Origin of the sequence: Limimaricola cinnabarinus, from assembly GCF_002723615.1 — a bacterium.
Taxonomy (GTDB): domain Bacteria; phylum Pseudomonadota; class Alphaproteobacteria; order Rhodobacterales; family Rhodobacteraceae; genus Limimaricola; species Limimaricola cinnabarinus_B.
The window spans coordinates 1-57671 of the sequence record NZ_KZ304968.1 but is presented as its reverse complement, the minus strand read 5'-3'; the positions used below and the strand labels follow the sequence as shown (position 1 = coordinate 57671).

Annotated in this window: 41 protein-coding genes, 1 rRNA gene and 9 pseudogenes; 28 read left to right on the top strand and 23 right to left on the bottom strand. The window is 65.1% G+C overall.

Annotated features, from left to right (window positions below):
• The first annotated feature begins 209 nt into the window (after window positions 1–209).
• From CJ301_RS14600 to rfbA, 9 genes are all read left to right on the top strand, one after another.
• Window positions 210–3953, top strand: a complete 3744-nt coding sequence (locus tag CJ301_RS14600; protein ID WP_099278112.1) for a capsular polysaccharide export protein, LipB/KpsS family — start codon at window positions 210–212, stop codon at window positions 3951–3953.
• A gap of 59 nt (window positions 3954–4012) precedes the next feature.
• On the top strand, window positions 4013–5044 hold the full coding sequence (locus tag CJ301_RS14595) for a capsular polysaccharide export protein, LipB/KpsS family (RefSeq protein ID WP_162620550.1): 1032 nt from the start codon (window positions 4013–4015) through the stop codon (window positions 5042–5044).
• A 409-nt stretch (window positions 5045–5453) separates the two neighbouring features.
• On the top strand, window positions 5454–6065 hold the full coding sequence (locus CJ301_RS14590) for a ParA family protein (RefSeq protein WP_162620549.1): 612 nt from the start codon (window positions 5454–5456) through the stop codon (window positions 6063–6065).
• Complete coding sequence (locus CJ301_RS18815) at window positions 6065–6355, top strand: hypothetical protein (protein ID WP_162620548.1); 291 nt, start codon at window positions 6065–6067, stop codon at window positions 6353–6355. Before CJ301_RS14590 ends, CJ301_RS18815 begins: the two co-directional genes overlap by 1 nt.
• Window positions 6352–7209, top strand: a complete 858-nt coding sequence (locus CJ301_RS14585) for a replication initiator protein A (RefSeq protein WP_099278109.1) — start codon at window positions 6352–6354, stop codon at window positions 7207–7209. Before CJ301_RS18815 ends, CJ301_RS14585 begins: the two co-directional genes overlap by 4 nt.
• A 394-nt stretch (window positions 7210–7603) precedes the next feature.
• On the top strand, window positions 7604–8662 hold the full coding sequence (gene rfbB / locus CJ301_RS14580) for a dTDP-glucose 4,6-dehydratase (RefSeq protein WP_099278108.1): 1059 nt from the start codon (window positions 7604–7606) through the stop codon (window positions 8660–8662).
• Complete coding sequence (rfbD, locus tag CJ301_RS14575) at window positions 8659–9540, top strand: dTDP-4-dehydrorhamnose reductase (protein ID WP_099278107.1); 882 nt, start codon at window positions 8659–8661, stop codon at window positions 9538–9540. Before rfbB ends, rfbD begins: the two co-directional genes overlap by 4 nt.
• Window positions 9537–10094: a dTDP-4-dehydrorhamnose 3,5-epimerase gene (gene rfbC / locus CJ301_RS14570; RefSeq protein ID WP_099278106.1), complete on the top strand. Its 558-nt coding sequence runs from the start codon at window positions 9537–9539 to the stop codon at window positions 10092–10094. Before rfbD ends, rfbC begins: the two co-directional genes overlap by 4 nt.
• Before the next feature lie 34 nt (window positions 10095–10128).
• Window positions 10129–11019 (top strand): glucose-1-phosphate thymidylyltransferase RfbA, encoded by an 891-nt coding sequence (gene rfbA / locus CJ301_RS14565; RefSeq protein WP_099278105.1) that lies wholly within the window; start codon window positions 10129–10131, stop codon window positions 11017–11019.
• 351 nt (window positions 11020–11370) lie between these two features.
• Here rfbA and CJ301_RS14560 read toward each other — a convergent pair.
• Window positions 11371–11595 (bottom strand): annotated as a pseudogene (locus tag CJ301_RS14560) (transposase); the annotation flags it as partial.
• A gap of 23 nt (window positions 11596–11618) precedes the next feature.
• Here CJ301_RS14560 and CJ301_RS14555 point away from each other — a divergent pair.
• Window positions 11619–11954 (top strand): annotated as a pseudogene (locus CJ301_RS14555) (transposase); the annotation flags it as partial.
• Window positions 11955–12400: 446 nt separating this feature from the next.
• Here CJ301_RS14555 and CJ301_RS14550 read toward each other — a convergent pair.
• The 4 genes from CJ301_RS14550 to CJ301_RS14535 all read right to left on the bottom strand — a co-directional run bounded on the left by CJ301_RS14550 (window position 12401) and on the right by CJ301_RS14535 (window position 21859).
• Window positions 12401–13741, bottom strand: coding sequence for an HlyD family type I secretion periplasmic adaptor subunit (locus CJ301_RS14550; RefSeq protein ID WP_099278104.1), 1341 nt, complete (start codon window positions 13739–13741; stop codon window positions 12401–12403).
• Complete coding sequence (locus CJ301_RS14545; protein ID WP_254050170.1) at window positions 13738–15549, bottom strand: type I secretion system permease/ATPase; 1812 nt, start codon at window positions 15547–15549, stop codon at window positions 13738–13740. The genes CJ301_RS14550 and CJ301_RS14545 overlap by 4 nt, the downstream gene beginning before the upstream one ends.
• Window positions 15550–15866: 317 nt before the next feature.
• A complete protein-coding gene (locus CJ301_RS14540; protein ID WP_099278103.1) occupies window positions 15867–18242 on the bottom strand; it encodes a hypothetical protein in 2376 nt (791 codons plus the stop codon).
• 152 nt (window positions 18243–18394) lie between these two features.
• Window positions 18395–21859 (bottom strand): hypothetical protein, encoded by a 3465-nt coding sequence (locus CJ301_RS14535; RefSeq protein ID WP_099278102.1) that lies wholly within the window; start codon window positions 21857–21859, stop codon window positions 18395–18397.
• 629 nt (window positions 21860–22488) lie between these two features.
• Here CJ301_RS14535 and CJ301_RS19030 point away from each other — a divergent pair.
• Together CJ301_RS19030 and CJ301_RS14525 are read left to right on the top strand one after the other, a co-directional pair.
• Complete coding sequence (locus CJ301_RS19030) at window positions 22489–23229, top strand: helix-turn-helix transcriptional regulator (RefSeq protein WP_216823304.1); 741 nt, start codon at window positions 22489–22491, stop codon at window positions 23227–23229.
• Window positions 23226–23753 carry a hypothetical protein gene (locus tag CJ301_RS14525; RefSeq protein ID WP_254050168.1) on the top strand — a complete coding sequence of 176 codons (528 nt, stop codon included), beginning with the start codon at window positions 23226–23228 and terminating at the stop codon, window positions 23751–23753. Before CJ301_RS19030 ends, CJ301_RS14525 begins: the two co-directional genes overlap by 4 nt.
• 39 nt (window positions 23754–23792) lie before the next feature.
• Here CJ301_RS14525 and CJ301_RS14520 read toward each other — a convergent pair.
• Window positions 23793–24945 (bottom strand): IS3 family transposase gene (locus tag CJ301_RS14520; RefSeq protein WP_254050167.1). Its coding sequence is split into 2 segments (ribosomal slippage): window positions 23793–24690 and window positions 24689–24945, totalling 1155 coding nucleotides; the frame shifts between segments, so codons are not numbered across the junction.
• A gap of 710 nt (window positions 24946–25655) precedes the next feature.
• Between CJ301_RS14520 and CJ301_RS19025 the strand changes: the two genes are divergently transcribed.
• The 4 genes and pseudogenes from CJ301_RS19025 to CJ301_RS19335 all read left to right on the top strand — a co-directional run.
• Window positions 25656–25817, top strand: coding sequence for a hypothetical protein (locus CJ301_RS19025; protein WP_216823303.1), 162 nt, complete (start codon window positions 25656–25658; stop codon window positions 25815–25817).
• A 656-nt stretch (window positions 25818–26473) separates the two neighbouring features.
• On the top strand, window positions 26474–26755 hold the full coding sequence (locus CJ301_RS14510) for a hypothetical protein (RefSeq protein ID WP_099278099.1): 282 nt from the start codon (window positions 26474–26476) through the stop codon (window positions 26753–26755).
• Between the two features lie 104 nt (window positions 26756–26859).
• On the top strand, window positions 26860–27216 hold the full coding sequence (locus CJ301_RS14505) for a hypothetical protein (RefSeq protein WP_099278098.1): 357 nt from the start codon (window positions 26860–26862) through the stop codon (window positions 27214–27216).
• A gap of 639 nt (window positions 27217–27855) precedes the next feature.
• Window positions 27856–28026 (top strand): annotated as a pseudogene (locus CJ301_RS19335) (IS66-like element accessory protein TnpA); the annotation flags it as partial.
• Between the two features lie 340 nt (window positions 28027–28366).
• On the opposite strand, the pseudogene CJ301_RS14495 reads toward CJ301_RS19335, so the two are convergent.
• Window positions 28367–28542 (bottom strand): annotated as a pseudogene (locus CJ301_RS14495) (LLM class flavin-dependent oxidoreductase); the annotation flags it as partial.
• A 92-nt stretch (window positions 28543–28634) separates the two neighbouring features.
• On the opposite strand from CJ301_RS14495, the gene CJ301_RS14490 reads away from it, so the two are divergent.
• Window positions 28635–30770 (top strand): UPF0149 family protein, encoded by a 2136-nt coding sequence (locus tag CJ301_RS14490; protein WP_099278097.1) that lies wholly within the window; start codon window positions 28635–28637, stop codon window positions 30768–30770.
• 262 nt (window positions 30771–31032) lie between these two features.
• Here the strand turns inward: CJ301_RS14490 and CJ301_RS14485 are convergent, their stop codons facing one another.
• The 5 genes and pseudogenes from CJ301_RS14485 to CJ301_RS14465 all read right to left on the bottom strand — a co-directional run bounded on the left by CJ301_RS14485 (window position 31033) and on the right by CJ301_RS14465 (window position 33930).
• The gene (locus CJ301_RS14485; protein ID WP_099278096.1) at window positions 31033–31251 is read right to left on the bottom strand and encodes a hypothetical protein; all 219 of its coding nucleotides are present in this window, start codon (window positions 31249–31251) and stop codon (window positions 31033–31035) included.
• 8 nt (window positions 31252–31259) lie between these two features.
• The gene (locus CJ301_RS14480; RefSeq protein WP_099278095.1) at window positions 31260–31583 is read right to left on the bottom strand and encodes a hypothetical protein; all 324 of its coding nucleotides are present in this window, start codon (window positions 31581–31583) and stop codon (window positions 31260–31262) included.
• 481 nt (window positions 31584–32064) lie between these two features.
• Window positions 32065–32355, bottom strand: a pseudogene (locus CJ301_RS19405) (relaxase/mobilization nuclease domain-containing protein); the annotation flags it as partial.
• 37 nt (window positions 32356–32392) lie between these two features.
• Window positions 32393–32848, bottom strand: a complete 456-nt coding sequence (locus CJ301_RS14470) for a hypothetical protein (RefSeq protein ID WP_099278093.1) — start codon at window positions 32846–32848, stop codon at window positions 32393–32395.
• 500 nt (window positions 32849–33348) lie between these two features.
• Entirely contained in the window at window positions 33349–33930 is a 582-nt protein-coding gene (locus tag CJ301_RS14465) for a hypothetical protein (protein ID WP_099278092.1), read from the bottom strand.
• A 361-nt stretch (window positions 33931–34291) separates the two neighbouring features.
• On the opposite strand from CJ301_RS14465, the pseudogene CJ301_RS14460 reads away from it, so the two are divergent.
• Window positions 34292–34636 (top strand): annotated as a pseudogene (locus tag CJ301_RS14460) (integrase core domain-containing protein); the annotation flags it as partial.
• 40 nt (window positions 34637–34676) lie between these two features.
• Here the strand turns inward: CJ301_RS14460 and CJ301_RS14455 are convergent.
• Window positions 34677–34997: pseudogene (locus CJ301_RS14455) on the bottom strand (transposase); the annotation flags it as partial.
• Between the two features lie 175 nt (window positions 34998–35172).
• Between CJ301_RS14455 and CJ301_RS14450 the strand changes: the two are divergent.
• From CJ301_RS14450 to CJ301_RS14430, 6 genes and pseudogenes are all read left to right on the top strand, one after another.
• Window positions 35173–36345: a nucleotide sugar dehydrogenase gene (locus CJ301_RS14450; RefSeq protein ID WP_099278119.1), complete on the top strand. Its 1173-nt coding sequence runs from the start codon at window positions 35173–35175 to the stop codon at window positions 36343–36345.
• A 399-nt stretch (window positions 36346–36744) separates the two neighbouring features.
• A complete protein-coding gene (locus tag CJ301_RS14445; RefSeq protein ID WP_162620547.1) occupies window positions 36745–38511 on the top strand; it encodes a M10 family metallopeptidase in 1767 nt (588 codons plus the stop codon).
• 170 nt (window positions 38512–38681) lie between these two features.
• Entirely contained in the window at window positions 38682–39509 is an 828-nt protein-coding gene (locus CJ301_RS14440) for a hypothetical protein (protein WP_162620546.1), read from the top strand.
• A gap of 68 nt (window positions 39510–39577) precedes the next feature.
• Window positions 39578–40399, top strand: coding sequence for a hypothetical protein (locus CJ301_RS19265; protein ID WP_301553818.1), 822 nt, complete (start codon window positions 39578–39580; stop codon window positions 40397–40399).
• A gap of 77 nt (window positions 40400–40476) precedes the next feature.
• A pseudogene (locus CJ301_RS19400) lies at window positions 40477–40533 on the top strand (hypothetical protein); the annotation flags it as partial.
• 32 nt (window positions 40534–40565) lie between these two features.
• Window positions 40566–41096, top strand: coding sequence for a hypothetical protein (locus tag CJ301_RS14430; RefSeq protein WP_254050166.1), 531 nt, complete (start codon window positions 40566–40568; stop codon window positions 41094–41096).
• 52 nt (window positions 41097–41148) lie between these two features.
• Here CJ301_RS14430 and CJ301_RS14425 read toward each other — a convergent pair whose 3' ends face one another.
• Window positions 41149–42492, bottom strand: coding sequence for an IS1380 family transposase (locus tag CJ301_RS14425; protein WP_099278087.1), 1344 nt, complete (start codon window positions 42490–42492; stop codon window positions 41149–41151).
• A 451-nt stretch (window positions 42493–42943) separates the two neighbouring features.
• On the opposite strand from CJ301_RS14425, the gene CJ301_RS14420 reads away from it, so the two are divergent.
• From CJ301_RS14420 to CJ301_RS14410, 3 genes are all read left to right on the top strand, one after another.
• Entirely contained in the window at window positions 42944–44356 is a 1413-nt protein-coding gene (locus CJ301_RS14420; protein ID WP_254050165.1) for an AAA family ATPase, read from the top strand.
• A 109-nt stretch (window positions 44357–44465) separates the two neighbouring features.
• The gene (locus CJ301_RS14415; protein WP_099278085.1) at window positions 44466–45509 is read left to right on the top strand and encodes a hypothetical protein; all 1044 of its coding nucleotides are present in this window, start codon (window positions 44466–44468) and stop codon (window positions 45507–45509) included.
• 115 nt (window positions 45510–45624) lie between these two features.
• Window positions 45625–46734 carry an IS110 family transposase gene (locus CJ301_RS14410; RefSeq protein WP_099278084.1) on the top strand — a complete coding sequence of 370 codons (1110 nt, stop codon included), beginning with the start codon at window positions 45625–45627 and terminating at the stop codon, window positions 46732–46734.
• 416 nt (window positions 46735–47150) lie between these two features.
• On the opposite strand, the pseudogene CJ301_RS14405 reads toward CJ301_RS14410, so the two are convergent.
• From CJ301_RS14405 to rarD, 9 genes and pseudogenes are all read right to left on the bottom strand, one after another.
• Window positions 47151–48323: pseudogene (locus tag CJ301_RS14405) on the bottom strand (IS5 family transposase).
• Window positions 48324–48496: 173 nt separating this feature from the next.
• On the bottom strand, window positions 48497–49165 hold the full coding sequence (locus CJ301_RS14400; protein WP_099278083.1) for an ABC transporter ATP-binding protein: 669 nt from the start codon (window positions 49163–49165) through the stop codon (window positions 48497–48499).
• An 11-nt stretch (window positions 49166–49176) separates the two neighbouring features.
• Window positions 49177–50499 carry a sugar transporter gene (locus tag CJ301_RS14395; protein ID WP_254050164.1) on the bottom strand — a complete coding sequence of 441 codons (1323 nt, stop codon included), beginning with the start codon at window positions 50497–50499 and terminating at the stop codon, window positions 49177–49179.
• A gap of 33 nt (window positions 50500–50532) precedes the next feature.
• Window positions 50533–51531 (bottom strand): glycosyltransferase, encoded by a 999-nt coding sequence (locus tag CJ301_RS14390; protein WP_162620545.1) that lies wholly within the window; start codon window positions 51529–51531, stop codon window positions 50533–50535.
• Between the two features lie 11 nt (window positions 51532–51542).
• Window positions 51543–52694, bottom strand: coding sequence for a UDP-galactopyranose/dTDP-fucopyranose mutase family protein (locus CJ301_RS14385; protein WP_099278081.1), 1152 nt, complete (start codon window positions 52692–52694; stop codon window positions 51543–51545).
• Between the two features lie 115 nt (window positions 52695–52809).
• The gene (locus CJ301_RS14380; protein ID WP_254050163.1) at window positions 52810–53604 is read right to left on the bottom strand and encodes an ABC transporter permease; all 795 of its coding nucleotides are present in this window, start codon (window positions 53602–53604) and stop codon (window positions 52810–52812) included.
• 52 nt (window positions 53605–53656) lie between these two features.
• Window positions 53657–54331, bottom strand: coding sequence for a hypothetical protein (locus CJ301_RS14375; RefSeq protein ID WP_099278079.1), 675 nt, complete (start codon window positions 54329–54331; stop codon window positions 53657–53659).
• Window positions 54332–54357: 26 nt separating this feature from the next.
• Window positions 54358–55422 carry a replication initiator protein A gene (locus tag CJ301_RS14370; protein WP_099278078.1) on the bottom strand — a complete coding sequence of 355 codons (1065 nt, stop codon included), beginning with the start codon at window positions 55420–55422 and terminating at the stop codon, window positions 54358–54360.
• A 692-nt stretch (window positions 55423–56114) separates the two neighbouring features.
• Window positions 56115–57011, bottom strand: a complete 897-nt coding sequence (gene rarD / locus CJ301_RS14365; protein ID WP_099278077.1) for an EamA family transporter RarD — start codon at window positions 57009–57011, stop codon at window positions 56115–56117.
• Between the two features lie 522 nt (window positions 57012–57533).
• On the opposite strand from rarD, the gene CJ301_RS14360 reads away from it, so the two are divergent.
• Window positions 57534–57671 (top strand): 16S ribosomal RNA (locus CJ301_RS14360); the annotation flags it as partial.

Here is a 57671-nt window from a genome sequence, read left to right as displayed (position 1 = left end):
CGTCGAGATCCGCCTGCGGGTCAGGACCGCCGCTTTCTGCTGCAGGCGGATCGGGACTGGCTCTCCCCAAGCACCGCCGCGATCTACCGCTGCCCGTTCTTTTCAATTATAGCGGCCCGCAGTCAGGGCGGCCCGCTCGGGCATCCTCCCGTTTCCAAAGGGCCGATCAGAACGCTGCGCAACGACGAAATCGGGAACCGATCAGGGCGATGAGCAAGAAACACGAGAATCAGACCGGCACCCCGGACCTCTATCGCAGGTTCCTCGACCTTCTGGGTCGGCCTAAGAAGCGGGAAATCGCCGACTTCCGCGCGGACCTGCTGGACCGCCGCGGCCTGCCGCACCGGGTCGGTTTCCAGCGAAAGAACCTGGAGACGGCCTTCTCGGCCAATTTGCCGCGGCTCTTTCCCGACCTCGTGGCGGTGGACGAGGCGCAGATCGGGGGGGATGCCCCGGTCCTGATGTATGGCGCGGTTCTGGACGATCTGTCGAAGTCGCATGACAGCACCAAGAACCTGCTGCCCCATGTCGGCACCGAGGATGAGGTGCTGTTCTTCGAGATGGGCTTCCTAGCCTCGACGACCAGCTGGTCCGAGGCCTTGGCCTCGCGGGATCCGAGGCAGGCCTGCCTCGGCTATATTTTCGATGATCGCGCCCAGTACTACATGGCGGATTACGAAACCCGGCTGGATGAAAAGCTGAACGGCGATTTCGTCCTGAGCGCAGCCGAACGGGTACGCGCCGAAAGCGCCATGCGACGCATCGTCGAGGCAAAGATCTCGAAATACAATTCCCAGCCATTCTTCAGGCCGGAAGTCTCGTCCGATTACACGCGGCGGGTCCTGGTCGTGGACCAGAACTTCGCGGATGCCTCGACCTTCTATGGCCGCGCCTCGACGGCCGAGTTCGAGGCGATGCTGCAGGCGGCCATCGCCGAAAACCCGGATGCCGAAATCATCGTCAAGACCCACCCCGATCTCAACTGGGTCAAGGGCGGCCAGCGGCGTGGCTATTTCGACCATTTGAGCTCCGAGGGACGGGTGCGGATCCTGCGCGACGGGGTCAATCCGTTCGAGCTGTTCGAGCTGGTCGACAAGGTCTATGTCGGCACCAGCGGCATGGGTCTCGAGGCGCTTCTGGCCAGCAAGGAGGTCGTCTGTTTCGGCGCCCCCTGCTACGCCGGCTGGGGTCTGACCGACGACCGGGTCGAGATTCCGCATCGCCACCGCAGCCGCGATCTGGCCGAATTCTTCTACGCCTTCTACATCTGGTACACGATCTACCACCTGCCCGAGGGCGAGGTGCCGGCACAGATCGAGGACGTGCTCGATTTCATCGAAGGAAACCGCCCCGTCCAGCCGGTGCCGGATGCGGTCTCTGACGCACCGATGCTGTCGATCGTCATCCCGGTTCACGGCGTGGAGCAATATGTCTCCGAATGCCTGGGGTCGATCCAGCGCCAGAGCCTGCGGGATTTCGAGGTCATCCTGATCGATGACGTCAGCCCCGACCGGTCGGCCAAGGTGATCGAAGGCTTCTGCGCGCGCGATCCGCGCTTTCGGCTGATCCAGCGCGCGGAGAACGCGGGCCCGGGATTCGTGCGAAATCAGGGCATCGACCTGGCCCGCGGCCGCTACGTGCTGTTCATAGATCCCGACGACTACATGCCGGATCCCGGGCATCTCGAACGGGTCGTGAAGATGGCCGAGACCGATCAGGCCGACATGGTCCGGTACCGCAAGCTGCACGAGCAGGTCGAGGACGACAGCGGCACGGTCCTGCAGATGCGTCGCGACGCCACCGAAGCCTTTTTTCCGCAAGAGGTGCATCGCACCTCTCTGGCCGAGCATCACGAGATCGCCCATTCGCGGCACTTCTGGAACTGGCTCTACCGCCGGGACTTCCTGAACGGCGGGAATATCCGCTTCCTGACCACCTACCGCGAAGAGCGCGCCTTCCTGCTGCAGGCCTATTTGGCCGACCCGGTGATCTCGCTCTCCGACAGCAATGGCGTGGTCTACCGGATCCGGCCGCAATCGGCCGTGCGGCGGACGCAGACCATGGCCGATGTCCGCGACCAGCTGCGGAACTTCGACCTCACCGTCGAACAGCTGAACGATCACGGCGCCTTCGATCCCGGCTCGCCGCATTGGTGGCTCGCGAGGTTCCAGGTTTCGCAGTTCCTGCACTACCTATATTTCGGATTTGCCTGGAAGACCGCCCGGAGCGCGCAGGCCACCGATGTTTTCCTCGAAGGGCTGGAAAAGACATTGTCACGGGCCGGGATCGGATCGCAGGACCTGATCCGCGATCCCTCGCAGCTGTCGCGGCAACATCGGCGTGCCAATGCCTACGGGCTGCTTCTGGCCGCGACGCGGTTGCGGCGTATCGATTACATCGAGACCGCGATCGGCCTGTCGCCGGTTCCCGCCGACCGGCTCTACGCCGAATTGCTGCATGAGCCGAAGGACCCGCTGGAACAGGACTTTCAGCGCGCGCTTAACTTCTACGCGCGCAACGACCGCGTCGGCGCACCGGTCACGACGCCTGCGGCGACGACCGAACGCCCGCGGCTGATCCTGCATCTGGGCGCGACCAAGACCGGCAGCACCCTGCTGCAGCACCTTTTGGACGACAACCGGGCGGAGCTTCTGCGGGCGGGGATCTGGTATCCCGAGGTCGGCCTGTTCTGGCAGGAGGACCGGCCGCACAAGCAGGCCGGGCATGCACGCTTCATGGAAGCGGCCGCACAGGGCACCCTCGAGCTGCGGCAGCATATCCTCGACGGGCTGGCCCTGATGAAGGGGCGCATCCACACCATCATTCTGTCGTCGGAAGCCTTCTTCCTAAATCCGAAATCCCTCGCCCTGCCCGAATATTTCGAGGATTTCCCGACCGAAATGGTGGTCTACCTGCGCCGCCAGGACGAATGGGCCAATTCGCAATACGCGGAATTCGTGGCGGGCGGCGCCATCAACGCCAAGAAGTCACGTTTCTCGACCTGGCTGCAGGAAGCCGAGACCCGGGCCTGCCTGGATTACGGTCGGCTGGTCCGCAACTGGGAGAGCCTGCTGTCCAAGGACGCCCTCCATGTCCGGCGCTATCAGCGCGTCCGCGGCGGGTCGTGGAGCATCACCGACGATTTCGCCGAAACCGCCGGCCTGCCGCAGATTGCCGCCCTCCCTGCCCCGCTTAGGCAAAAGCACAACGATGCCCGGCTGTCGGCGGCCCATGTCGAGCTGATCCGGCAGTTCAACAAGCGCTCCTTCCCGCACAAGAAGGCCTATCTGAACTTCATCGAGGATGTCGTGTCGGGTCTCAATGCCTGGCGCCGGGACAAGGGCCTGCCGATGCCCGGCCCGTGGTTCCTCACCGAGGAGATCGCCGACACGATCATGGCGCAGGCCGCGCCCGGTAACGACCGGATCGCCAAGGACTATTTCGGCCTGGAGTCGGGCGAGACGCTGTTTCCGCCCCGCGCGGAGCCCCCCGCGGATTGCCCGGTGCACCTGGCCGAGTTCGACATCGTCGAGACCGCTTACCTCGCGCGCAAGAAGGCCCGCCGCTCCAGAGAGCGCCGCATTGTCAATTACGGGCTGTTCAGCTGGCGGCTGTGGTCGTCGGTCCCGCTTCTGGCCACGATCTACCGTCGGCGCGGGCGCTCGGACCTGGCCCGGGAGCTGCAGAAGCATCCGGTCGGTTTCGCGCAGGCCCATTGGCTCGGCCGACACCCGGTGCTGTGCTGGCTGGCCTATTCGCCCGCCAACACGCTGGGGCCCCGGCAGGTCCTGCGTCTTTGGATCCCGGTCCTGAAACCGCTGGTGCATCAGCGCGGCGGCGAAAGCGCTGTCGTCCGGCTGCGCAGCGAGCCCGTCGCCTTCGTCCGAAATCTCCGGAACCCGGTGGCGCGGATCGTAGGACGGCTGCTTTTTCCGATGGGAGAGCGGACCTGACCGAAAGCCCGCGCAGGATGTCGGACCCGTCTCCGCCAATGCCCAGCGACCGCCGGATCGTGGCGCTGGAGGTGCCGGAGGCGTGGTTCCGGAATCCGCAGGACGGCACGCAGCATCGGATCTTCTACAGCACGCTCCTGGCGAGCCTGGCCGAAATGAACGTCCTGATCGATCCGGTCTGGCTGCCGCGCGGCGCCGAACGCGCCCCGCGCGGCGCGCCGCCCGACCGGTTCCTGATCAGCTTCCACTCCTATGGCGAGGCCGGGAACGTCCTGCGCTGCAAGGAATCCTACATCCCGCCCTTCTACACGATGGACCGGATGGGTTATGCTTGCTTCTCCGAACTGGCCCTCTTTCCCGAGAGGTTCCACGATAAGATTTCCCGGCAGGACCCGGATGCTGCGCGCAGCTTCCTGACCGATCTGGGCCGCGATCTCCGCCAGGCCAACCGTTCGAAATATTCCCAGCCGCCGAAAGACGGCGTCAGGATCGACACGGGCTATGTCTTCGTGCCCTTGCAGATCCAGAACGACTCGGTGGTTCGGGGCAGCTGGCTCGACGCCAGCGCGGCGTTGGATCGTATCGTCTCGGCCGCCTCCGGGCGGGGCCTGAAGACGGTCATCAAGCGTCATCCGCATTGCAAGAGCCGCAAGGTCGCCCGCGTCCTGGCCGAGTTCGGGCGCAACCCGGACGTCACCGTTTCGACCGGCTCGATCTACGATCTGATCCCCGGTGCCGAAATGGTGATCGGCGCGAATTCGGGCGTGTTGTTCGAAGCCTTGCTGCAGGACCGCCCCGTGATCAGCTTTGCCGCCTCTGATTTCGGCCTCGCCGTGCAGCAGGTCCGAAGCCATGAGGAACTGGTCTCGGCCATCACCCGCCCCGCCCCGCCCGACCCAGTCTGGCGGCAGAAATTCCTGTTCTGGTATCTCAACCAGTATTGCGTGCGCGCCGATGACAGCCTGCGGATCCGTCGAAGGATCCAATCCGTACAGAATGGTCCGAAGGGGAGCGAGCGATCCCGCATGGTGCGAAAACTCGATCTCTACGCCTACTCTCTCCTAGATCGCCTCAGGAAACGGTTTTTCTGAACGCTCCCCGGATGAAAGATCCCGAACTCCGTTATGGGAAGTGGCTGAATCTCTATCTCGACAGGGTCCGAATGTCCTTTACGGTGCCGCCTTCATGATCGGTTCAGAGTGCTAGGCTAAAGACGGAGGCGCCGATTGCCCGCCTGAAGCCGACAGGCACCGGCGACGAGGTCCGGCTCGAATACTGGTCACACCGGCGCAAATGGGAGGATATCGATGACATGGGCGGTGTCACCATGCCCCTCGACGACGCGCTCGAGTTCATAGCGAACGAAGCCATCTTCTGGACTTGGACGTGAGAGAAAATGTACAAAGTCGAGCTAAGCTGCCGATCGCAAGCAAAAACTTACATGCGTAGATGCGTACGTGCATGCTTGACTGCGCAGCTGGAGCTACGCAAGGTGACCCCATGAAGACGATGACGATAGCAATGCAGAAGGGTGGAGCCGGCAAGACCGCTCTGAGCCGCAACTTGGCAGCCCTCGCAGCCGAGGAGGGGCAGCGTGTCCTCCTAGTCGATCTCGACCCGCAAGGCACCACTAGAAGGTGGCTCACGCGCCGCCAAGCGGATCACCCCACCATGCTCGATGACGACCCGGAGCCGGGCAATCTACCGGAGATCCTACCGCACCTGAGCAGCCATTTCGACCTGGTGGTGATCGACACCCCGCCGCAGGTGCCCGGATGGATGCAGGACGTGATGGGCGCCTCTGACTTGGTGGTAATCCCGAGCCGAGCCAGCACTGATGACCTAGACGCGATCGGCCCAACAATCGGCGCAGCGAGTAGGGCAGGGGTGCCGTTCGCGTTCGTCATGACGATGGTGAATCCTCAGGCACGCCTCACAGATGCCGCCGCAAGGGAACTTGCACAGCATGGCCGCGTGGCCCCGGTCAATATCAACAACCGCATCGTCTATGGTGAGATGGGCGGGGCCGGGCAGAGCGTCATCGAGGCGAACAACCCGGATGCGCTCGCCGAGATGCAGCGGCTGTGGCAGTATCTGAAAGGGGTGATGTGATGGCAAAGAGCTTCAGTCTGTCAGGCTTGGTAGATACCGAGGCGAAGGCTTCCGATCAGAAAGGGCAGGGGGCTCGCACGCGCTCCAAGCCGAAGGCGGCGCCGAAACCGAAGCCGGCACCTGCCCCCATGTCGCCGAGCAAGAGGCTAAGTCTGGTGCTCGATGGTGAGACCTACCAAGCCCTGCGCCGTCTGTCTTTCGAAACCGGCCGGACGCACCAGAACATCCTCGATGAAGCTGCGCGTGCGTATCTACGCAAACACGCATCTACGCAAGGTTCAGACAGGTGAGCACTGCTAGGGAGCAGCTCGACCTTTTCGTGGCGCTTGTCGGCGACGTTCCCTTGCGAGACGACAAGGAGATGATGAGCGCGCCCATGGTGTCGATCGCGAAGAGAGGTCAACGCCGTATCGAGTGGGAGGGCCCGAGCGGTCAGCAGGTGGTCATCACCTCGACCGAGGGCGACGATATCGCCACAATATGGGATTTCGACTTAGTGATATGGGCCATTTCGCAGCTCAACGCTGCAGTGGAGCGAGACGAGACGCCGGCGCAGACGATCTCTTTTCGGCCGTATGACCTCATGAAAAGCATTCGCTGGTGCGACAGCATGGGCAGGGTAGGTGGCCGAGAATACGAGCGGTTCAAGGCTGCGATGAACCGCCTTCGGGCAACCCGCATCCGAACGACGATCCGTCGCCATGATCGGAAAGACAGACACGAAGACTTCAATCTGGTCTCGGATTTCACCTTCGATGAGATTAAGGATGCCGATGGCCACGCCAGGCCGCTCGGCGCTCAGATAACCATTCCGACATGGATCTACCGGGCCGTAACCGGTAGTCGCAAAGAGGTATTGAGCATCACGCCGCTCTACTTCGACCTCACGTCGGGACTTGACCGGTTCTTGTATCGGCTCGCCAGAAGGCACGCTGGAAACGGACTCAACAACTCGGATGGGTGGGCGTTTTCATTCCGCGACCTGCACCGTAGGTCAGGCTCGCAGATGCGCTATGCCGATTTTGCCAAGGCGTTACGCAAAGCCATCGCTGCGGAAAAAATCCCCACCTACGAATTGATCGAGGAGGGGGGTGCGAACAGCGATCCCCTGTTGCGTATGCGCTACCGCAAGCTACTACTATAAGACACGGGTTTTTACTCCCCCAAGTCACGGGTTTCTACTCCCCAAACCACGGGTTTCTGGTCCCTTAGGGTAATCATAAGAGATTGATTTTTTTAGAAAAATCCTGCCCTTGATTCGGCTTAACTTCTTTAACCTATATATTAACGGAAGAGCGAAAAGCAGATCCTGTGGATAACAGTGCGTCAGGATACCATCACGCGCCCGGCAGCAAGAGAGTCAGATCAGAGCCTCATAGCCAACTGCGGTCGCCCTGTTGGGCGCGGGGCTGTTATCCATGTTGCATGGCAGGGGGCATCGCCCACCCGGATCTTCCGAGCATGTTGTCTTGGAAGGCAAAAGCCGACAGCATGATCCGCCATGAGGGGCCGCGGCCCCGGGAACGAAAGAGCCGGATGTGAAACTTCTGATTACCGGCGGCGCCGGGTTCATCGGTTCGGCCCTAGTGCGGCTGGCGGTGGCGCGCGGCCACGCGGTCGTCAATCTCGACGCGCTGACCTATGCCGCCTGCGAGGAGAACGTCGCACCGGCGGCGGACAGCCCGCTCTATACCTTCGAGCGGGCCGATATCCGCGATCGCGCGGCACTCGACCGCATCTTCGCCGAACGCGCGCCGGAGGCGGTGCTGCACCTCGCCGCCGAGAGCCATGTCGACCGCTCGATCGACGGGCCGGGCGACTTCGTCGAGACCAACATCACCGGCACCTACAACCTGCTCGAGGCGGCGCGGGCCTATTGGGAGGGTCGGGGCCGGCCCGAAGGCTTCCGCTTTCACCACGTCTCGACCGACGAGGTGTTCGGCTCGCTGCCCGCCGACAGGACGATCAAGTTCACCGAAGACACGCCCTACGATCCGCGCTCGCCCTATTCGGCCTCGAAGGCGGCCTCCGACCACCTCGTGCGGGCCTGGCACAAGACCTACGGGCTGCCCGTCCTTCTGACCAACTGCTCGAACAATTACGGGCCTTACCACTTCCCCGAGAAGCTGATCCCGGTGGTGATCCTGAACGCGCGGGCGGGGCGCGCGCTGCCGATCTACGGCACCGGCGAGAACGTGCGCGACTGGCTCTATGTCGAGGATCACGCCGACGCGCTGCTCACCGTGCTGGAGAAGGGCCGGGTGGGCCGCAGCTACAACATCGGCGGCGAGAACGAGCGCAGCAATCTCGAGCTCGTGCGCACGCTCTGCGCCATCCTCGACGAGCTGTGCCCCAAGGAAAGCGGCTTCTACGCCCAGCAGATCGCCTTCGTCGCAGACCGGCCCGGCCATGACGCGCGCTACGCCATCGACCCGACCCGCATCCGCGAGGAGCTGGGCTGGCGGCCCTCGGTGACGGTCGAGGAAGGGCTGAGGCGTACCGTCGCGTGGTATCTCGCCAACGAGGCTTGGTGGCGGCCCTTGCAGTCGCGCGCGGGCGTGGGCCAACGGCTCGGCACCGGAGCGGCGGCGGAATGAGAGTGCTGATCTTCGGCCGGTCGGGGCAGGTGGCGACCGAGCTTTCGCGGCTCGACGGGCAGGGCCATGAGATCCGCTGCATGGGCCGCGATGAGGCCGACCTGTCGGACCCCGAGGGCGCGGCGCGGATCCTCGCGCGCGAGGCCGCGACCGGCTGGCCGCAGGCGGTGATCAATGCCGCCGCATGGACCGCCGTGGACGCGGCCGAGACCAAGGGAGCCGCCGCGCACAGGATCAACGCCGAGGCCCCCGCCGCGCTGGCGCGGTCGGCGGCGCAGGCGCGCCTGTCCTTCGTGCATATCTCCACCGATTACGTCTTCGACGGCGCGGGCGATACGCCATTCGCCCCGGATGCCCCGACCGCGCCGCTCGGCGCCTATGGCCGGACCAAGCTGGTGGGCGAGCAGGGCGTCGCGGCAGCGGCCAACCCCGCCGGCTGGGCCATCCTGCGGACCTCGTGGGTGTTCTCGGCGCATGGGGCGAACTTCGTGAAGACCATGCTACGGCTTGGGGCGGAGCGCGACGCGCTCAACGTGGTGGCCGACCAAGTCGGCGGCCCGACCCCGGCCAATGCTATCGCGCGGGCCTGCGTGACTATCACCGAAGCACTGGCTGCCGACCCGTCGAAGAGTGGCATCCACCACTTCTCCGGCGCGCCGGACACGAGCTGGGCCGGTTTCGCGCGTGAGATCATGGCGCAAGGCGGGCGCGACTGCGCGGTGTCCGGCATTCCCAGCAGCGCCTACCCGACGCCCGCGCCGCGCCCGCTCAACTCGCGGCTCGACTGCCGCAGCACGCAGGCTGCGTTCGGCCTCGTGCGCCCCGACTGGCGCGACGGGCTCGACGCGGTGCTGACAGAGTTGAAAGAGACGACATGAATATCACCGAGACCGACCTGCCCGGCGTACTAATCCTGGAGCCGCGCCGCTTCGGCGACGTGCGCGGCTGGTTCATGGAGAGCTGGAACCGCGAGACGTTGCGCGGCCACGGAATCGAGATCGACTTCGTGCAGGACAACCACTCCTTCTCCGGGCCCAAGGGCACGGTGCGCGGCCTGCATTACCAGAGTCCTCCGCATGCGCAGGCCAAGGTGGTGCGCGTGACGCGCGGGCTCGCGCGCGACGTGGCAGTGGACGTGCGCCGCGGCTCGCCGACCTATGGCCGCCATGTCACGGTCGACCTCTCGGCCGAGAACGGGCGGCAGCTTCTGGTGCCCGAGGGCTTCCTGCATGGCTTCGCGACGCTGACGCCGGATGTCGAGCTGCTCTATAAATGCTCGGATGCCTACGCCCCCGACTGTGACGGCGCGGTGGCCTGGGACGATCCCGACCTCGGCATCGACTGGGGCATCGATCCCGCCTCTGCCACGCTGTCGGACAAGGACCGCGCAGCCCCCCGGTTTGCCGGTTGGACCAGCCCCTTCACCGCCTGAGCGGCCCATTTCAGAGACGATTCCGGAGGTTTTCATGAGCGCCGCGCTTTCCGCCCCCGCCCGCCGCCGCAAGGGCATCATTCTCGCCGGGGGCTCCGGCACCCGGCTCTACCCGATCACCATGGGCGTCTCGAAGCAGCTGCTGCCGATCTACGACAAGCCGATGATCTACTACCCGCTCTCGGTGCTGATGCTGGCCGGCATCCGCGAGATCGCGGTGATCACCACCCCCGAGGACCAGACCCAGTTCCGGCGCCTGCTGGGCGACGGCAGCCAGTGGGGCATCTCGCTCGACTACATTGAGCAGCCGCGCCCCGAGGGGCTGGCGCAGGCCTATATCCTCGCCGAAGAGTTTCTCGCGGGCGCGCCGTCGGCGATGGTTCTGGGCGACAACATCTTCTTCGGCCACGGCCTGCCCGAGATGCTGGCGGCAGCCGATGCGCGTCCCGAGGGCGGCACGGTCTTCGGCTACCACGTCGCCGATCCCGAGCGCTACGGCGTGGTCGATTTCGACGCCGAGGGCCGGGCCCGCGCGATCATCGAGAAGCCCGAGGTCCCGCCCTCGAACTACGCCCTCACCGGGCTCTACTTTCTCGATGCCTCCGCGCCCGAGCGTGCCCGCCAGATCCGCCCCTCGGCGCGTGGCGAGCTGGAGGTCACGACACTGCTCGAAAGCTATCTCGACCAGGGCCAGCTCGGCGTCGAGACGATGGGCCGCGGCTACGCCTGGCTCGACACCGGCACACATGGCTCGCTCCTGGATGCGGGCAATTTCGTGCGCACGCTGCAGGAGCGGCAGGGCCTGCAGACCGGAAGTCCCGATGAGATCGCCTACGGGCTGGGCTGGATCGACCGGGAGGGGTTGAGGGCAAGGGCGCGGATGTTCGGCAAGAACGCCTATGGGGAGTATTTGGAGGGGCTTTGAAGCCAATCTTATCGGAAAACTCCAGTTTCAGATGGTCGTGCTTTCGGAAGGCGGAGCACACAGCACACACACATGGACTGACGTGACTTCGGAACCACATGGCTGGTTTCGACAGTCCATCTGGTTCGTTCGGCTCTTCATCTCCTATAGGCAGTGCAGAGAAATCGGGCTGGGCTCGAAAGCCAGTGAGGCATGAGGAACGATTGAGAAAATCCAATTACTTGCTGGTGACCGCAGCTAGCGCATCACTCCTTTCAGCAGCCACACCGGCTTCGTCAGAGAACTTCGCACGCTTCGACATGTATGGCGGGCCGGGCCTGATCGACATGCCGGTGGCCCATATGCGGCCTAGAAGGCGTCGGATTTCACCCATCTGCGAAACCGCTTGAACACCGTGTTCCATTTCCCGAACTCCTCGGGAAGGTCCCGCCATGGGCAGCCGGTTCGGGCGATCCACAGCACCGCCTCAACAAAGAGGCGAGGGTCCTCGCCAGTCCGCCCAGGATCACATGCGCGGCCACGGCAGTGAGGGGCTATGAGCCTCCATTGCATGTCTGTCAGTATCGTCCGAGCCAAGGTCACCTCCTACGTTGGAAACCTTGAATCATTCAGCAACGGATTTGGGAATCCTCAAACGTCAACAGGCCCTAGTTCAATCCCGACATGGTCTGGACGCCGCCACCAAGCGGCAAGAGGGGTCGGCAGCAAAGCTACAGCGATGCTGCTATCCAAGCCTGCCTGATGATGAAAGTGCTGCTCGGCGTGGCGCTCCGCCAGACGACGGGCTTTGTCGAAGGCCTTTTGCAGCTGATCGGAATGGACTGGGCGGTGCTAGGTTTCAGCACCCTATGCCGACGCCAGAAGGCGTTGGCCTTGGACATCCCCTATCGCGGCCTAACGGACCGCTGCATCTGCTGATCGACAATGCTTCACTTTCGATCATCAGGTCGCCGAGCTCCGGATCCGCATTGCCGTGCTCAGCCGTGCTCACCAGCTTCACCGCGCTCGGCATACCTGTGACAGAGGTCGGGGGATAAGTCCGTCCGGGAAAGGGGCACCTCGGCCATCATCCGTTTTGCGCAACAGATACCACCACAGTTCATCGCGCAGACCTTCCCTAGAGTAAATGTAGCGATGAATGGTGGTCGTGACAGACCCGTAGCCAACCGGCGGGCGACATCCGTCTGAGTAGGGCGCAGTGCGAGGCGCTGAGCCTTCTGGCGGCCGGCGGACGACACGCCCGCGCGGCGATCATCGGCATCAGCGAAAGCCCCTCGAAAAGCCCGGCTGAAATCGGCGCGCAGGACGCTTGGTGCGCGCAGCCTCGCCGAGGCGGTTCATGCGGCGCAGATCCACGGGCTGATCCGAGCCCGCGCAGAGGCTATTGCTCGCGGAAGGCGCGCGTCATGCTGTCCATGATCGGCTTGGTGATATACTGCACGAAGGTCCGCGATGCGGTCTGGATCATGATTTCGGCCGGCATGCCCGGCGTGGGGGCGAAGTTGCGCACCCGGGCCAGCTGCTCGGCGGGGATCGAGATCCGCGCGAGGTAGATCTCGCGCATCTCCTCGCCCGCGCCTTCGGTGATCGCATCCGCCGAGACGTAGTAGACTTCGCCGTCGAGCACCGGGGTCGTGCGCTGGTTGAGCGCGGTGAGCCGGACGGTCGCTGCCTGGCCGCGCCGCACGCTGTCGATCTCGACCCGCGGGATCTGTACCTCGATGATCAAGGGCTCGTCCACCGGCAGGATCTCGAGGATGGGGCGTCCGCTTTCGATCACGCCGCCCGGGGTGTGGAAATAGAGCCGCACCACCGTGCCCGCGACGGGGGCCGTCAGGTCGACCCGGGCACGTACCGAGCGCGCGGTGCGGAACTGCTCGTTGATGCTTTCGAGCTGCGATTGCACGCTTTGCAACTCATCAAGCGCCTTCTCGCGGTAACGGTCGATCTCCTGCGAGATCTGCGCGCGGTTCTTGCGCACCAGCTCGTCGATCTCCTCGATCTCCGCTTCCAGCCGCCCGATCTGCCCCTGCGCCTCTAGTTGGGCGCGCTCTATCGCCAGAAGCTCGGGGCGGCGCAGCAGGCCGCGTGCGAACAGCGCCGACTTGTCCTCATGCTCGGCCTGCAGCAATTCAAGCTGGCCGCGATGGGTGCCAAGCTGGGTCTCGTAGCCGCGGGCCCGGATCAGCAGCGCCTGCACGCTGCGCTCCAAAAGGGCCAGGTCGTTCTCCAACGCCGCGCGCGACACCCGGTAGGCCAGCTCCTGCCCGTCGAGGATCCCCGCGACGGCGATGTCCTCGCGCGCCGCCTCCAGATGGGTGGGAAAGCGCAGCTCGTCGTGGCGCTCCTCCTCGGCCACGAGCCGCGCCTGCGTGGCCTCCAGCCGGAAGCGGCGCAGTTGCAGCTCGCGCTCGGCCGCCACCGCCTGCGTACCGTCGAGCCGCAGCAGGAGCTGGCCCGCCTCCACCCTGTCACCTTCGCTGACGAGGATCTCCTCGATGATCCCGCCTTCGAAATGCTGCACGATCTTATTCTGCCCGGTGGCGACGAAGCTGCCTTGCGCGATCACCGCCGCCGCGAGCGGCGCGCGAAAGGCCCATGCCCCGAAGCCGCCGAAACTCAGCACCAACAGCACCAGTCCCCAGATCGTGTGATGCCGCACGGAGCGCGGCACCCGGGCAAACCATTCGTCCTCGTCGGCCGTCCATTCGGTCATGCTCATGATCCCCCTCCCCCCTTGGGCCGCGGGACGCGCGACGCCTTGTCACCCGCAAGCTTGGTCAGCACCTCCATCCGTGCGCCGAACATCTGGATCGTGCCGTCGCCGAGCAGCATGATCTTGTCCACAGCGGTGAGCAGGGACGGCTTTTGCGTCACCACCACCACGGTGATCTTGTTCTGCTTGGCGTGCCGGATCGCCTGGGCCAGCGCCTTGTCGCCGGCGCTGTCGAGGTTGGAATTGGGCTCGTCGAGCACCACGAAGCGCGGCTCTCCGAAGAAGGCGCGCGCCAGCGCGATGCGCTGCTTCTGTCCGCCCGAGAGCGGCGCGCCGTCGGCGGCCACCACCGTCTCGTAGCCCTGTGGCAGGTTGGCGATCATCTCGTGCACGTCGGCCAGCGCCGCCGCCTGGTAGATCTGCGCATCAGTCGCGTCATGGCGCATCCGGCCGATGTTGTCCTTGATCGTGCCGGGAAAGAGCTGCACGTCCTGCGGCAGATAGCCGATGTTTTCGCCCAGCTGGCGCGGGTCCCAGTTGCGCAGATCCATTAGGTCGAGCCGTACGTTGCCCGAGGTGGGCAGGATCGAGCCTACCAGCATCTTGCCCAGCGTCGTCTTGCCCGCCCCCGAATTGCCGATGATCGCCAGCGTGTCGCCGGGATCGAGCGAGAAGCTGATGCCGTTGAGCACGACCTGCTTGGTGCCGCCGGGCACATAGAGCAGCCGCTCTACATCGAGCCGGCCTTCGGGGCGCGGCAGATTCAGCCGCTCGAACTGCAGCCGTGAGGAGGTCAGCAGCGCCGTGATCCGACCATAGGCCGCGCGCGACAGCGCATAGGCGCTCCAGCCCTCGATCGCGCCCTCGATCGGCGCCAGTGCCCGGCCGGCGATGATCGAGGCGGCGATCACCATGCCGCCGGTGATCTCTCCGCCGATGGCGAGATAGGCGCCCCAGCCCAGCATCGCGATCTGGGTCAGCAGCCGCACCGCGCGGCTGACGGCGGAGGCGGCGATGTTGCGGTCCTGCGCGCGGACCTGCGCGGTGAGCGAGATCGCGGTATCGCGGCCCCAGATCCGCACCGCCTCGGGGATCATGGCGAGGGCGTTGATGATCTGGCTGTTGCGCGCCATCGAATCGAGGTGGAGATTGGCGCGGCTCTGCGCGGCGTTGGCCTCGGCGAAGGCACGGGCGGTGATCCTCTGGTTGATCAGCGTGATCACCAGGAGCGCCAGCGACGTACCGACCACGATCATGCCCAGATGCGGGTGCACGAGGAAGATCGCAAGGATGAACAGCGGTGCGAAGGGCACGTCGAGAAACGACAGCAGCGTGCCGGAGACCAGAAAACCGCGCAGCTGCTGCAGATCGCCCAATGTCTGGTATTCGCGCCCCGAGCCGTGCAGCGCCGCCGCCGAGGCCGCCGAGAGGATCGGTGCGCCGAGCCGGGCCGCGACCTCCACGGCAGTGCGCATCAGCATGAAGCGCCGGATCGCGTCGAACACCGCCTGCAGGATCACTGCGCCGACGATGACGATGGTGAGCATGATCAGCGTATCGGTCGAGCGGCTGGTCAGCACCCGGTCGGAGATCTGGAACAGGTAGATCGGGATGGCGAGGATTAGCAGGTTGGTGGCGCAGGTCAGCACCAGGACCATCACGAGGTTGCGCCGCACCGCGCCGATCCCGCGCTGCAGCGCCAGGCCGTAATTCTCGGGCGCCATGCGCTTGTGGAACCTGGGCGGCACGGGTCCGCCTCCACCGCCTCTACCGCCTCCGCCACCGCCATCCACCGGGGTCCCGTCCTTGCCCATGCTGCGCCGCGGCGTCTTCGAGGCGTCCGGCAGGCGCCGTGGCCCGCGATCGGCCTCGATCACCTTACCCGGAAGCGGGGGGCCTTCGTCGGGCCCGCGCGCGGCGGGCGGATCGGCGCGCGGTGCATCGGCAGCGGCGCCGGGGGTGTTCGGGGGGGGGCGCGGCACGGCGCGGGCGGTGGTGTCCCCCATGCCGAGCCGGCCGGCATCCGAAGATCTCAGGAAACGGGGCAGTCGCGCGGGGGGCGCCTTGCGGCGCATCGGTGGATCGACGCGGATGGGATCGGCGTAGTCTTTCACGCGCATAACGCTCCTCGCTAACTCAGCATGGTCTGCATCAGATCGGCCTGGCTGGCCGACATCGCGGCGAGACCGCTGTCGGACGCCGCATGCCCGGCCTCAAGCTCCGCGACCGCCGCTTCGATCATTCCATCTGCGAGAAAGGCGACCGCCTCGCTGGCCAGTTCCGTCAGCCCCGTGCCCGGGGCGGGGGCGTACTCCTCGACGAAGCCCGCCTGATGCAGCAGCGCGTCGCTGTAGCTCTCGCCCTCGGCCATGATCTGGGAATCGATGCCCTTTTTCGAGATCGACGCCAGATTCGCCAGAAGGTTCGCCTCGGTCACGATCTGTGCCTCGGGCAGGGCGGCGATTGCCGCCTTGAGGATCTCGACCTGGTCCTGATCGCCCAGAATGTTGATCTGGTCGATCCAGTTCGCGGTGATGAAATCGCCCTCGATCAGCAGCACCTTGAGCAGCTCGACCCCTTCGAAGAGATCGAGGCCGAGCACCTCGCGGCCCAGGGCTTCGGCTCCCTCGGTCAACGACTTGCTCGCTTCTGCAAGCGCCTTGGGCAGTTTTGCCGCGACGTCCAGCCCCTCGGTATGGATCCGGGCCTCGTTGTAGCTCAGGTTCCCGGGCGCGGCGGGTTCGGCCGGGGCGGGAGCGCTGGCGGTGTCGCCGGACGGGTCGGTGGCAACAGCCTGCTTGGCCATTGGCTGCCCCGGGCCCGTTACGGCTTTCGCCGTCTCCTCCGGGGCCGCCCCCTTTGCCGAGGTCTGGAGCGGAGCCTTGGCGGGTGCCGGGGCGGGGTCCGGTTTCGCTTCGACGATGTCGTCGTCGACCAGCAGGTTCGTCTGCCGGATCAGCGTCGCGTCGACCATGTTTCCGCCGACCACGATCAGGTCGAAGGTCCAGCCGAACTCGTTGAGCACCGCGAGGTTCGCGAGCTCGTTCTCGCCCGCAGAAAGCTGCAGCCGCGCGGAGGGGATGTCGATGCGCAGGCTGTCGGTGTCGCTTGCGAAATTGTATTGCTGCACCCCGTTCACCTGCACGAGGTCGCCGGTGATGCGGGCGATCGCGAAACCGCTCGGCGACGTCCCGACCTGATCCGCGTCGCGCGGGGCGGGGTTCGAGCTGGAGGTGATCGAGGCGGCGTTCATCACCATCGAGGACGGCTGATCCCCGGGCGCCGCGCCCGCCTCCGGGGCGGTCTTCGTGCCCGTCTTCGCACCGGTCTCCGCGCCGGGAGCGGCATCGCGGTCGAAGGTCGCGTTCACCTGCGAGATCGCGGTAAGCTCACGCGCATCGCCCCCGACCACGATCACCGGCGCGTCGAGCCAGTTCGAGGTGATCGCCACCTCATTGACGAGCTGGTTGCCCCCGGTCACCACGAGCGGCGCTTGGGCGGTCTCCGTCAGGCTCGTGTCCTCGTCCGTGAAGCCGGTCATCGCCTTGCCGAACGCGGTTTTCCCATCGGTTTCGATGACGGTCATGCCGGCAGGAGGGGCCGCGGCTTCGGTTGTCGCGCCCTCGCTCGATGTCCCCTGATCGCCGGGGGCGTCCTCGTCCTGTGCTTCCTCTTCCTCGTCCGCCGCCTCGCCCTGCGCCGGGAGCACTGCGCCGGAGCCGTCGGTTGCGTCCGACGGCGCGTCCTGCTCTGTCTCCTTTTCGCGCAGGAAGGCGGGCAGCAGGTCCTGCCAGTCGGGCAGGGCATCCGCAATCGCGCCGTCGACATGCACGCCGAGCGTAGCGTCGCCTTGCAGTACCACGCCGCCGAGCGGCGCCTCCGGGTTCTGCTCGGCTGCCTGCGTGATCTGCGCCGTCAGACCGGCCCAGTCGAGCGCGCCCGCCGGGCTCCCCGACAGGGTTTCGAGCACAGCGGGCAGCGGCGACAGCGCCGCGACCTGTTCGCTCATGACCTCTAGGATCTGCGCCAGTTCGGCGGCCTGCGCGAGTATGGCGCCGGGCGCGACGCCGAAGGCATCGGCGTCCTGCAGCTGGTTCGACATCCACAGCACCGCCGCGACGCTGGAGGGCGGGGGCATGTCATGGCCCAAAACCGTATCGATGCGGATGTCGCCCGTTGAAAGGACGATCTTGACCTCGGGTGCCGGCGGCGGGGCGACCTCGATCACGTCATTGGGGCCGGGCTGCTGCAACGGCGGGGGCGAGATGACTGGAATGGCGAAGGGGGAGGGGGGAAGCGGCTGGTAAACGATCTGGGGATCGAGCTCCTCAAGCGGGTGCTCAGGTGTCAGGCGAAGCCCCTTGAACGTCAGCGCGGCGAGCGCGGGATCGGCTTCGGGTTCGAGTCGGATCTTCTCGTAATCGGCCCTGATTCTGCCGATCTCGACGGATAGGGCGAAGTCGCCGATGAAGTGCGCGATGATTTCGGTCGTTCGATCCATCGACATGTCGTGGTCCCTGCTTTCGGTGCGTGGCACCCGCCAAAGGAATGACGGGTGCCGGTGTTGCCTGCGGGGAAAAATCCTGCCGATCTGTCAGGAGGGAAGAGATCGGAACCGGGGGCCGGGCGTCGCCGGCCCCCGAACTTGGTCGCGGCGGACTACATGCCGTCGCTGTCGTCGCCGGTGTAGTTGGAGCTGAACGAGCCGCCGACCACGTTCATGTCCACCGTGTTGCCGAGCACGTTGGCCCCCATCACGATGTCCTGGTTGAACGCCGTGGTGTCGACCTGCGCCGCGGCGGAGGCGAAGGATTCGCCCGTCACGTAGCCGTCGTCGCCGTTCGACGAGCCCCAGGTGCCGGCATGGCCGGCACTGCCGCCCGCACCTGTCATCGCGTCGCCGCTGGCGCCGCCGATGCCGTCGCCGCCATCGGCGCTGCCGCCCGTGGCGACCCCGCCTTCGGCCATGCCGCCGGCACCACCGGTCGCCGCGGCCATGCCGCCCGCGCCGCCGTCGCCCGACATCGCCTGGACATCGCCGGAAGAGGCGGTGTTGGCGTCGACCATGGAGGCCGCCTCGGCCATGCCGCCATCGCCCGTATCGATATCCTGGTCGTTGTCGGCCATCGATTCCGCGAGCGCCTCGGCCGCCAGATCCGACATCCCGCCATAGCCGCCCGTTCCGTCGGCGGTGCCGTCGGCGGTGCTGCTGGAGGTGGAGTCGGTGTCGGAGTTGGTGGCACCGCCATCGCCGCCGTCGGCGTCGGCGTCGGAGCTGCCCTCGGACATCTGGTCGGCGTCGCTATGGGCATCGGAGTTGGCATCGCCGCCCATGGCCTCGCTGCCGCCGGTGCCCGAACCGGTGGCGTCGGTGTCGTTGGTCGCCGTGCCGGTCGCGCCCGCGCCGCTTTGCGATGCGGTCGAACCGGTGTTGGCCACCGAGGAGTCGTCATCGGTGTCGGCGTTGCCCGATCCGCCGGCACCGCCGGTGCCATCGGATGTCGCATCGCCCGAGACCATGCCGGTCAGCTCGCCATTGGTGGCGGTGCCTGCGCCGCCGGCGCCGCTGGTGTGGCCGTCCGAGCTGCCGCGCCCATCGGCCGTGGCATCATTGCCGGTCTCACCATAGCCACCGTCGCCGCTGTCGCCATCGGCGCTGCCCATGGCATCGGCCATGGCATCGTTGTCGCTAGCGGCATCGCCCCCCATCACCGCGCCGGTCGCGCCGTCATTGCGGCCCGTGCTCGAACCGTCGCTGGTGGAGGTGCCACCGTCGCCCATGGCGTCGCCGCCCGCGCCGCTGTCGTTGTCGGTCTGCGCGTCGCCGCTCGAGTCGGAGGTGTGGCCATTGTCGGCCGCGCCGCCGTCTCCGCTGTCGGAGGCGGTCTGGTTGCCGGTCTCGGCCGAGGCCGTGTCGGTGTTGTTGGCGTCACCGCCGGTTCCGTCGCCGCCGTTGCCATCGGTGGTCGCGTCGCCGGAGACGTCGCTGTCGCTCATGCCCGTCGTGGCGTCGGCCGCCCCGCCGGTGCTGGTGCCGCCCGTGCCGCTGCCGTCCGCATCGGCGTTGGATTCGGCCGGACCGGTATCGCCGCTGGTGCTGCCACCATCGCCACCGGTGGCATTGTCGGCATTGGCAGGCGAGTTGTTGCCCATGGTGTCGACATCGGGATTGCCGCCGCCGCCATTGGCGTCCTGCGTGCTGTCGTTATAGGTGTCGTCCGTCGTGGCATCGCCATCGCCATCGCCATCGGCGCTGTCGCTGTCACCCGCCTCGGTGTCGGCCTCCGAGGAGGCGTCGCTCTCGGCGTCGCTTTCGGCGTCGTTCTCGGCATAGCCGCCATCGCCGTCGCCCGAGTCGGCCGAGCCATCGGTTTGCGCGTCGCTGTTGCCATCGACGTCACCGTCGATGTCGCCCGCTTCGCCACCTTCCGAATAGCCGTATGCGTCGGCTTCGCTGTCGCCGGTCGCGTCGCCATCGGCTTCGCCACCGTCACCGGCCTCGTGCTCGGCATTGGCGTCGCTTTCGGCGTCGCCTTCGCTGTCTGCATCCTGGTCGGTATCGCCGCTGTCTCCGGCCTCGCTGTCGGCGTCGCCATCGGCGTCGGCATCGCTGTCGGCGTCGACATCGGCATCGACCTCGCCGCCATCGCCCCCGTCGGCGTCGCCATCGGCGTCGCTGTCGGCGTCGCCGTCCACGTCGGTGTCGATGTCACCGGTCTCGCCGCCATCGGCATCCGAGTCCGCATCGACATCGCCCTCGCCCTCGCCATCGGCATCGCTGTCGACATAGCCGCCATCGCCGCCGTCGCCGGAGGCGTCGCTGTCGGTCTCGCTGTCGCCGTCGACATCGACGTCGCCTTTGATATCACCGCCGTCGCCGCCGTCGCCCTGGGCCTCCGAGAAGCTCAGGCCCAGGCCGAGGCCGTTGCCTTCGCTATCGGAAGCGCCGCCGGCGCCGCCGGCCGAGCTGTTGTCGTTGTCGGCCGTGGCCGTGGTGGACTGGGTCGAAGTGGCGTCGCTCTCTCCGCCGTCGCCGCCATCGTCATCCGACGCGGCATCGCTCTCGCTGTCGGATTCGGTGTCGACTTCGCTGTCGACATCGCCGCCATCGCCGCCTTCGCCATCGGCCTCCACATCGGCGTCAGTGTCCGAGTCCGAGTCGTTGGTGGAGTCGTTGCTGCCGGCATCGCCGCCCAGGGCCTCGGTGGCGGTGTCGATCTCCTCGCTGTCGGTGTCGTGGCCTTCGGCGTCGGCCTCATCGGCGTCGCCGCCGTCGCCGCCGGTTGAGGTGGCCATGCCGCCATCGCCGCTGGTGCCGCCTTCGGCGGTCGCGTCGGCCGTACCGCCGTCGTCGCCTTCGCCGTCGCCGCCCTCGGCCATGGCCTCGTCACCGCCATTGCCGCCTTCGCCGCCGCTGCGGATGCCTTCCTCGGCATAGGCTTCGCCGCCATCGGCGTCGCCGTTCTGGTAGAACTCGCCGGAATTGTCGACATGCGCCTCTTCGAGCGTGTCGTTGTCCTCGAGATCGTTGGTCAGGACGTTGACGAAGCCCGCATCATTGCCTTGGCCGTTGAGCGAGTCGTTCAACATGTCGTCCATGTCGAAGTCGTTGCCGGGGTTGTAAGCGAGGTTACCATTGGCGGCGATGACGTCGCCCACCTCGGACCCTTCGAGGTCGAGATCGACCACGTCATTGTCTTCTTCGCTGGCGCCATCGAGCTCCAGGCCGACATCGACATCGACATCGACGTCCACATCGACGTCGGTGTCATTGCTATTGGTATTGTCGTTGTCGTTGTCGTTGTCGTTGTCGTTGTCGTTGTCGGAGCTGGCATCGGCATCGCTGCTGGCCGAGGCGTCGCTCTCGTTCTCGTTGGTGTTGGTGTTATCGCTCTCGTTCTTGTTGGAGTTCTCGTTCTTGTTGCCGTTGTGGTTCTTGCCGTCCTTGCCGTGCTTGCCGTTGTGGCCGCCGTCACCGTTATCTTCGCCGTGATCTCCGTTACTGTCGTCTCCCAATCCTTGGGTCTCGGCGATCGCGCCGTTCTCTTCGGTCTCGATGATGTCGGCTTCGGGCGCGGTTCCGTCGCCCCAGCCTATGATTGTATTGTTGTTGCGTGTGACCATGGTTCTGTCTCCAGACATAGCAGCCATCGCTGCACCGCCACTCATCTTGAAAGCGGTGATCCGTAATGGCAGGTTGCAATGAAATGCAAATGATGAGCGCCCCGCGAGGGACGGCAGACGTCACGAATTAAAAATGCCTTATGGCAAACCAGCAAAATTTCCGCCCTTGGCGGGCCATCATCTTCGCCACCGACCGTACCGAAAGCCGCCTCTGAGCGAGGTGTCCGTAAGATCAAGCCGGTGCCGATGATCCGACCTTGCGGGAAAGACGTTTACGGTTCAGCCCGGAGATTCGATGTATTCCGCAGGAGGCCGGCCTCGATCGGATGGGGGTGGGCGGCAGCAAGGCGGTGTTTTGTTAACTTTCTTCAAGTCAACGTGATCGCGCCGCTGGTGTGGTCCATACGGAAGCGGGGCGTGGGTTAATGCGCTTTTATACTAAGTAACACTCTATAAACTACTTTCATCCACCGCTTGGGGCACAGGGCCAGACGGGGCCGCATGCCACGGCGTCCTACAGGATTCCTGACCTAACCTTTCGGCTTATGGGAGGGGACGGGGGAATAGCCGTACTATCGAGAACCTACGACATTCCGTTTTAGTTCATATTTCCCATTTGTGAGTTCCCGATGTCGAATCTCGAGTATATTACTTGCAATCATGAAACCCCGCGTCGATCCGAAAACGCGAAATGTGTCGTGCCGATGCTTGGAAGCGAATTCTGTTTATCCGACGGACTGATAAAGACGCTCTGTGCGGAATTCGAAAGCGTAACGTTCGCGCGAGGGTCGGACCTTTCCGAAATATCACGCATCTGCGAAAAGCATTGCCATGTGCCGTTCCTTCTGGTCGACCAGGACCAGATCGCGTCCCAGTACGACATGCTGGCCGCCGCGCGAGCCGCCGGGACGGAGATGCTGGTTCTGGCCTATGGCGGTCATCCGCCGGATCAGGAGCTGCTGCGGCAAAGACTGGATGAGTACGACCCACCGCGGATCGGTCTGCTGCCGCTCAACATGCGCATTGACGTGCTTCTGGCGGTGATGCGGCTATTGCTGTGCGGCGAGATCCTCGTGCCCGAGGCCATCCTGCGCAGGCTCATGGCGAAGCAGCCGGGGGCCCGGCCCAGGGCCGGGCTCGCCAATCCGGTCACGCACGACCTGACCCGCCGCGAATGGGAGGTGCTGGCGCTGATCGCCGAGGGCAAGCAGAACAAGATCGTCGCCGCCGAGCTTGGCCTGTCCGAGCATACGGTCAAGCTGCATATCCATCATCTGATCAGCAAGCTGGGCGTGTCGAACCGCACCAGCGCGGCCATCTGGTTTCTCGCCAATGGGGAGGGAAGCGTGACGCCCTCGGACACGCCATGACCGGCTCCGCGCCCGAGCCGCCGGGCGGCGACGCGGGCACGCTGAGCGCGTTCGATCAGCTCCTGCTGCTGGTCGGGCGCATGAACTACAGCTGGACCAATACCGAGAGCCTGCTGATCCATCTGATCGCCGGGCTCGCGGGCACCAGCAAGCAGACGGCGGTAATCATCTATCTGACGCTCAACACCACCCGAGCGCGGGTCGATCTGGTCGATCGTCTCGCCAAATCCGGTGCCGCTTCCGGCGAGCTGCGCGATCGGATCACCGGGCTCACCGGGCGCATCCGCAAGCATCAGTCGCTGCGCAACCACTACAGCCATTCAATCTACTCCTTCGATGCGGAGACTGGCGCGACCCGGACCATCACCATGCGCATCGCCGATCGCAAGAACGCGCTGAAGATGGGGCGCAGCGACGATGTCGATGCGGAGGCGCTGACGCGGATCAGGCAGACGATCGAGGCGCTGAAGCTGCTCAACCACGAGATATGGACGCTGGTGCTGGAGGAGGGATACCCGGTCTGATAAGGTGCTCCCCGATCCTTGGACAGGATCTGGCGTTTTCTAAGCTACTCTCTGTTCCTGCTGATCGGGTGGGATAATGGGGTTTCTCTGCCAGTAGACCACCGCCGGCGGCTGACCGCCATGGGTGGAATGCGGACGCTTTCGGTTGTAGAAATCGAACCAGTTCCTGAGCCCGGCCCGTGCCTCCGAGCCGGTCTCCCAAGCGTGCAGGTAGACGCACTCGTGTTTCAGGGTGCGCCAAAGCCGCTCGAGGAAGATGTTGTCGAGGTAGCGCCCCTTTCCGTCCATTGTGATGCGGACGCCGGCGCGTCTGAGCAGGTCGGTCCAAGCGAAGGACGTGAACTGGCTGCCCTGATCGGTATTCATGATCTCGGGCAGGCCGAACCGCTGGATCGCTTCGGTCAGCGCCTCGACGCAGAACTCGGCCTCCATCGTGTTGGACAGGCGCCAAGCCAGCAATTTCCGGGTGTGCCAATCCATGATCGCCACGAGATAGAGGAAGCCGCGCCGCATGGGGAGATAGGTGATGTCGGCGCACCAGACTTGATTGGGCCGCTCCACGCGCAACCCCCTCAGCAGGTATGGGTATCGCTTGTGCCCCTTGGCAGGCTTGCTAATGTTGGGCTTTTGGTAGATCGGCATGAGGCCCATGAGCCGCATCAGCCGCCGCACCCGCTTGTCGTTCACTGCATGGCCCTCGTTGCGCAGATGCCGGGCCATCTGGCGCACGCCGTAGAACGGCGTTTCGAGAAATTGTTCGTCGATCAGCCGCATGAGGTCGAGGTTCAACTCGGTCTCCCCGGCTGGCCGGTAGTAGAACGACGACCGCGAGAGTGACAGCAGCCGGCACTGCCGCCCCACGGACAGGGTCGGATGGTCTCGCTCGATCATGCCGCGCCTCACGTCCCGCCCCAAGGCTTGAGCTTTCTGGACAAAAATCGTTGGCGACCGCCAGCTCTCCAATCTTGGCATGCAGCTCCTTCACCTGCGCCTCGTCGACTTCGGGCGTCTTCTTTCCGCCTCGCTCGAAGACCCCTGAAGCGCCCTCGAGCAGGGCCCGCTTCCACTGATGGATCAGCGTGGGATGCACCCCGAACCGGCTCGCCAGCTCGGCGGCCGTTTGTTCGCCTTTCAAAACTTCCAGCGCGACCTTGGCCTTGAAAGCAGGCGCGTGCTGCTTGCGTTTCGACATCTCTGATCTCCTCGTCGGTGAAGATCAGCAGACAGCAAATCGTAGCTTACGTCAGCGTCCTGAAATCGGGGAGCACCTCAGACCCTTATGAAGAACGGCCGCAGGACAACGGCGTGCGTGTCACTCACATATCCTATGGTCCTCGTGCCGCGATCTTCCTGCGTCCAAACTTAACAGGGAGAAGAAAACGGTCGTTTGAAGGCGCCTGTAGCGAACGTGCAACTCGGGCCGAGACGGCAGGGGAAGAGAGGCGACATGTGCCAGTCGCCTTGCATCCAAGGGTGCGGAACGAAACCGAGACCCCGATTCCATCTGTAGTGCATCATCGGATTGGAGGGGGCCCCTCCTTCGGAACCATTTTTCAAACGATCGGATGAAACACGTCGGCAACCCACTCGAGCAATTGAAAATGATCATCTGCATCCTCATTAAAATGTAATACATTCTATATAACAATGACTTGTTATATGGTGTTCAGCGGCAGTGAAATACCCCAAGCACGGTCTTGACCTCCCTGCGGCCCGAAGTCCTTGCTGCGCGGCTGGAGGCGATGGCTTGGGGTGAGCCCGAGCTCGGCAACCCTCGGCGTCCGGACCTCGGGCTGGCGAAGGCCATGGCTTCCGTGAAACCGGATCGCCGGATCTGGGAAAAGTCTCGTAAACTGCCGGGCAGGCAACGCGCCGGTCCTTTCCTCGACGCTGATTGCGGAGATGATCGGGATCACCGTGAAAACGGCGCTGGCAATCCTGGGTGAAATGACGTCGCTGGGGCTTTCGCAGGGGATCACCTGCCGCAAGACGGCGTGGATCTGGGCGGGGCCGGGCATGGATGGACGACTCGTGGATCGGCCGCCACGATGCGCCGGAGGCTAGGTGTGAGCGGAGAGCGAGGCGGATCACCAGGCGATAGATCACGCCGTCGCAGACCTCGAGACTGAGCGGGAGCGAGCCGAGCTTATCCTTGGCGGAAGAGGGTCGGGTTGCGAGGGAAAGTGTCGAGCCGGTTCGTCCCGTTACTGCGTCCTTGCCTGCGCATGGCCCGCTGAGCCACGGAGAGGGGTGCTGGGGGCGCAACTCCGACTTTCCGCACTCCCTTGACATGTGCGCATCCTTGCCCGCTCCTGGCCTCTCTTTTCGGCCCTGGCGGCGATCGCAGGCGACCGACTTCCCGTCGATGGTGATCTCCTTCAGGAGCTTATGGCATTCCGACCGCCATTCGCCTCGTACTGCGTCGTGGCATACAATCAGGATCTTCCGAGCCCAACCAGGTTCGAGACCGAACTCCACCGGCACCGGCGCCGCACAATACTCGGCGAGCATCTCCATGCCGTCCACCTGAACGATCGCTCGGATGGCCTGCACGGTCTCGTTCGCAACGATGTGCAGCAGGCTCCGGCGGCCTTGGTTGTCGGCCAGCTCGCAGAAGGCACGGCCCGTGCGAAACCACCCCTAGAAGCGCGGCCGCAACGGTAAGGCCGGTTCGGATTCGGAGGACATCGCGGGAGATCACGGTAGGCAGGCTCGGGGCGATGCGCGAGATCGGCTGGACGCTGCGTGCGACCGCGGTTCGCGAGATCGCCCGGCAGGGCAAGACCCTCGGCCGCGCGCTGATCGGGGCCGCAGTGCAGAACGCGATGCTGGTCGGGGGCTTCCTGGTCCTGGCTCGCCTGACCGGGCTCGGCGGCGCCGGGCTGCGTGGTGACCTGCTGACCGGGGTTTTCCTGTTCAACCTCCACGCCAAGGCGATGAGCGCGGCGATGTCGAACGTCGACGCCCTGCCCGCCGACGGCTCTACCACACCGACCCGCTGATCCAGGCCACCGGCGGCGCGATCGGCGCGGCCTACCTGCAGCTGGTTTCGGCCGCCGGGCTAATCCTGGCCTACCACGCGCTGGTCTCGCCAATCGAGGCCGCGATGACCGCGCCGCTGCCGCTGCTCGCGGCAAGCTGGATCTCGGGTCTCGGGATCGGGCTGGTGCTCCTGCGGATCAAGGCGCGCGCGCCCGGGCTCGCCTCGATGGCGGCGATGGGCTGGATGCGGGTGGGCATGGTCACCTCGGGCGCGATGTTCGTCGCCAACGCCCTGCCCGGCGCCTTCCTCGCATGGGTCACCTGGAACCCGATCTTCCATGCGGTCGACCAAGCCCGCGGGCTGGCCTTCGCCAACTACATGGCGCGCCACAGCGAGGCCTGGCCCGCCTACGCCTTCGCCGCCCTCCTGGTCGGGCTGGTCGCAAACCGGGCGAAGCGAGGGCCCGGAACCGGAGCGTAACAGCTGAAACGGATCGTAACGGTGCTTGTTACGCTGTTTATGCTTATAAATCATATACTTAACCTGAAACGTAACACCGTAACGGCTCTCCGGGGAATATATATATATACCTCTCTATTACTCTCTCTCCTCCTCTCTCTCTTCTTCTATATATATATATATATATATCTATTTTTACTGTTACATATAGATAAATATATAAGAAAGGGCATAGGAATCAGGGGGTTGGACCGTAACACGGAGCGTAACAAGAGCGTAACAGAGGGTGTAACGCGTTACGGTGCCTCAGCTTTAACATCGAGACGCTAGTCACTGATAATCATGAATTTTTCTGGATCTGTCCGCAGATCGCCATGACCGGGCGCGGCCTCGCTCCGGGCACGCCACTCCCCCTTTGCGGGGTGATCTGGTCCCGCAGACCCGCCTCCACCGCCACCGATCGCGGGGTCGCACGCGCCCTCGGAGGGCTCGGCGAGGCTCGAGTGTAACGGTTCAGATGGTCTGATCAGGCCCGCCGGGGCCTGGGCACGCGCAGCCGTGCTCCTCCGGCGCCGTGGGAGCGGGCCGCCTGTAACGCGGATCCGGTGTCGGTCAGGCCGTGGTCAGGCGATGACCGGCTCGTCATCCGGATGATGGGGAATGCGTTTCGCAATGTGCGCGACAAATTCGTTTCTCAGATCTCTGGACGTCGAAATCTACGCGTTGGGTCACCGGCGTTGGTTGGGCGATGCGAAGGCCCGGACTGTGGCGGAGACCTTGGAACCGGGGGCGACGGTGCATGCAGTTTCCGGGCGGTATGGCATCCGTCCGAACCAACTCTCGGCTTGGCGGCGCTTCGCAATGCAGGGACAGCTGGCTCTCCCCGCCGCGGAGATCGGCAAGCCAGTCTTCGCACCGCTGATCATTTGCGATCCGGCCGAGACGAACGAGCCGCCGGACGCGACACTCGAGCAGATGATCTGGGCAGATGATCCGGATCGTCAGGGGGGCGATGCAGATCGAACTGTCGCCCGACATGCCGTCAGGTCGGATCGCCGCGATCGTGCATGCTCTGGAAGCGCCGACAGGCTGATGCCGTCTCAGGGCGTCCGCATCCTGGTGGCGACGAAGCCGGTAGACTTCCGCAAGGGACATGACGGTCTGGTCGCCCTAGTGCAGCCGCTCCGGCCTCCTCCACCATGTAGAAGGGGTTCTCATACCGCATGCGATGACGCCAGTGCCGATCTCGATGCGGCGGGTCCGAGCGCCAACGGCCGCCAATAGGGGAAAGGGCGACGCGAGCTGGCGCGCGAAGTGATGCACGCGATAATAGGCCCTGTCCGCGCCCGCAGCCCAGCGATCGCCCCCGCTTGCAGCAGGAGCTCGACCCATGCAGGGTCGGATCGCACCAAGTTATCATCCGCTCTTGCGAGATCGCCATGCTGCCACCTTCGATCAAGACCATGCTCGCCGCGCTTGCGCAGGCTACGGATCCGAAGGCGCATGCCGCGCAGCTACAGCGGTTCGGCCGCGCGCTGTTGGAAAGGCCGGACGACGCAGCCGCGCTGCTGGCGCAAACGGCTGAGAGCGCAGCCGCCGCCAGGGGCGACGAGGAGCGCATGAGCCAGCTGCTCGGCACAGCGCTCGACGAAGCCCGGATGGCGAGGGAGAACGGACAGCGGCGCGGCGCGCTTTTCATCGAGGGTCTTGAGACGCGGCTCGGCGAGCTGGTCGCATCGAACGCTCTGACCCTCAAGGGAAGCCTGACCGTCTCGGGGACCTGGGCACGCGCAGGCCTGCCGTCGCCCGCCATCCTCGCCGCGCGGCAGGATGCCTTCACCGAAGCGATGGAGGACGGCGAAGACCCGGTCGATCTTGAGACCCTGCTCGACGGCCTGATCGGTAGCCTGACGCGGGAGCACGGCGGCAATGTCTCGGCCCTTCATGCGCTGTTTGCCGAGATGCTGCCCACCGTGCCGTCCGAGGCGCGCCGCGTTCTGGTCCGACTGGCCGTAGCACGGCCGCAGGAAATTTTCGCCGAACTCGGCTGCGCCTGGCTGCTCGATCCCGACGCGGAGATCCGCTCCGGCGCGGTGGAGGGCCTTTCGGACCGTCTGGCGGCGGGGACGGCGTTCCCGGAGATGCTGGCCCGCCTCACGATCCTGCGAAGCTGGCTGGCGGATGCAGCACTGCGTGACCGACTGGATGGCCTCGTGCGGATGGCCCTGCGCAAGGGCGTGGCAGGCCCGACCAAGGCGCCCGAGCACAAGCTGCACCGGATCGTCGCCAGCTTGGTGGACGGCTCCGGCGCACAGAGCATGGCAGCGGCGGTGCAGACCAGGGACACTCCCAGCGTCGCCGTGATGCTACTGAAGCAGGGGTTCGGCGTGAAGGATGCCTATGTGCTACCATGCGACAGTGCCACAGAACAGCGCCGCATCCTCGCCACGCTCACCGACGAGATCGAGGCGCAGGATGTGCCGCGCGCCTACATGGAGCAAGCGCTCGGCCTCGCCTTGGGCGAGGGGTTGGAGGCGGGTCTGGCACCCATGCCGGGACTGGTGGATGTGGCGCAGTCTTGCGGCCTCGATGACCTGCGCCCGTTGTCCGCCTCAGTCGAGGCAACGCTCGCGCTGGCGGATCCCGAAGGTCGCGTTGCCGATCTGACGGTACAGGCCCGGGGGCGGCTGATCACAGCCAGTCAGCATTGGCCGGACGCGTATCCCGTCCTCGAAAGCTGGTTCGAAGACAGCGACGAAACCTTGGAGGCGCTAGAAAGCGCCAAGTCCCATGCCACGCTGACCCGCAACATGTGGCGCGTGCTGGAAGACCGTCGCGCGCACTGGACCGCGCTCATTGCCCGCAATGCACTGCTGCTTCGCGCCGTCGGATCCGACCATGCGAAGGAATTCATCGCCGTCGCCGCTGCGCTGAAGGACGGGCGCGACATCAAGAAGACCCCGGTGATGAAATTCATCTGCGAGCAGTCCATCATGGTCTGGTTGGATCGACAGGATGAACCAGATGGCCTCTTCGATGCGGGCTCTGATATGCCGCCTACCGCGTCCTCCATGGCCCCTGCGAATTGGTCGATGCCAGACGCCACAGCCGAGACGGCGGGCGAACTGGCCAAGCTCCTGCACCCGGCCGGGCTGACCGAGCCCTGGCTCGAGGGTTATCTGACGGGGATCTGCACCGCGCCGCTCTTCGTGACACCATCCGATTGGCTCACGCCGTTGCTTCACATTGTTGGGCCAAGCCTCAAGGCTGAGAAAGATCTGACCCGCTTCGTCAACTTGCTCATGCCGCGCTACAACGAGACCCTCACGAGGCTCCGGGTACCGGATGAGAATCTGATCCCGATCGACATCCCGCTGATCCCGATCTGGGCGGATGGCTACCTGACGGCTTGGGAGGCCACGAAACCCAGCTGGCCTGCCAAAGCGTTGGGTCCGAAGGGCAAGACCATCCGCAAGGCGCTCGAGCAGGCGACGGAGGGACAGATCGATCCGACCGTGTTTCAGGTCACGCTGCCGGTTTGGCTACGAGAGCGCTTCGCCGAGCAGAAGATGTGAGGCGAGCGATATCATCTATCGCTCCTGCCCCAAGGGCGGGACGTGATTGTGGCGAGGCACTGCGGATTTGCGAGGAGCATGGTCCTCCTGATGCGGCAGCCATCGATGATGGCATGTTTTTGCAGCCCCTCACTCCGGGTGCGGGTCGCAAATGCCATCCTGTCCAAGGCCATTACTTTCCCTTGGCGTATCGGTCGCCTGCTTCGGACAGAGCATGCCTGCTTTTGGCTGGGTCCCGTCGCCGCGTCTTGTCCAACAGGCCCTATCCGCCGAACGGGATGTCGAATTCATTCTGATCGGGAGCGGTGTCGGCGGGCGGCCTTTCGATGCGTTGACCCAGAACATGGCTTTCGATCTCGCCGCCATCGCCTCGTCCGGACCACTGCACCACCGCGATGACCGCCCCATCGGGCCGATGCTCGATGCGGAGTAGCCGCCCTTGTTTGCGTCGCAGAGCATGCCCCAGCTGTCGCAGGCGCATGGCCACGGTCAGTCGCTGATTTCGGCGCCCATGAGCTCGGTCATCTGCTTCAGCATGCGCTGCATCCGCTTGAGCTCCTCCTGCTGGGCCCCCATCGCTTTCGCGAGCGCAGCGCGGTCCGCCTGCATCACCTGCAGCTCTTCCTGCACGTCCTTCAGCACGGTGTGGACGCGGATCAGCATGCCGTGCCCAGCCGGGTCGGTCTCCGTCTCCAGCAGATCGCGCACCGACATCAGCTTGTCGATCTTGCCATCCATCGTGTCCATCTTCCGCAGCATGAGGCTGTCGTGTTTCAGCGGTTCGATCGGAGAGGGCGGGTTGGTCTGGGGCATGAGATAGCCTTTTCTCTGGGGGAAGGGATGCATCGTAGCGGGCCAGCTGCTGCATGGCGCTGCGCAGGTCGAGCAGGCTGTTCAAGAGCCGGAAACGCTTTACCAACCGGTACCGCCGCTCGAGCTGCCGGGGGTAGTAGGCTTCTCCGAGCTGGCCCAGCCGACCCTCGAAGCCATGGCCGCTTACTTCGAAGGACAATACTCGATGACGATTGCGGCTCAGCTTGGCGTCGTATCCCGCTTCCGACAGACCAGCGATCAGCTCTTGGTCGGAGCCAGGCACAAGGCGGCGGAACAGGTCCGACAGCACGGCAACGAGCCGCGGCACGCCGGGATGCCGCTGGCGTCGGCTTGGGACATGCGACACGAGACGGGGCGGCGCTGTGGGATCGAATACCGGCAATAGCGGCTGCCCGAAGATATCGCGCAGCTTGCGATCATTCACATTCGATTGCGCGCAAGTCAGGTTCAGGTTGACCGGTCGGCCGAGAAACGTGACCTGCGCGACGGCGACATGGTAATGATCGCAGCTCCGGTCGGTATGGCGAACGGCCGCCCAGGGGAGGGCATGCGAGTCGATCCCGCGATGCGACAGCTCGGTCGCGATCATTCGCAGTGCAACGCTGTCGGACGCACGCGTTCCCTCGGGCAGCGAGAGTGTGATGTGCAGGAACGACCGATCCCCTCCCAGCTTGGTGAGACGCGCGGCCAAGTCATCGCGGCTGCGCCAGTAGAGCGAGCCTCCCAGAGGCTCCGCCCCCGCTTTGTACATGTAGCCGGTCAGCTGCCGGGCATCCCCCACCTCCCTGTTATGCGCCCGCATCGAACGGCCTCAGATGATCGATGACAGCCTGCATGGTGGCGTCGAGACGCTGGGCGACGGCAACTGTCTTGCGGCGGGAGAGAGGGCGGTCATCGGGGCGGTGATGCAGATCGCTGGCGAGTGCGAGGATGCGTCCGAGGAGTGCTTCAAGATCACCGTGCCGAGGCATGCTCATCGCCGCCTCGCAGGCGACGAGGTAGGCTGGAACGCTCAAGCCGGCCACTTCCGCGCGTTCGGTCATGGCCCGATGACGCCGCGCCGTCATGCGAACCTTGACCGTCTTTTCTTTCCGCCCGTCATCGGGACCCACGTCCGGCAGGATCGGCAGGACGCCCGGCGGTACCCATGTATCATCGAGATCTTCGAACACGATGAACGAGGTCACCGCCTGCTCGGCGTCGTCCGATCCCGTCATCAGGTCTGCTTCTGTTTCGCCGGCCATTGCTCATCTCCTGCCTGCCACCGTCGATGGCCCGCCAGGATCATCGATATGGTCTGCATCATAGAGATCGCCCTGTGCGTGCAGGAGAGGGGATCGACCATGCGTCATGCGAAACCTGTGGATTGTCGGATTCCGTTCGACGCGCTTTGTACCGGAGCGACGGTACCTGCACCGTCTTGGCAGCTTGCCGCGACCGAACGTCTTCCAGATCGAAGCGACGGGCCGCTCCGTTTCCCCGGTATCGCATTTCGATATCGATACAGGGGTTTTTTCCGTCTGGTGCATAGGTAGGAGGTGATAAGAACCTAGGGAGTGGGCCCTGTCCAATCGTGGGAAACACCCGGAGCGATGTCTTCTTCTATGAAAACACCCCGGCGGCGGGTCGGGGTATCCGCGACCTTTCCCAAGGCGGTCATCTGCATGGCGGACGGCCGTTCGCGAAGGGGCAAGGCTCGGACGAAACGCCCGGGCCATATAGATTTTCCGCAGAAAGCCGAACGTCAGGGTGTCAATCCAGCGGGTTCTCCGAGCAGTCGCTCCAGCGCTTCGCCCTCGATCTCATCCTCGATCCACAACTTTTCGGCGAGCCTCCGCAGTGTGGCGAGATGCGGCTTGAGCAGGTGGCCTGCCGCTGTCTCGGCCGCCTCCAACCGCTCCCGCACCCTGACGGCCAGACTGCGGTCGAGGGTGAGATGCTGGGCCGATCCCGGGATCCAGAGCGGACCTTGGCCGCCCAGACCGAATACGGTCTCGATCCGAAGCGCGGTGTCGGTGGCCATGGCAAGGTCGCTTCCCTCGCCGCCGCCCGCCCCAGCCGAGACATCGCCGAGCAGCATCCGCTCGGCCGCGCGGCCGGCGAGCAGCGTCTGCAGTCGCGCCTCGAGCTGGGCCAGCGTCTGCGTCTCGACCAGCGTCTCGACCTCGACCATGCCACCGCCGAGCGTCAGCCGCATTGCCGTGGGGCGGGTAATGCCGAGCAGATGGTGCGCCAGCGCATGCCCCGCCTCGTGGATCGCGATGCGCTCGCGATGCGCCGCGCAGCCCCCGGGACGCAGACCGTCGAGCGCGTGTTGCAGATCCATGCCGTCGATTGTCCGCCGGGCCGCCCGCGCTGTGACCCGGGCCTGCCGGACCAGCGCGGCGATGTCGGCCGCCGAGAGCCCCGCCGCCTGTCTGGCGAGCGGCGTCAGGTCGAGGTCGGGCAGGTCGCGCCCCAGGTGATGGCGTTGGGTCGGGGCACGGTTTCTTGAGACAGTCCGTAGCGCTTCTCTGGATCAGAGGAGTACGAGATGGACGACAAGAAGATTACGACACCAGGCGCGACGGAGGTCACGGCCTCGTCGGCGCGCGTCCATAACGCTGGCGACGACGGGGCCGTGGCCGGCGGTACGAGGCGCTTCTCCGCGAAGCGCAAGCTGACGGCAGTTCAACGGCTGATGCGTGGCCGAGGGTCTGACGCTGCGCCACGACCATGGGTCGAACTACATGTCGGAGGACTTCCAGAACGAGGTCCGCTTCTTCGGCATCACCAGCTCGCCCTCCTTCGTCCGCCAGCCCGAAGGCAACGGCGTGGCCGAGCGAGCCATACGAACCCTCAAGGAACAGCTTCTCTGGGTTCGTCACTTCGCCACCGTCGACGAGCTCAGAGAGGCTTTGGCGGCCTTCGCAGCGAAGTACAACGCGTCCTGGCTGCGCGAGCGACACGGATACAAAACGCCAAATCAGATCAGGGCTGAACAAAAAGCCCTTGAAACCGAAGCCGCCACGGGGACCAAGATGGCGGCATAACCAGCGCAACGCGCTGTCTCATAACCGTGCCCCGGTACACTGTTTCAGGGCCACGATCCAGCGCAATACTGAAGCTGGGATCGTGCCGCAAGGCTGTCGCGTCATTGCCGTCTTCATACCCCGCCCCAATCATCATGATCCGGAAACGGATGATGTCGCACAGGCTATGCTGAATTTTCGCCGGATCCCGCGGATCGTGCAGGCACTCGGCGAGCCGCTGCGCCAGGCCTGCCTTTCGCTCGATCTCGCGAAGCAGGGTCAGTCCGGCGTCGGAGCTCATGTCGGCGCCGTCGAATCCAAGCAGGATCGGCTTGCCATTAAGGGGTGGCAGGCGGGGCGTGGAACACGTAGATTGGGCCATGGCGGAGGTCGTTCTCCTGAAAACCGCATGTTTGGCGTTAGCAACCAAAACATACGGCCTTTCAGATGGTTACGCTACCTCCGCCGCCTTCTCGTGAATTATCCGGGATAGCAGGCCGCACCATCGCACGAAGATGAATGCGCGCCAGAGGTCGCAGGCGGAGGGGAAAGCGAAGATGCAGACGAAGATCGCCGTCGCGGGTCTGGGCTATGTCGGCCTGTCGAACGCCGCGCTTCTGGCGCGGCACCACCCGGTGGTCGCGATCGACATCTCCGAGAGCCGCGTTGCCATGGTCAACCGGCGCGAGCCGCCGATCCAGGACGCCGAACTCGCGCGCTGCTTCGCCGAGGACGTGCTCGATCTCAACGCCACTACCGAGGCGGCCGGAGCTTATGCCCGGGCCGACTGGGTCATCATCGCCACCCCGACCAATTACGCCCCCCTGACCAACGCCTTCGACACCTCCTCGGTCGAGGCGGTGATCGCGCAGGTGCTCGCCGCTTCCGCGCAGGCGGTGATCATCGTGAAATCGACCGTGCCGGTGGGCTTCGTGACCGAGATGCGGGCGCGCTTCGCGACCGACCGGATCATCTTCTCGCCCGAGTTCCTGCGCGAGGGAAAGGCGCTGTACGACAATCTCCACCCCTCGCGGATCGTGGTAGGCGAGTGCTCCGACCGCGGCCGGGCCTTCGCCGACCTGCTGGCGGGCGCGGCGCTCGACGCAGACGTGCCGGTGCTGCTCACCGATCCGAACGAAGCCGAGGCGATCAAGCTTTTCGCCAATACCTACCTCGCGATGCGCGTGGCCTATTTCAACGAGCTCGACAGTTACGCGATGAGCCGCGGCATGGACAGCCGCCAGATCATCGAGGGCGTGGGGTTCGATCCGCGCATCGGCGGGCACTACAACAACCCCTCCTTCGGCTATGGCGGCTATTGCCTGCCCAAGGACACCAAGCAGCTTCTGGCGAATTACAGCGAGGTGCCGCAGAGCCTGATCCGCGCCATCGTCGACGCCAACGCGACGCGCAAGGATTTCCTCGCGGACCAGATCATCGCGCGCGCGCCGAAGCGTGTCGGTGTTTACCGGCTGGTGATGAAGACGAACTCCGACAATTTCCGCGACAGCTCGATCCAAGGCATCATGAAGCGAATCAAGGCCAAGGGCATCGAGGTGACGCTCTACGAGCCGGAGCTTGCTGCCGACAGCTTCTTCAATTCGCCGGTGGAGCGCGACCTCGACGCCTTCAAGTCCGGCTGCGACCTGATCCTCGCCAATCGCCGCGCGCCCGAGCTCGACGACGTGGCGGAGAAGATCTTCACGCGCGACCTGTTCGGCAACGATTGAGGGCGGCGCCGGGGTCGATCTCGGTGCCGGCCTTGAGGTCGGTTCCTGAGCTGTCGTCCTGCGCCCGCCCCAAAGGCTCAGTGACCATGTTCCTAGCCGATCAGGAATGGCGGCCGCCCTGGTAGCCGGGGCGCGCCATTACGCGTGCACAGAAGGGTGGAAAGGTGGCCTTCGGCCTCCAGTCCGCATGGCGGGGAACGGGCAGGCGCCCTGCAATCCGATACCAGCCTGGCCGGGGCGCATGGGTCGAATGGTCATTCGACGAGGAATTCCGGTGGAGGTCCGCCGGTCTCTCCAGTGATGTCAGATCGACATACAAATTCCCCATTTCTCCTCGAAAAAGGCGAGTGCTCCGCATGTCCGGAAGCGTCTTTCAGTTTACGGCGACGGAGATCCGCCATGCCCTCCTACGGAACCGCGGCGCAGTTCGCAGACTACCTTAAAACGGGTTATCACCGTGATGTCGGGCAGACGCCCTATTTCTTCAGCCCCAAGGATGCCAGCCTCATCACCTTCGACCTGAGCGGGCTTAGCGACAGTGGCAAGACGCTGGCTCGGTGGGCGATGTCGACCTGGGAAAGCGTACTCGATGTCTCGTTCCAGGAAAAAACCGGCGGCGCTAAGCTGAACTTCACCGACCACGCGTCCGGCGCCTGGGCCAAGACCGAGTACTGGTCCGACGGCACGATCAACAAGGCGACGGTCAATGTCAGCACCGACTGGGTCGAGCGCTACGGCACCTCGGTCGACAGCTACAGTTACCGCACCTACCTGCACGAGATCGGGCATGTGATGGGGCTGGGTCATTCCGCCAATTACGGCAGCGATTCGGCCGCTCATTACGACAATGACAGCTGGCAGATGTCCGTCATGTCCTATGTGGGCCAAGACGAGAACCCCTACGTCACGGCCAGCCGGGCGGTCAATGTCACGCCGATGGAGGCCGATCTCATCGCGCTGAAGGCGCTCTACGGCGCCAGCGACAAGGACATCACGGCGGGCAACACGATCTGGGGCCGAAACTCCAACCTCGACACGCCGCTCGGCGAGATGTTCCGCGCCATGGAGCACGCCAATTCGGGCAGCTACAAGGGCGGCGAAGGCTTCACCTTCTATCTCGAGGACGAGGACGGATGGGATCTGGTCGACTTCGCGCATGACGCAAAGGCCCAGACCATCGACCTGCGCGGCGGGCAGGCCTCCAGCCTGGTGGGCGAGGCCGAAAACATGCTGATCGCCCGTGACACGGTGATCGAACAGTACCGGGCCGGGTCCGGCGATGACGTCGTCGGCGGCAACGGCGTCGGCAACAGGATCTGGGGCAATGATGGCGACGACAGGCTGGCCGGGCGCGGCGGCAACGACAACCTGGCCGGCGGCCATGGCAACGACGTCATCTTCGGAAACTGGCATTCCGACCGCCTCTTTGGCGGCAACGGCCAGGACAAGCTCTTTGGCGGCCAGGGCAATGACAAGCTCTACGGGCAATGGGGCAAAGACTTCATCAAGGGCGGTCATGGCAACGACCTGATCTATGGGAACATGCATGCCGACCGCCTCTACGGAGAGGGTGGCTGGGACAGGATTTCGGGAGGAAACGGCAACGACAGGCTCTATGGCCAAGGCGGCAACGACGTGCTCCGGGGAGATGGCGGCGCCGATCTTCTCTTCGGGAACTGGCATTCCGACCGGCTCTACGGCGGGAGCGGAAATGACGGGCTTTTCGGCGGCAACGGCATCGACAGGCTCTATGGCCAGGGCGGAAGCGACCTTCTCAAGGGCGGTCATGGCCGGGACCTGCTCGCCGGGGGCTGGCACTCCGACCGCCTCTATGGGGAGGGGGGCGACGACAGGCTCGTCGGGCAGGCCGGCCACGACCTGCTCGCGGGCGGGGCAGGCAACGACGTGCTGACCGGCGGCTGGGGCAGCGACTGCTTCGTCTTCGAGGCGGGCACCGACCGGATCACCGACCACACCTCCGGTGTCGATCTCATCCAGTTCGACCTGTCGGGCATCGACAGGGCGCAGGGCATGACCCTGGACCAGCTGCGCGGCCTCGCCCGAGAGGTCGACGGCGATGTCGAGTTCGACTTCGGGTCCGGCCACCGTCTCATCGTCGAGAACCAGACCCCGGCCAACCTGATCTCGGATCTCGAGATCCTTTGACTCGGCCCATCTCCCTTCCGCCCCGGATCCGCGCGTCTTGAGACGCATTGGATCCGAAAGCGGGACAAGTGCCGCACCCTCGGCCCGAATGGGACCGAGGGGCGACACCGCGGCTTGGCATCCCTGCGCGCGTTCCAGGACCTGGAGGCGCCATGGCCCGGTTTTCTTTCGTGACGCATGCCCGCAGCGATGGCGACGCGGCACAGCCGCGCATCAGCGATCTGGCCTTTGACGCGGACGGCGCCACGCTGTTCGCGATCACGGTCGCCGGGGGAGAGGTCTCGGCCTGGAATAGCGGCGGCACCGGCCTGGCCCGGATCCACGCGCGCCAGATCGCCGGCAGCCCCGGCGCGGGCCCGGCGCCGGAGGTTGCGCCGATCGAGCTTGGCGGGCAGGCTGCGCTGATCGCGACCGGGACCGGCGCACCGCGGCTGCACATGCTGCAGGGCGATGGCGGGATCGGGGCGGCGCGGGCCCGGCCGGTCGGCTGGGGTAACGCGGCGCCCGCCGACCTGGAGACGGTGAAGCTGCAGAATGGCAGAATCATGGTCTACGGCGGGCTGGCGACGCGCGCAGGGGTCGCCGATATGCGCCTGACGGAGGGCGGCACATTGCTTTTGTCCGGCGTGACCGCGCGGCTCGGGTCCGTTTCTGCGCTGGCTTCCGCGGAGATCGGCGGGCGCGACTTCCTTTTCGCCGCCTCGGGCGGTGCGGAGACCGGTCTCACCGCGCTCCGGATCGGCGCCGGTGGCGCGCTCGATCCGCGGTCGGTCCTCACGCCAGAGGACGGGCTGTGGATCTCGGCGCCGACGGCACTGGAGCGGCTGACCCTGGGACAGGCGGAGCATCTCGTGCTCGGCGCGGCCGGCAGCAGTTCGCTGAGCGTGGCGCGGATCGGCTCCGACGGCACATTGGCGGTCACGGACCACGTGATCGACGACCGCGACAGCCGCTTTGGCGGCGTCACTGCGCTTGCCACGGCCACGCATCGCGGCTGAGGCTTCGTCGTTTCCGGCGGCGCCGATGACGGGATCTCGGTCCATGAGTTGCTGCCGGGGGGCGCTTGGTGGCGCTGGCACATCTGGCCGACAGCAGGGGGGCGTCCCTCGCCAATGTTTCGACCATCGCCGCCCGCGCCTCGGCGAAGGGGCTCGACATTTTGGTCGCATCCGCCAGCGAACCAGGAGTGACCCGGCTCGATCTGGACTTGCGCGGCGGGGTCCGCCGCTCCGGCGGGGGCGGCGATGACAGGATCTCGGGCGGCGGGGGCGACGACGTGCTGCGGGATGGTGGCGGCTCGGACACGCTCAGCGGCGGGGCCGGAGCCGATCTTTTCGTCCTGGACGCCGATGGCCGCCCCGACATCATCACCGATTTCGACCCGGAAAGGGACCGGTTGGACCTGTCTGCCTGGACCATGCTGCGAGACGTGTCGCAGATCGTCATGCGGCCCGAAGGATCGGGGCTGTGGCTCGAATACGGGGCGGAACGCCTCCTGCTGCGGGGCACGGGTGGGCAGCCGCCGGATCTCGCCGCGTTGCACAATGCCGACCTGATCGGCGGCACCCACTTGCCGGTGGTCGCGATGGCGGGCCACGCGGCACCGCCGCCGCAGCCCCCCATCGTCGCGCCGCGCCCCGTCACCGAGACGGCGGCAGCGCGTTGGGCCGAGGCACAGGCCCGCGCCGCGCTCGACGTCTGGGAGGAGGCCGAGGCGGTGCGGGAGGCGACGCAGGGGGCGCCGGGTCGGAAACCGGGGGACCCCGCGCCGGGGCAGAACGGGGATGACAGGCTGCAAGGCGGCTCCGAGACCGATCATCTCTATGGTCATGCCGGGTCCGACCATCCCTCGAGCGGCGACGGCAATGACTGGCTCTATGGCGGCTAGGGCCGGGACCGGCTCTACGGGGGGCGCATGACGACCGGCTCCTGGGCGGGTTCGGGGACGACCGGCTGCTCGGGGGCATGGGCAAGGACCGGCTCGAAGGGCAGATCGGCAATGACCGGCTCGAAGGCGGCAATGGCAACGACCTGCTCCAAGGCGGCAATGGATATTGCTGGGGCTGGGATCGGCTCGATGGTGGGGCGCACAGCGACCGGCTGCTGGCGGTCTGGGCAACGACCGGTTGTTCGGGGAGGCAGGCAGGGATCGCCTCGAGGGCCAGAATGGCTGCGATTGGCTCGGCGGCGGCAGCGGCAACGACCGGCTCTATGGCGGGAACGGAGCCGACGCCCTGCATGGCGGCTGGAGACGGGACCGGCTCGATGGAGGCGCGCATGGTGATCGGCTGACCGGCGGCCCCGGCGCGGATGTCTTCGTCTTCAACGGTGGAGACGACCATATCGTCGATCTCAGGGCCGCGCAGGGCGATCGGATTCTTCTCGATGATGCGCTCTGGCCGGGCGATCTCGAACCGGGCGAGGTGATCCGCCGGTTTGCCCATCGCCATGAAGGCGGCACCAGCCTCGAATTAGCCTGGATAATTCATGAAGCTGCAGTCTTCTGCTCAAGGGGCCAGTTTTCGGGGGCTCGGGTTTGTCACGCGCATCCGGCTTCGGCGTCCGGTTGGCAGGCCGGCCGGTGACTTTGGCTTGGGTCGTGTGGTTTGATGTTTCGGGGTTGTTGGAGCGCTCGCGTCAGGCTGCTTTCGGTGGGGCGAGGGCGTCGAAGAGAAGGTGGAGAAGCCCCTGTCGCGGGCACGATGCCGGCAGTGTGACGATGATCCGCGTCTTCTTTTCGACGATGGTGGCGGCCAGCTTGACAAGATGCAGCCGCAGCGTGTCGAACTGGGCGCGGCGCCACGGTGAACGCTTCGGGCAAGCCGCGCGGAGCTTCCACCAGATCCAGTAGGCGCAGCCGTGCAGCATCAGGCGCATCTGGTTGGCGTTGGCTTTTGAGCACGACGTCCGGTCTGCTGCGAGATGGGCCTTCCACGCTTTGATGTGGTTCTCGGCTTGGCCGCGCGCGGAATAGAGCTTCTCGTAAAGATGCTTGCCGCGGCCGCCCTCGAGATTGGTGACGATATAGCGGGTGTCGCGACCCATGGGGCCAACTTCGACGCGGGCGATGACGCGACGGGATTTCGACCACGACCGGGCTGCGTAGGAGAAGGTCTTGAACCGACGCAGCTTCTGGCCCGGCGTGCGGGCGTAACGCGCCGCCGTCGACGCCTCCAGGGCGGAGATGTTCTGCGCCAGACGGCCGTTCTTTGACAGGCCGAAGATATAGCGCAGGCCAAGAGTGTCACACAGGCCCAGAACCTCGGGGGTGCAGTAGTGGCTGTCGGCCCGCAGCAGGATTTCTGTCTTGGGCCAATGCCTGGCGATCTCCCGGATCAACCGACTGATATGGGCCGCGCTTTCAGCCCCCTTGGGGCGGCGGGCCGGGCGCAGCAGCGTTCCGACAAGCCGACCTTCGCCGTCGAAGACGACGATCGGCTGGAAGCCGAACTCGTCATAGAACGCATTGAACAGGCGCAGCCGCTGGTGGCCATGCACTGCGTCAAAGGTATCGTCGATATCGAGCACGATCCGGCTTGGGGGGCGTGCAAAGGACTGGCAGTAGAACCGGACCATCTCGCGACCCATGCGGATGAGGGTGCGAGCGTCAGGCAGGTTCTCCATGCGCGAGATCGTCGGTTGTGAACACAAGGCCGGCCCTGTTTCAGGGCCACGCTCCAGCGCAATCCTGAAGCTGGGATCGTGCCGCAGGGCTGTCGCATCATTGCCGTCTTCATACCCCGCCCCGATCATCATGATCCGGAAACGGAGGATGTCGCACAGGCTATGCTGAACTTTCGCCGGATCGCGCGGATCGTGCAGGCAATTGGCGAGCCGCTGCGCCAGGCCCGCCTTGCGCTCGATCTCGCGCAGCAGGGTCAGCCCGGCGTCGGAGCTCATGTCGGCGCCGTCAAATCCAAGCAGGATCGGCTTGCCATTGAGGGGTGACAGGCGGGGCGTGGAACACGTAGATTGGGTCATGGCGGAGGTCGTCCTCCTGAAAGCTGAATGTTTGGCGTCGACAACCAAAACATACGGCCTTTCAGGCAGTTACGCTACCTCCGCCGCCTTCTCGTGAATTATCCGGGTTAGGAGAAGGAGATCGCCTCTGGATCGAAGATCTGTCCCATCCCTCGATCCTGCCGGGTTGATCCTCATCGATTGAGCCGGTCCGGAATGTGCCTCCGGCTCTTCATCGGGGTTCGCGGGATAGGCGGCATCCGAGCCTTGGCTCCATTGCCCTAGCCTCCTCGGCTCATGGATTGAACGCGCCCGGTTTCCCGCGACCCCGATCATATTCGGGAGCGCAGACCCGCGCTGCAGCCGGCTGAGCGCGCCGTCACAAATTGGAAACCATTCCGGGAAATTTCACGAAGCCCCCCTCCCCTCCCTATGTACCGCGTTTTTGGGTAGGTATTGAGAAAAGCAGCACATGCCGGGGAAGCCAATGCACGGACAACCTTTACCACCCTATTTCCGCATCGACCCTGACACGGCCTTGGCCGAGCTTGGCACGCCGACGGACACCCAGGGCTTCGCCGTCATCGCCGAAGCCTGTGCGCGCGGGCGCTCCGATCTTGCCTCGCGCGGGCTGCGCGAGGACGGGGCTCGCCGCTTGCGCCCCTTCTCGACATGGGAGATCACCCGCTACCTGATCCCCGTGGCCCCCGCGCATTTCCGCCGCGTGCTCAGGGCCAACCCCGACCTGCCGCAGGGCCGCTCCGAGACCGAGGGCGGGGCCAAGTGGTTCACCCTCGACGAGGTGTTACGCCTGCGCGCGCATTTCGGCGCCGAAGGGTCGAAATCGAAACCCTATCTGCCCTACCGCCCGGAGGGGCTGCCTGCGAAGATGGTCGCGGTCGCCAACTTCAAGGGCGGCGTCGGCAAGACCTCGACCGTCGCGCATCTGGCGATGTCGGCGGCGCTCGACGGCTACAAGGTGCTGGTGCTCGATCTCGACAGCCAGGGCTCGATGACCTCGATCTTCGGCGGCCGCGTCGCCGATGAATGGCAAAGCGTCTACCCGCTGATCGCGCGACACTACGCCGAGCATCTCGAGGCCGAGAACACCCACCGCGCGTCGCGCGGCGAAACCGCGCTGCCGCTCGACGACACGCTGACCGAGGCGCTGGGGATCAGCGCCGGCGATCTCGTGCAGTCGACGCATTGGCCCAATATCGACCTGATCGGCGCGCAACTGAACCTCTACTGGGCCGAGTTCCAGATCCCGGTCTGGCGCATGGCCGCGCGCGGCTGGAAGCTGTGGGACGCGCTGACCGAGGTGCTGGAGCGCGACGGGTTGCTCGACGCCTATGACCTCGTCTTCATCGACACGCCCCCGGCGCTCGGCTACCTGACCATCAACGGGCTGGCGGCGGCGGATATCCTGCTGGTGCCGATGGGGGCATCGTTTCTCGAATTCGACAGCACGGGTCGCTTCTTCGACATGCTACACACCACCTTCGCCTCGATCGAGGAGGGCGAGAACACCGCCGCGCGCGCGCTGGGGCGCGACGAGACGGCGTTTCAATGGGATGCGGTGCGCACCATCGTCACCCGCTATGACGGCGCGCAGCAGGGCGAGCTGGCGGCGCTGATGCAGGCCTATCTCGGGCCGGTCATGAGCCCGCACCGGCAGGATTTCACCGCACTGATCGGCCAGGCCGGCGAGCAGGTGCAGGGCATCTACGAGGCCGATTACCGCGATTTCAACCGCGAAACCTATGCGCGTGGCCGCGAGACCTTCGACGAGACCTATGCCGCCTTCAAGAAGCTGCTGATGGGCATCTGGCGGCGCGAGGAGCTGGAGGCGCGGGATTCGCGGGATGCGCAGGCGGCGCAGTGACCGCCCCCGGTCCAGAATATTTCGCGGGCGAAACACTGCCAACCCTACCCTTCACCAAATCGCAACCCCCTGCCCCGATCCTGACGCGACACCTGCAAGGAGCCTGACCATGGCCAAGCGCAAGCGCCTCTCCCCGCCCCGCCTCGACGCCGCCCCCGAGGCCACGTTGGAAACCAAGTCCGCTTTCCCGAGCTACCCGCTCGGCATCGCGCCGACCCGGCAAATGCCGATCGCCTCCGTGGCGCGGGAAACGGCCGACAAGGCCGCGCTCGACGAGATGAGCCGAACGCTGAACGAAGCCCGCGAGGAGGGGCGGCTGATCCAATCGCTGCCGCTCGGGGAGATCGATGCCGGACACCTCGTGCGCGACCGCATGGAGAGCTGCGAGGAGGAGATGCAGGCGCTGGTCGACAGCGTGCGCGAGCGCGGCCAGCAGACCGCGATCGAGGTGGCCGATCTGGGTCCGGGCGCGCAGCCGCGCTGGGGGCTAATCTCGGGCTGGCGGCGTCTCATGGCGCTGCGACGAATCGCGGAGGAGGACGGCACGCCGGGCCGGGTGCTGGCGATCCCGCGCGCGCCGCGAAACGCCGCCGAGGCCTACCGCGCTATGGTCGAGGAAAACGAGATCCGCGTCGGGCTAAGCCATTACGAGCGCGCCCGCATCGTCGCCCGCACTGCCGATGCCGGTGTCTATGACAGCGATGCGGAGGCGCTGAAGGGCCTGTTCGGCGCCGCCACCCGATCGCGCCGCTCCAAGATCAAAAGCTTCGTGCGGGTGGTGCGCGCGCTCGACGACGCGCTGTGTTTTCCGACGCAAATCGGCGAGCGGCTGGGTCTGGAACTGGCCCGCGGGCTCGATGACGACCCGAACCTTGCCGTTCACCTGCGTGCGTGCCTTGTGGACGAGACACCGGGCAGCTCTGAGGCTGAAGCCGCCTTGCTTAGCGCCGCCCTCGAAACACTGGCCGCAGATGGTGCATATTCCGCGGCTTCTCGATCCGATCAGTCGCCGGACCGAAAATCGGTCGAGATCCGGCCCGGACTGATTTACCGAGAAACCGCAAAGGGGCTGGTGCTGTCTGGTGAGCTGCTGCGCCGGGCAGAGGTGCGCGAGCGTATCCTGCAGCTGCTCAGAGAAGATACCGCACTCTAGACCCCATGATCGCGCTGTGAGCTGACTGGGTCAGTGGCCTCTCCCACGGCATTCTCCGTTCGAGGGTTGCGCCAGATTGGCTGGTGCCGAGCCTCAAGAATGGGGGAGAGACCATATGCAAGATAGCATGTTCATCGGACTGGATGTCCACAAGGCGACGATCTCCGTTGCGATTGCGAAGGAGGAGCGTGGTGGCGAGGTGCGTCACTGGGGGACAATCCCGCACCGACCCGACCACGTCCGAAAGCTGGCGGAAAAGTTGGGCACTGGCGGGCGCCGACTGCATTTTTGCTATGAGGCGGGGCCGTGCGGATACGGCCTGCACCGCCAACTCGTGGAGCTGGGGCATGACTGCATCGTGGTCGCGCCCTCGCTCATACCGGTAAAGGCAGGCGACCGTGTGAAGACCGATCGGCGGGATGCGGTGATGCTGGCGAAGCTGCACAGGGCGGGCGAACTGACGGCGGTGTGGGTGCCTGACGCGGCGCATGAGGCGATGCGGGATCTGGTTCGGGCCCGGGCGACCGCGATGCGAGTGCTCGGCAAAGCGCGGCAGCATCTACAGGGTTTCCTGCTCCGTCATGGGCGCATCTATCCGGGCAAGAAGGGCTGGACGGTTGCCTATCGGCGATGGCTGACGACGGTGCGCTTCCAGCATCCTGCGCAGCAGATTGTGTTCCAAGACTATGTCGATGCCGTGAGCGATGCCGAGGCTCGTGTTGTGAAGTTGACCGGGCAGATCGCCGACCTGCTGCCGAGTTGGGATTTGGCGCCTGTGGTCGAAGCTGTTCAGGCCATGCGTGGCGTGGCCTTCATCGTGGCCGTGACTGTGGTGGCCGAGGTCGGCGATTTCCGGCGGTTCGACAATCCCCGGCAGCTGATGGCTTATCTCGGGCTCACACCCTCCGAGCATTCCAGCGGCGCCAGCGTGCGCCGGGGCGGGATCACCAAGGCGGGCAGTGGCCTCGCGCGACGCGCCTTGATCGAAGGTGCGTGGAGCTACCGGATGCAGGCGCGTGTCAGCCGCAAGCTTCACGACAGGATCGAGGGCTTGCCCAAGGCTGTCCGTGACATCGCTTGGAAGGGGCAATTGCGGATGTGCCAGCGCTATCGGCACCTGATCGCTGCCGGAAAGGCAAAGGTGGTTGTCACTACGGCCATTGCTCGCGAGATGGTCGGCTTCATCTGGGCCATCGCCAGAGCGGTAACGGCCACCCCGGCCTGATAGGCCAGCATTCGAGACGTAGAAGACAAAGACGCTCCGATCATGCTGATGCGCAAGGTTGGAGGCGGAACGCGGTGGGGAACCCTCGTGCCCTGTTATGAGCCGACACAGTCGACGCTCGCCATTTAGACCGAGGCAGCCCCAGGACGAAACCACGGTCATGCGGTAGCCAACCCGCGCATGAGAGCTTGCTCAACCGTCGTCTCAGTTCCGTCTCCTACCTTGCGCATCTACATCCTGTCGCGCCCGGCTCGACCGGGATAGTCGGCGTTAAACAGAGGCTTGACAGCGATCATGAGAGCAGGCCGCTGAAGAAGTCGCTGAGGCAGAACCGCTTTCCTTTGACTGGTCTGGCTGCCTCGAGCTCCCGATGTGTCGTCGCGAACGGTATGCGCTGCTGATGCCGCCTTTCGGCATCATGCAGCCAGCAATCGAGGCAACCTGGCGAGGTTGTTGGCCGCCATTGTCAGAACGAAGCGGGAGCGCACTCGCTCGACGCCGCGATAGACCGTCTGGACCATCCCGCCCATGGTCTTGGCCCAGCCGAATGCCTCTTCGATCCGCTTTCGTTGCTTGAGGGACAGGTCGTAGCCCTTGTGCCGGGTGGTGCGCCCATCAATCGCTGAGTAACGCGATTTCTGTGCGACATGCGGTGTCACGTAGGCTTGGCGTAGGTCAGCAACGAACTCGGCGGCGTCATATCCCTTGTCCGCCCCGAGGGTCAGCTTGCGGGTCGATCCCGGGGAGTGGCGATGAACCATGCCGAGTGCGGCACGCCGTTCAGCATGGCCGTCCGCTTCAGTCAGATCACCTTGGACGATCAGGCCGCTGCGGTTCTCCATCAGAGCATGGCCGATGAAGCACAGCATCGCCCCGATGCCGGGCGACTTCTTGTAGAGCCGGGCGTCCGGATCGGTGGTCGAGACATGGGTGGCGTTCGAACGCTTACTGCCCCGGAAATCGACCTCGGCGTTGCGGTGCTGGCGGGTGGGGCGGGGCATCGGATCGGTCTCGGTTTGGGGTGGTTCAGGCTGGTCGGTAGCGGTCGTGTCTGGCGAGGGCAGGTCGCTCGGTCCTTCGTCATCAGGGGGTGCGATGTCTGGCTTCGGCTGAAAGCTCTTCATCGAAGCCCAAGCTTTGACCAGCGTGCCGTCGACCGAGAAATGCTCGTCCGACAAGAGTGGCGCGACCTCTCGGTGCGCCAAGATCGCCGCCATCACCTTGCGCGACATCTCGGTCGTCAGCAGTCGGTCGCGGTTCTTCGTGAACACCGTAGGGACCCAGACCTGGTCGTCGATGCCCAGCCCCACGAACCAGCGGAACAGCAGGTTATACTGCATCTGCTCCATCAGCTGCCGTTCAGAGCGAACCGAGAACAAAATCTGGAGCAGGCTGGCCCGGATCAGCCGTTCCGACGCGATCGAGGGACGGCCGAAATCAGCATAGAGCGCTGCGAACTCGGCATCCAAGCTGACGAGCGCGTCGTTTATCACTTGTCGGATCTAGCGCAGCGGGTGACGTGCCGGGATGCGCGCCTCCAGATCAACATAGCTGAACAGCGAGCCGCTCGTCTCGTCCGTGCCGCGCATCACCACCCTCGCCCTCGTCGCCCAGAGAGGTGAAGCATGCTCCTCAAACCAAGTCGAGGGCCGACTTCTTCAGCGGCCTGTTAGGAGCGCCGGAAGACGTCATGTGAAGCCATAAAAAGGTCAACACACCTGACCGTTTCGCGCGCGAAACACCAGAGAGGATTGCCTCTCGATCACTCCTCTTCAGCGGACCCCATGTTTCGTTGGTGCTGGGCGATGGCTTCCTCGATATCCTCGAAGTAGTCGAGATGGCCGTTCTCCAGCACCACGCCGGCGGTGCAGAGTTTGCGGACCTGGGCCATCGAATGGGTGACCACGATCGCGCCCGCGCTCTTCATCCGTTCGAGGAAAATGACCCGGCTCTTTCGCCTGAAGTTGGCATCCCCGACGGAAGTGACCTCGTCGACCAGATAGGTGTCGAAGGGAACGCCGATCGAAACGCCGAAGGCAAGACGCGACTTCATCCCCGACGAGTAGGTGCGTACCGGCGAATAGAAGTGTCCGCCGAGTTCCGCGAAATCCTCCACGAAGGCCACCAGCTCCTCGGTGTCGACACCATAGACCCGGGCCACGAAGCGCACGTTCTGCACGCCCGTCAGGTCCTGGTGAAAACTGCCCGAAAAGCCGACCGGCCAGGACACGGAACCCTGGCTGACGACCCGCCCCTTCGTCGGCTGTATCGTGCCGCCGATCATGCCCATCAGGGTCGATTTGCCAGCCCCGTTTCGCGCAAGGAGCGCCACAGACACGCCGCCGGGAAAGGTGAGCGACGCCCGGTCGATCACCGTCTTGCGCCCCCGCGGGGTCATGAAGCTCTTGCTCAGATTCTCGAGGCGGATCACCGCGAAACCCCTCAGCGGCGGTCGCGCAGGGAGTAGAAGATCAGGCTGCCGATCGCCCAGATCAGGAAACCGAACAGGGCCACGATGCCGATCATCAGCTCGCGTTGCGGGTATTTCGACTTCTCGGCCAAGGTCGGCCGGATATAGCGGGCCAGGTAGCGGTTCTGCCGGTCGGCTTCGGCCAAGGCGGCATCATAGGCGGAAAGAGCCGCGGTATAGGCCCGCTCGGCAAATTCGCGATCGACGCTGAGCCGCTCGAACTCGGCGATCGTCGTCGCATAGCTCTCTCCGTCGGCATCCCCATTGGTGCCGAATTTCTGCCGTTCCTCGGCAATCCGCTCGCGGATCACCTCGATCCGCCGCTGCGCCTGTTCGGTCCTGGGATCGCCCGCCCTGACGTTCTCGGGCAGGAGGTCGAAGTCGATCAGCGCCGTGGCGAGCTGCGCCTGCAACGTGTTGAGAAGACCCATCTGCCCCTGGATGTCGGCGCTGGGGTCGACGATCTGGTTCTGGATCCGGAACGCGGTCAGCGCCTCGCGGGCCTGTTTCAGCCGTTCCAGCGCCTGATCGAGATCGGCCCGCGCGTAGCGGGTCGCGTCCTCGCGCGCCTGCGTCGAGAGCGCGTTGATGGTTGCCGAACCCTCCTCGTAGATCGCCTGGGCGATGGCCTGCGCCTCCTCCGGAGAGAAGGCGAGCGCCCGCAGCTCCATCAGCCCCGAACCGGTGTCATAGGAGATGTTGAGCATCCGCCGCCAGTAATTGGTCAGATCCTCGATCGATCCGGACGGGTCGAAACTCAGCAGGGGGTCGGTCTCATGGTAGCGCGACCACATCCTGCGCAGGTCGAGTTTCGCATCGATCTGCCGCACGATCTCCTGGCTGCGCACAAACTCGTAGAGGATGGCGGAATCGTCTGAGCCGCTGCCGCCGAGGCCGGCGCCGAGCCCGCCGAGCAGATCCGCAGCGCTGGTCAGCTCTTCGCTGCGCACGGTGAAACCCAGCGTCGAGGCATATTGATCGGCGGCGCGGCTGTAGAGATACCAGCTGGCCGCCCCGGCCGGTGCCAGCACCACCAGAAGAAAGGACAGCAGCAATCCCCAATGCCGTGTCCTAGCCTGCGCCGGCCGCGCCATCGGACGGATCACGACCGGCCCGGAATCCGCCTCCTCGCGGGCTTTCTTGGCGGCATGGCGCGCCAGGCGCAATCTGCGCCGCAGCAGGTGCAGATTGGCCTCGTTCTGCGTGTCGGGGGCCGAGCCGGGTTCGGATGTGCTCTCCGCCTGCGCATCAGACCTCTCGGCCTCGGGGGCGGTATCGGGTTGGGAGGACGCCATGCGCGGAACCTTCTGCTCGGGCTGCGGCGCAGCTTAGCGGTTTGGCCGGGCAGGGGCCAGCACCGTCCCGTGCAACCTGTCATTGCGGCCGCGGTGGCCCCTCAGCCCGTCCCGCAGGCCTTCCCACATCATCCGCCGGTAGAGACTACGGCTCTCGGGCGAGCAGCAGCGACCGCGCCGCCACCAGACCAGCGTGTAATAGGCCAGTGCCGCGGGAAACACGATCGGGCCCGCCGCTTCGCGCGCGATCTGCACACCGTTGCGGCAATGGTAATAGATCTTCCACAGCGGCCGGTAGACAAAGCCCTCGCCCATGGTGCCGCAATCATGGGTAAAGCGCAGCTGCGGCCAGAGCTCCATGCGCAGACCCGCGCGGCGCAGCCGCAGGCTGTAGAGCACGTCGTCGCCATAGAGGAACAGACCGGCTTCGGGGCGCAGGCCAAGACCGCGCACGGCGCCCCGGCTGACAAAGAAGCCGACGAAGGAGGCCACGTCGAGCGAGCGCGGCGGTGCCGTCGGCGCCAGATCGGCATCCGTCACCTTGAACTGACTGCGACCGCCCAACAGCGTGCGCGCGAGTACCGGGGCGTGCCAGAACGGATTCAGGTTGGGCCGGTTCATCTCGCAGACCGTGCCGTTCGGGTAGGACACCGCCGCCGCGAGCGCGCCGAGCGCGCCGGGGCCGGTGGCGTCGGGGTCGAGATCGGCCGCGTCGCGGCGAAACCGCTCGAAGGTGCCGGGCTGCGGCCAAGCGTCGTCATCGAACAGCACGCACCAGGCGGCTGGATCGGCGCCGCCCATCGCCGCCTCGAGCCCCGCCGTGAAACCGCCGGCGCCGCCGCCATTCTCGGACAGCTGCAGCACCCGAAGCCGCGGATCGTCCTGCGCGGCGAGCCAGTCGGCGGTGCCGTCGGTCGAGGCGTTGTCCACGACATGAACCCGGTCGACCGCCTCGTCGAGCACCCGCGACAGGGTCTGGCGCAGGGCGTCGAGACGGTTGTAGGTGACGATGACGGCGGCGAGAGTGGTCACGGGCGCGCTCCTCAGACCGAGTCAGCCACGAAGGCCGGCATGGCCCGGCCCGAGCGGCGTGCGTCGAGGAAGGTGTCGGCAGCCGTCATTGCCTCGCGGATCGTCACGTCCATGTCGAGATAGCGATAGGTGCCCAGACGGCCCACGAAGGTCACGTTCTGCTCGTTAAGGGCGCGCTCCACATAGTCGTTCAGCAGCGCTTTTTCCTCGACCAGCCGGATCGGGTAGTAGGGAATGTCGTCAGGCCCGCAGGCGCGCGAGGTTTCGCGATAGAGCACCGAGCCCTCGTGCTCTTCCCAGGGCGAGAAGTGCTTGTGCTCGGTGATCCGGGTTTGCGGCACCTGCGGGTCGCCGTAGTTCATCACCGCGCAGCCCTGCCAGTCGCCCATGGCCCGGAACCGCTCGAAATCGAGCGTGCGGTAGCCTAGACGGCCCAGATCGAAGCCGTAGAAGCCGTCGAGCGGGCCGGACCAGAACACGTGGTCCCACCCCTCCGCTTGTTTTCGCTCGAACCGCGTGTCGAGATGCACGGTGATGCCCGGATGATCGAGAATGTGCTCGACCATGGCGGTGTAGCCGTCCTCGGGCATGCCCTGGAACCGGTGGAAGAAGTAGTTGTCGTCGTAGTTGAACCGCACCGGCAGCCGCTTGAGGATCGAGGCGGGCAGCTCGGCCGGCGAGCAGCCCCACTGCTTTTCGGTGTAGCCCTTGAAGAAGGCCTCGTAGAGATCGCGGCCGACGAAGGCGAGCGCCTGCTCCTCGAAGCTCTGCGGGTCGGTGATGCTCTTGTCGGCCTGCGTGGCGATGAAATCGCGGGCCTCTTCGGGACGCATGGTGCGCCCATAGAACTGGTTGATGGTGTGCAGGTTTATCGGCAGCGAGAAGACCTGCCCCTGCGTGGTCGATTTCACCCGGTTCTTGTAGGGCAGAAAATTGGCGAAGCGGTTGACGTAGTCCCAGACGCCCTCGTCATCAGTGTGGAAGATGTGCGGCCCGTAGACATGCATCATCACCCCGGTCTCGGCGTCGCGCTCGGTGTGGCAATTGCCGGCGACATGCGGCCGCGCATCCATCACCGTGACCGCGTGCCCGGCCTCAGCCAGCCTACGCCCGATCACGGCGCCCGAAAGCCCCGCGCCCACCATGACGATCCTGTCGCCCATGCCTGTTCCTCGTCGCGCCATTTTGTGCCCTCTATCCCAGAATGGCCGCTCCAGCCAGATCCGGGAGGCTTGAACTGCAGGAAACCGCGCCTCGCACCGGGTCGAAGCGGAGACGTCAGTTCTCCAGTACCTTCTTGTGATAACGGCGGAGAAACAGCAGCCCGAACAGGGTCAGCATCCCGGCCGCTCCATAGCCGAAGGAAAGCGACACGTAAGAAGCCTCGTAGGTCGCGTAGAAGCCCCGCCGCATCTCGCCGACCGCGTGCAGTATCGGGTTCCACCACAGGATGTCCTGCACGAGGGACGGCATGTCCTCATAGATGAAGAATATCCCCGAGGCGAGAAAAAGAGGGCGCGAGACGATGGCCCAGACCTGTCCCCAAAGCGGGTAAAGACCGATCAGCAGGCAGTTCATCAGGCCGACTCCGATCCCGACGGCGGCGGCAAGTCCGGCCCCCGACATGATCGGTCCAGGATCCAGCGTGGCGCGGGCATCGGTGAACCAGAGGATGCCGCCAATGACGATCAGCAGGACCATCGCGTTGGTCAGCAGGTTCAGGATCAGGCGCGACAATATCGCGTCGATCCAGGTGACACGGGGATAGGCCAGTAACGGTTTCGAGTAACGCAGGGCGGCGGCCAGCTTGCCGGCCATGGCACCATACAGGGTGAAGGGCAGGTAACCCGTCGCATAGAACAGGATGAAGCTGTTGCCGAGAGAGGGGGCGCGCAGCACCAGCGAGAAGGCCAGCGCCAGCACCATGATCGCCGCGACGGGCTGCAGCACCGCCCAGACATACCCCCCCGGTGAGCGGCCATAGGTCGAGCTCATTTCGCGCAACGTGAGCGCGGCAATGGTCCGCAAGGCCTGAAACCGGGGGGGCTTCAGTCCCGGCAGCGTCTGGGTCACCGGATGGGTCAAACCCTGCTCCCGCGAGTCCGGCATGTGCTCCGCCACCCTGTCATCGGCGGCCGACCGCCAAGGAGAAGATCCCGCTGCGCGCGCGCAACTCGTTCAGGCGCCAGCCGGCGTCACCGACATCGTAGCTCAGCTCGAGCGTGAGCCGCGTCACGCCGATCGGTTCGAGGTAGCCGGGGCCCTTTTCGATCCGATACCCCGCGTGGCAGACAACTCGGCCCGCCTCTCGGGTCTCTTCCACCGCCCTCAGCACCCCCACGCGCCGCCCGTCATAGATCCGTAGCCCGTCGGGGCAGGAGGTCGCCTCCAGAAGTCGCCCGAAGGCGCTCACCGGGTCGAGCACGGGGCTGATCACGGCGGCGGGGGCGGTGAGCGCGGTGCGCTCCGCCTCGGGCGTCAGCGCCACCTCGCGCAGCTCTCCGCCCTCGGTGCGCATCGAGACGTCGCGCGACTTGCGGGTGGAGCGGGTGCGGCCCGAATGGCGCGCGACTGCGCCGGTGCTCACGGTGCGGCCCAAATAGCTGCCGTCGAACACCCCGAACGGCGTGCTGTCGAGCAGCAGGGTCAGGTCCTGCGTGCCGCCCGAACGGGTATGGGTGATCCGCCCCAGATGGTCGCCGGCGAGAGAGACGTCGAAACGTTCCTCGGCCTGCGCAGGCTGGGCGAAGAACAGCCCCAGGCCGATGACGGGAAGCAGGCGCAAAACGGGCAGGAGCATGAGGGGCCTTCGCAAAAGGGGAACGGTCAGATCAGGCGGCTTTGGCGGTTGCGGCAGAAACCGAGGAAGGCGGCGGGGCCGTCGCGCGGGGCCTCGGTGATCCAGTCGCGCCATTCGCGCTCCACCACTGCGATGTCCATGCCGGGCAGGATGCCGCGGGCTTCGTCGCGCACCGCCTCGGAGAGCGGCGGCAGGGCCGGGCTCCCCATCTCGGGCGTGACGGTGCCGCGGTTGCGAAACACCACCATATCGCTCTTGTCGTCATAGGCGACGTGGTAGTCGGGGAGATGGTCGGTGTGCGCCATCTCCTTCATGGTGTGGCGGAACCGCTTGAGCTCGGAGCGCGCGCCGGTGCGCATCAAGAGCTTTTCGAGCCCAATCTGCCAGCGCGGCTGCGAACCGCAAAGCTTGCGCGCGATCTCGTAGACGCGGCGCTCGATCGGCTTGCGCAGGCGGAAATAGTCGCGGTGCAGCGTCAGCACCGATTTGCGGCGGATCGAGTTGTAGACCCATTCGGAGAGCTGGATCTCGGCATGCATGATCCTGCCTGTCTCCTCGTCGCCCTTGCGCACCACGGTGGCGCGCTCGACAAGGTGGAACCAGCCGCGCGCCTCTTCCTCGCTCAGCGGCATGTTGCCGCCGCCTGAGCGGGTGGTGATGTTGGTCTTGATGACGGTGCCCATCAGCCGGTCGAGCGCCTCGCAGAAGGCGTCGTAATCCTTGCCGCCGGTGCCGCGGTTCACGAAGATCAACAGGTCGCGCGGGTTGAAGCGCAGCACCCGGTCGACGCGTTCGCCGCGGTTGAGCTTGTTCATGATCTGGCTGACCGCGTAGATCAGGATGTCCTTGTCGTAGATTGTCGCCTGCCCCTTGGCCGAGGGGATGATCTCGACCCAGTTCGGCCCGTGCTCGTAGCGGCGGATCGACATGTCGGGCTTTTTCGACAGGGCGTAGAACGGGTGCTCCATCGAGGGCACCAGATCCTTGAGCACGGCTTCCGCAACGTCGCAGATGCTGTAATCAATCTGCGGATGGCGCTCGGGCAGCAGATGGTCGATGGCGGAGCCGAAATCCTGCGCGTGTTCTGGCATCCGGGTCTCCTTGGAAAAGACGGCTTCGGCCCGGCTGAGACAAGTCGTTGATCATTCCATGATTCGTGGAATCAGGAACCCCGAGGCGAAGAAAGCTCCGCCAGTGTTCGGGGTATCAGGGACGAGGTGGGATTTCAACCCGCAAATTTCGCCCTGTCTTCGGGAAAACGGGAACAGCGCGGTCTTTGGAAAAAGGTGGGTTCTGGCGCTCTCTCGATTCGATTCGGGGTATTCGGAACTGCGATTTACAGATCATGGGGCAAGTCAAACGCTTCGGGGTATCGTGAACGATTTTCCGCTTCGATCTCTTCTCGGCCCGGATCGAGAGGGCCGCAAGCGGGCGCTCTCTGGAGGACGCTCGGGGCCCCATCTATAGTGTTATATAGTGTTATATAGTGTTACGGGTCCAAAAATGGTCCGTAACACTATATTATAAAAGACGAATTTCGAACGCTCGGTTCCTAATGTCCGCGTTTTGGTTCCTGATGTCCGCGAAACGGTTCCTGATGTCCGCAAACGGGGCATCACTTATGAACAGGATATCAACAGACTTATCCACAGACTTCGGGGCGGTTCCTGATCTCCGCGAAACCGCCCCGGTTCCCGATGTCCGCGTCTGACGGTTCCTGATGTCCGCAAGAGGGCGGTTCCCGATGTCCGCAGCCCGGTTCCCGATGTCCGCGAACGCCGCTTCAGCCGGCGGCCGGGCGCTTGGCGCGCCGCAGCATCGATCCGGTGTAGATTACCAGCGCCAGCCAGATCATCGGAAAGGCCACGCGCCGCGCCGGGTCGAACTCTTCGCCGAAGAGCAGCACCGCGGTGAGAAAGATCATGGTCGGCGCGATGTATTGCAGGATGCCGATGGTCGAGAGCCGCAGCAGCTTGGCGCCGTTGGCGTAGATCATCAGCGGCACCGCCGTCACCGCGCCGCAGCCCAGAAGCAGCCCGACATCGAGCGTGGCCCCGTCGCCGAACAGCCCGCTGCCGCTCAGCGTCACCCAGCCGAGATAGGTGATCGCCGGCGGCGTCAGGATCAGCACCTCCAGTAGGAAGCCCTGGTTGGGGCCAATCGGCAGCGACTTCTTACAAAACGCATAGGCGCCCCAGCTGAAGGTCAGCCCCAGCGCCACCACCGGGATGCGCCCCGAGGCCAGCGTCAAGATCACCACCGCCGCGCCCGCGAGCGCCACCGCCACGAGCTGCAGCCGGCTGAGCCGCTCGCCCAAGAGCACCGCGCCGAGGAACACCGAGAAGAGCGGGTTGATGTAATACCCGAGTGCTGCGTCGAGCGCTTGTCCCGCGGCGATCGCCCAGACATAAATGCCCCAGTTCACCGAGATCAGCGCCGCGGTGACCATCGCCATGCCGACCATGCGCGGCGTGCGCAGCGCGTGGCGCAGATCCGCCAGCCGCCGCGTCCACAACAGCACCAGCCCGGCGATCGGCACCGACCACAGGATGCGATGCGCGACCACCTCCGCGGGCGGGATATGCGCGAGCGCTTTCATGTAGAGCGGTAGCACTCCCCACATCAGGTAGGCCGTGGTGGCCAGCACGAAGCCCTTGGGGCTGTCCTCGTTCGCTTGCATGGGGGCTCCTTTCCTCGCTCGGACATGCCTCGCGCTTCGGGCGGCGCACGGCAAGAGCGGGCGTGACTGAGGGTGCCGGAAGGAGGAGCGAAAAGCAGCGTGATCGGGCTTACCCTGCGTCGCGCAAATTTCTTGAAAAAAGCGCTTGCGGGTCCAGGTGGCTATCCGTAGAAGGCCCCTCACCGGCGGCGCAGAGATGCACTGACGGGGACACATTCCGGAGGGGACGAGGCGCGGCGCCGCAAGTTAGGGCGCTGTTGTTTTGGTTTCCTCCACGCTCTTTGACATTGATGATATCTGAAGAGATATGCGGGCGGCTTCGGTTCATTTCGATGGATCAACGTCTGTATGTCGCGCCGGTAGGGGCTTGCCCCGATGACCGGTGTCAGCTTCACCGTTTGACGGTCTTTCGGTTTCTCTTTGAAACCTGGAAGCACATGTCAGACGGATGACTGTCCCATCCAGCCGGATGGGACGATGTGCAGAGGTTCGAACGTCAAGGATAACCGTGCAAGCGGTTTTCAACTTGAGAGTTTGATCCTGGCTCAGAACGAACGCTGGCGGCAGGCCTAACACATGCAAGTCGAGCGAGACCTTCGGGTCTAGCGGCGGACGGGTTAGTAACGCGTGGGAACGTGCCTCTCTCTACGGAATAGTCCC

Excerpts from the sequence above, each read along its gene's own strand:
- CJ301_RS14535 (WP_099278102.1), bottom strand. The coding sequence starts at position 21,859 with ATGGTCACACGCAACAACAATACAATCATAGGCTGGGGCGACGGAACC.
- CJ301_RS14370 (WP_099278078.1), bottom strand. The coding sequence starts at position 55,422 with ATGCCAGAACACGCGCAGGATTTCGGCTCCGCCATCGACCATCTGCTG.
- CJ301_RS14465 (WP_099278092.1), bottom strand. The coding sequence starts at position 33,930 with ATGGATCTGCAACACGCGCTCGACGGTCTGCGTCCCGGGGGCTGCGCG.
- CJ301_RS14485 (WP_099278096.1), bottom strand. The coding sequence starts at position 31,251 with ATGCGCCTGCGACAGCTGGGGCATGCTCTGCGACGCAAACAAGGGCGG.
- CJ301_RS14540 (WP_099278103.1), bottom strand. The coding sequence starts at position 18,242 with ATGTCGATGGATCGAACGACCGAAATCATCGCGCACTTCATCGGCGAC.
- CJ301_RS19030 (WP_216823304.1), top strand. The coding sequence starts at position 22,489 with ATGTCGAATCTCGAGTATATTACTTGCAATCATGAAACCCCGCGTCGA.
- CJ301_RS14450 (WP_099278119.1), top strand. The coding sequence starts at position 35,173 with ATGCAGACGAAGATCGCCGTCGCGGGTCTGGGCTATGTCGGCCTGTCG.
- CJ301_RS14420 (WP_254050165.1), top strand. The coding sequence starts at position 42,944 with ATGCCGGGGAAGCCAATGCACGGACAACCTTTACCACCCTATTTCCGC.
- rfbA (WP_099278105.1), top strand. The coding sequence starts at position 10,129 with ATGAGCGCCGCGCTTTCCGCCCCCGCCCGCCGCCGCAAGGGCATCATT.
- CJ301_RS19025 (WP_216823303.1), top strand. The coding sequence starts at position 25,656 with ATGATCGGGATCACCGTGAAAACGGCGCTGGCAATCCTGGGTGAAATG.
- CJ301_RS14415 (WP_099278085.1), top strand. The coding sequence starts at position 44,466 with ATGGCCAAGCGCAAGCGCCTCTCCCCGCCCCGCCTCGACGCCGCCCCC.
- rfbD (WP_099278107.1), top strand. The coding sequence starts at position 8,659 with ATGAGAGTGCTGATCTTCGGCCGGTCGGGGCAGGTGGCGACCGAGCTT.
- CJ301_RS14510 (WP_099278099.1), top strand. The coding sequence starts at position 26,474 with ATGCGCGAGATCGGCTGGACGCTGCGTGCGACCGCGGTTCGCGAGATC.
- CJ301_RS14590 (WP_162620549.1), top strand. The coding sequence starts at position 5,454 with ATGAAGACGATGACGATAGCAATGCAGAAGGGTGGAGCCGGCAAGACC.
- CJ301_RS14550 (WP_099278104.1), bottom strand. The coding sequence starts at position 13,741 with ATGAGCATGACCGAATGGACGGCCGACGAGGACGAATGGTTTGCCCGG.
- CJ301_RS14525 (WP_254050168.1), top strand. The coding sequence starts at position 23,226 with ATGACCGGCTCCGCGCCCGAGCCGCCGGGCGGCGACGCGGGCACGCTG.
- CJ301_RS14410 (WP_099278084.1), top strand. The coding sequence starts at position 45,625 with ATGCAAGATAGCATGTTCATCGGACTGGATGTCCACAAGGCGACGATC.
- CJ301_RS18815 (WP_162620548.1), top strand. The coding sequence starts at position 6,065 with ATGGCAAAGAGCTTCAGTCTGTCAGGCTTGGTAGATACCGAGGCGAAG.
- CJ301_RS14385 (WP_099278081.1), bottom strand. The coding sequence starts at position 52,694 with ATGGGCGACAGGATCGTCATGGTGGGCGCGGGGCTTTCGGGCGCCGTG.
- CJ301_RS14600 (WP_099278112.1), top strand. The coding sequence starts at position 210 with ATGAGCAAGAAACACGAGAATCAGACCGGCACCCCGGACCTCTATCGC.
- CJ301_RS14480 (WP_099278095.1), bottom strand. The coding sequence starts at position 31,583 with ATGCCCCAGACCAACCCGCCCTCTCCGATCGAACCGCTGAAACACGAC.
- CJ301_RS14545 (WP_254050170.1), bottom strand. The coding sequence starts at position 15,549 with ATGGGCAAGGACGGGACCCCGGTGGATGGCGGTGGCGGAGGCGGTAGA.
- CJ301_RS14470 (WP_099278093.1), bottom strand. The coding sequence starts at position 32,848 with ATGGCCGGCGAAACAGAAGCAGACCTGATGACGGGATCGGACGACGCC.
- rarD (WP_099278077.1), bottom strand. The coding sequence starts at position 57,011 with ATGCAAGCGAACGAGGACAGCCCCAAGGGCTTCGTGCTGGCCACCACG.
- CJ301_RS14395 (WP_254050164.1), bottom strand. The coding sequence starts at position 50,499 with ATGGCGTCCTCCCAACCCGATACCGCCCCCGAGGCCGAGAGGTCTGAT.
- CJ301_RS14490 (WP_099278097.1), top strand. The coding sequence starts at position 28,635 with ATGCTGCCACCTTCGATCAAGACCATGCTCGCCGCGCTTGCGCAGGCT.
- CJ301_RS14445 (WP_162620547.1), top strand. The coding sequence starts at position 36,745 with ATGCCCTCCTACGGAACCGCGGCGCAGTTCGCAGACTACCTTAAAACG.
- CJ301_RS14425 (WP_099278087.1), bottom strand. The coding sequence starts at position 42,492 with ATGACCCAATCTACGTGTTCCACGCCCCGCCTGTCACCCCTCAATGGC.
- CJ301_RS14505 (WP_099278098.1), top strand. The coding sequence starts at position 26,860 with ATGACCGCGCCGCTGCCGCTGCTCGCGGCAAGCTGGATCTCGGGTCTC.
- rfbC (WP_099278106.1), top strand. The coding sequence starts at position 9,537 with ATGAATATCACCGAGACCGACCTGCCCGGCGTACTAATCCTGGAGCCG.
- CJ301_RS14375 (WP_099278079.1), bottom strand. The coding sequence starts at position 54,331 with ATGCTCCTGCCCGTTTTGCGCCTGCTTCCCGTCATCGGCCTGGGGCTG.